Raw genomic sequence first — 57051 nt, 5'->3', positions numbered from 1 at the left:
TGGCCTTATAACCACTCGGAGTATCCCGTTCATGACCGCTCCAATTGTTTTCATCGATGGCGACCAGGGCACCACAGGGCTGCAAATCCGTGAACGTCTGCACGGCCGGACCGACATAACGCTGCTCTCGCTTACCGCCGATGACCGAAAAGATGCGCGACGTCGCGCGCAAGCCATCAACGCCTGCGACATCGCCATTCTCTGTCTGCCCGACGCCGCCGCACGCGAGGCCGTGGCAGCCATCGTTAATCCTGCGGTCAGGGTCATCGACGCCAGCTCGGCGCACCGTATACAGCCTGGCTGGACATACGGCTTTCCCGAAATGACGCCAGAACAACCAGAGCGGATCGCGATTGCCCAGCGCGTCACCAATCCTGGCTGCTATCCCACGGGGGCAATCGGCTTGCTGCGTCCCCTTTCGCAGGCTGGGCTCATACCAGGAAGCTACCCCATCAGCATTCACGCGACGTCCGGCTACTCCGGACGCGGACGCGCCGGGCTGGAAGAGTATGAAGGGCCCGAAGCCGCTAACGCGCCTTCATACAAAGTCTATGGATTGCAACTCGCGCACAAGCACACGCCGGAAATCCAGAGTTACGCCCAACTCGCGCACCGACCCATCTTCGTTCCTGCCATAGGGGCGTTTCGCCAGGGCATTGTGGTGACGGTGCCGCTGGATTTGCGGCTGCTCGCACCGGGTGTGAACGGCGCAACCTTGCATGCTTGCCTGGCACGTCACTATGCTCAATGCACGCACGTACGCGTCTTGCCACAACGCGAATCGAGTACCTTGAGTTACCTGGATCCCGAGGTGCTGAACGGTACGAACGACATGCACCTCAACGTTTTTCATAACGAGGAAAACGGTCAGGTTCTCCTGTCCGCTGTTTTCGACAACCTTGGCAAGGGCGCATCCAGCGCTGCGGTTCAGAATCTGGAGTTGATGCTGGCGCGGCTATGAGGTTCGGCAGCACCTCCTGGCCAACGATAGTGCCAGGCTGGGCCTTCATCGAATCTGGGGTAGTGGCCGGCACTGCCTCATTCGTGTGTGAAGAAGTGACGCTGCACAAGCAGCGTCACTCAGCAGCGTCATTCAGCAGCGGCGACCGGTGCTCGTAGCCGGCTGGCCGCGACGCGCTTCGTGCACCACTGCACAAGCATGGCGAGCAACGCCGCTTCGGCAAAAGCACAGATGGGTCGTTGATGGGGTAGCGCGAAGGTCAGCAGGAGGCAGAATGCGGCGAATGAGAAGCGTCCCAGCACCATGCCCCGGAGTAGCGAAATCACAAATGCCGGACCGTGAGCGCGATGCGACGAAACGGAAAGGATGATCCCGAGCAGCGGGAAGACCGCGAGCAACCCGCTCCACGTCGGGCCGGCCCGGCTCGATATGGACGTGACAGCGAAAGTCAGCAGAGCCCCGGCAATCATCCTGCCAGGCAAATCGAGTCTCGACAGCGGCGCACCGGCCGCAACGGCCGATGTTCTCGGCAAGAACGACTGTCCAACGGTCACAGCCGTGACTGCGGCGATCAAGGCCCAGAGGGGCGATGTCGGCATGAGCGAGAGGCCGCATGCAGACAGGAACCAGACGGTTATGCCTGCAAGTAGCGCGAGTGGCCACGTCAGCGACCTGCATGTCCAGGCGTAAGCGAAATTGAACGCTTCGGACGCGAGGATCGCGGCCAGCGATAAGGTCGCCGCGCGGGCTCCGAACGCGGCGCCGTGCGAAAGCGTCAAGAGGTACAAAATAGGCCCGGCTACCACGGGCAGTCCCGCCAGCCATCCAGCGATCGATGGTCCCCACCACCTGCCGGACATCGAGACGACGAGCACGAAAAGCGGAACCAGAGTTAGCTTCAGCGCGAGCATGGTAGGCCGGGATTCTTAAAACCGGATTTTACCGTGCGAGCGATAAATGACGACTGCGGTTATAAAACACTTCGATACGGAAACAGCTCCAGCGCGGCCGCCAGACACAGCCACCCTTCGTCGGTCCAGACATACGTGACACCCGAGATCAACACCTGACTGGGCCATGTCATTTCGAGAATTCGGACCCCCTCCCGTTTTTCAACGGAAGTTTGCTCAAGACTAGTTGTGGCGCTTGTCCCGACTGCCACGCATCGGCTCCAGGCTGAATGGGTCGGGCTGACTTCGCAAGGTCTTCCCGGTTTTTACGCTCTTTCGCGGTCGATATGTTGAGTTCCTTATCGCGGCTCTGGATCATTTCCGCGCTGAGCTGACCGTCTTGGGTAAATCCCATCATCAGCTGCGGGATCCCAATAGGCAGCGCCGAATCCCTGTCGATCTGCCATGTGTGCCAAGTCTTCCCGTATGTGTTGACCAGCAAAGCGATGGCCGTGTGTTCGACTGGCATTGGAATGCCAGGCATTACAAGTTCACCAGACGTGGTTTCGTGGCGGTGGCTGTGCCAAAGCGGCTTTTCCTCGTCAGGCAAGGTCTTGAATAGCTTCTCGGAAACGATGTATTCAATACCGATGAGCCGGGAGTCCGACTTGTTGCCGTCGTAAATAACGCACTGGAAAAAATCTTCGTTAATGTGGTGGCAGTAATGATGGGCCTCGACCTGCCTTCCCATGTCGTCCGCATAGAAGTGGAACCCGTTCAGGTACATATTGATCGCGTCAATAGGGGCGCGGTTTTGCAATACGTCAGCGCCCATCCCCAGCATCTTGCTCTTCTCTGATTTGCCGCTGCCCGGAATCGCCCCGCGGGGTTCAGTCGGTTGCTGCGCAAACGCCTGGCCGGCGCCGCACGAACACGTGGCAAAGGCCACTGCAGAGCCCAGAAGGCCCATGAAACCGCGCCGGTTACGATTAGAAAGAGGCAGTGCCATATCCATCTCCGCTTGAATGCCTGAAATTCTGGCGCATGCTCACCGTCGTCTTACGCTAGCAGCGACGCCGACATTGCGTTCAGAAGCGAGTGTCTGATTGCCTTGCCCTCAGCAATCGCGATGCCGCACTGCGGATTTCAGGTCTGTCGCTGGGAGATTGGGCCGGTTTTGCTGCCATCGTGCCGCTCGCTAGCATCATGGAATCGGACGGCTTCTCCGGGAGACCGATCCACACTTGTTCCACTAGCTCCACCAAGCAGCGCTCGCGCTGTCGCAAGGCTAAAGAGCGTCAAAAGAAATGCCAGCATCACCGCCAGATGCAACCCATGCACGAGGTCGTTCGACTCCGGCCGGACCAGTAAGCCGAACACACCGACCCCCAACACACCGCCGATCTGACGCGCACTATTCAGTACGCCGGAGCCGATGCCGACATAAGACGGCGCGACATTCGTCAGGACCGCCGTGTTGATCGACGGGACCGCGAGCGCAACGCCAATGCCGACCGCCAGGAGCGGCAACGCCGTCACAAGGGGGCTGCCGTCGGCACGCACGGACAGCAGTGAGACATAGCCAAGCGCGGCTAGCACTTGTCCGTAGAGCATCGGCACGCGGTAGCCGAAACGCGCGGCGAGCCTGCCGGATACAACGTTGGCGACCGCGACAACCGCCGTCATCGGCAGAAACGCAAGTCCGGTCTCGAGCGGCGTGTCGTGACGCACGCTCTGAAAGAACACACTCATCGCGAACATGAGTCCGTAGTATCCAAAGTTCAGCGACAACCCGGTTAACGCACTCACGGTGACGGCGGCGTTGCGAAACAACGTGAGCGGCAAAAGAGGTTGATCCTGCCATGCCTCGACCGCGATGAACAACCCACCCATCACTGCCGACAGTGCGAGCGCTGACAGCACGGTGGAACTCGTCCAACCGAGACGCCCGCTTTCGACCACGGCGTACGTTAGCGCGGCAAGCGTGACCACGGCGAGCATCTGGCCGGCCAGATCAATGCGGCGGCCGCAATTGAACACGGTCTCCGGCGCATGGGCAAGCGTAAGCCAGATGCCCGCGACGCCGACCGGCACATTGATCAGGAAGATTGACGGCCACCCGAAGCGGTCCACCAGCAGGCCGCCCACCAGCGGCCCCGCGCCTAACGCGAGCGCCGCCGTGCCGGCCCAAATACTGACGGCTTTCGCACGCGCCTCGGCGTCCGGAAACGCGGCGCCGAGTAGTGCCAGTGACGACGGCACGCATAGCGCCGCGCCCGCGCCCTGGACGAGGCGCGATACGATCAGCAGCGTCGCGTTAGCCGACAAGGCGCACGCGATGGATGCGCAGGTAAATACCGCTAAGCCGCCGACGAAGACGCGCCGCGCGCCCGAACGATCGGCGAGTGCGCCCGCTGTGAGCAGCAGACTGGCAAAAGCCAACGTATAGGCATTAACGACCCATTCGAGTGTCGTCGAGTCCATCGCGAGGCTGGCGCGTATCCGGGCGAGCGCGACGTTCACGACCGTCACGTCGAGACAGACGACGAAAAAGCCAAGGCTCGTCGCGACTAGCGCAAGCCTTGGCGACAGGTGCAGCGGGCGAAACTGTGGGCTCATGAAGTCCTCGCATGAATGGCGCGGTGCGAACCGGCTGGTCCGCGCGTCGTCATGCCGAGCACTGTATTAATGAACCGCAGCTTGATAAACGCAGTATCAGTGCCGACAGAACCCAGTAATATTTGGCAATGGATCTTCCCGAGGCGTTGACCGTGTTCGTCGGCGTAGTTAAATCCGGTAGCCCGACGGCAACTGCCGCAGCGTGCCAAGCCTCGCCGGCAATCAACGACAATCACCATGCCGTTTAGTGACTAGTTGCAAATGGACCTTTTGCGACCATCTGAATGTTAGATGCCGGTCCAACCCGAGACTGGCATGTGCACTGGCCAGGTGCTTGGCGTCTACTGCGAAGCGCCGGGAAGCAAGCCGCCCAGCGCCGCTGCCGGGCGCTCGTGGGGCAAACGGGGTACTTCGTGGGGCAAAGCCGGTACTTTCAGACAAGGGCCGCTTCAGTGGAGCGCGAAGGAAACGGATTGCGCCACGCTTCGAGTTCGTTCAGCTGCTCATGCCAGCGCGCAACATTCGGAAACTCGTCGAGCGGCATCGCCGCACGCGAGGCATAGGGCAGCGTGACGGCGACCGAGAAATCCGCGATGCTCATCTGATCGCCGAGCAGCCATGTCCGGTCTGTGAGGTGCCGGTCCAGCACCGCTGCGTGTTTGCCAAACCATCGCTGCGCTTCAGCAATGTTCGCGCTGTCCGGCGCGCCGAGACCTATGGCTGGTTTGATAAGGTGCTCGAAGTAAAGAGTTCCGCCGTGTCGATAGAAATGCTGGCTATTCCAACTGAGCCAGCGCAGCACGTCGGTCTGCCGTTCAGGCTCTTTGGGCCATAACGGCGATTGCGCACGTTGCGCGAGGTGGCAAATGATCGCGTCGGCCTCCCAGATACTTGCTTGTCCGTCCACCAGACATGGAACCTTGCCGTTCGGGTTGACGGTCAAGTATGCCGGCTTCAGATGCTCGCCCTTGCTGAGGTCGAGATAGGTATATTCGATTTGTATGCCTAAATAACGGGCGACCGCGCAAGCCTTCCGTGGGGCCAGCGTCTCTGAATAATAGAGCTGCATACGATGTCTCCGGTATATGTTCACCTTGTTCGATACTGCGCTTTTGAGCGCCTCAAACGTTCTTGCCGCCGAGGTCCTCGATCAATGCGCCCAGCTTTTCGAACGCACCTTTCCAGCCGGCATCATGACTGTCGCGTGTCGCTTCGTCGAATAGCTGCGAGTGCGTGAAGTTCATTTCAGTGCCTTCGTCGACCGGGCGAAACGTAATGGTCACGAGCGAGCGGCGCTCGGGCAGCGTGACCCATTGCCACGTGAACACGAGCTTGCGGTCTGCGTCTACTTCCTGATATTCGCCGCGGCACTCATGGGTTTCGCCGTCGAGCGTCTGGAACACCACGCGGAACCGGCCGCCTACTCGCGCGTCGGCCTCCGCGCTGAGTACCGGCCCCGCGTCGGGTCCCCACCAGCGCGCCATCAACTCCGGCCGCGTCCATGCGGCATAGACCTTTTGGGGCGGTGCCTTGAGGCGCCGCACGATCGTGAGACTCGGCGTGTGCATCATCTACTCTTCTCCTTCGACAAAGTCAGCAAGCCGGTCGAGGTTCGCGGACCAGAATCGCTCATAGCGTCTGAGCCACGCCATGGCCTCTTCCATCGGCCCGGCCACCAGTTGCACCGACACGGTTCGGCCATGCTTGGCGCGCGTAATCAGGCCAGCCTCGCTGAGCACATCCAGATGCTTCATGACGGCCGGCAGCTTGAGCGGCAATGGGCGTGCGATTTCCGTGACGGAAAGTTTCGGCTCCCGCTCCAGACGCGCAAGAATGGCACGCCGCGTAGGATCAGTCAGCGCGGAAAACGTACGATCTAGTTGACTTACAGGACACTTCACCATGTGGTGAACTATAGAGCTTTGACGCACGGTGTCAAGGTGTTTGTGGCATCGCTTGTCAGCGGTCGAAAGAAGCGGCGAATCTCGCGTGCGGGTGGCCAACGGCATCCTGTCCACAAGCGCTCGACCTTTGCATGTGCGAGGCGGTAACGTTCGAATCGCTTGTCCAATACGCGAATCGCCGGGTCGGGGGTACGCATACTTGGTTGCCAGGTGGTCATCTCGCGTCCTTTCTGTTCGTAATCGCCAGCAGCACGACGGTCACGAGAGAACTGGTCCGCAGTTCAGGGCCGTGTATCTGCGCGTTTCATTGCACATCCGCGAAGGACAGAGCAGCTCTCTTCAGGAATGGGTGCTGGACCGACGGGTCGACATGGCCGTTGTGTACAACCAGCCTCCGCTCGATGCGTTCCACGTCCGTCCTCTGTGTAGTGAGCCGATGATCCTGATCGCTCCACCGAATACGAAGATGCCCAGAGGGGGTTTTCAGATCCGCGACCTGGCGATCGCAAGACCCTGGCTGATTGACAGCGACCAGCCGAGCCAGATGTCGTCATCAAGACGATGTTCAACGTCACGAAGCATGCGTCACTCCCCAATCGCGGCTAGCCAGGCGAGGAAGTCCACGCCCGACCAGACCGTCCAAACCCGACGCATCACCGAAGCGTGACCGATCTGACAAAACGGTGATCTGCAAGCCCGGCAATGTTGGAGGAGCTACGCCACGCATTCCCCACTAACCGCTGGTGTGGTCCGCTCTCCCCGTCTCCCTCGCGAAGGCGAGCAGCAGCTCGCTGAGCCGAGCCGGCTGCTCCTGTTGAATCCAGTGACCGGCGCCGTCGATAAGCTCTATGTCACCCATTCTCGTCGCCGCTTTCGTCCTCATGACATCCAGCGCGCCGGGCGCCGCATAAGTGCCCCAATCGCTGCGGCCGCCAATGAAGAGCGACGGGACATCGATCGTCTTGCCGGAAAAGAGGCGCAACTCAGCGTTCAGCTCAGGATCGGAAAACACGCGATATGCCTGCAACGCGCCTTGAAATCCTGTGCGGCCATACTCCTGCGTGTACACCCCGAGCTCGGGTTCAGTGAGCCACTTGCAGGCCATCACCTCGGCGAACGAAGGCTGGAATGGAGCGACGGTTGCGGGCATGGTCTTGCCGAGCTCCATCACGTAATAGGTGGGCATCTGGGCAAGTTCTGCGGCGGTTAGAGCCTTTAACGGATGCGGCTTGTTTCCCGGCCAGTCGGCGCTCTTGACGTAGAAAAACGCACGGAGAAACGCGTGTAAACCTTGCGGCGGGTGCCACATGTCCTGGTTCGCCTGCCGTGTGCTCAGGTACTGCTGGTAATGCTTCCTCGGTGGATCGAGCGCCGCCAGCGCGGCCGCTAACTTCTGATTGCCATTGTTCGGTTGAGCCGACACTGCCTCGCTTTGCGCAATGTTGAACGGCAGCGCCGGCGGACCCGGAAACGGTGCACTCATCAGCACCATCGAGGGAAAAACGTCGGGCCGGGCCAGCGCGCAATAGGCGGCCACGGGCGAACCGAGGTCGTGCCCGACGAGCATTGCCGTACGCCGATACCCCAATGCCAGGACCAACCCGAGGGCGTCACGCGTCATGTTCAGAAGGCTGAAGGGCGCTAGCGGCGCGTCATAGTCGTTCAACCAACCGGTGGTGCGGCCAAATCCCCGCTGGTCGGGTGCCACGACATGGTAGCCGGCGTCGGCGAGAAGCGGCATCAGGTGTCGCCAGCCGTAAGCAAGATCGGGAAAGCCGTGCAGAAGCAGTGCGAGCGGCCTGCCAGGGCTTTCGTAACCGGCCTCGAGAATATGGACATCGAGGCCGTTGACCCCGTGGATCATGCGCGAGCGGACGCCATTGGGAAGCGTTCCTTCGCCGTATGCTGATGCGGCCAAATCAGTTGCTCCTATGAGGTTTGCGCGGGCGGGTCGAAGAAAGGCCGCCGCCAGGCTGGCGGCGCCCATCGCCAGAACGGCGCGTCGCGACACCGTTGGCTTCAATCCAGGTCGATTACTCATGACGGAACGCACCCCCGCGTGCCGGCACTGCGTTCAGCTTCCGCGACAGCACACGCGACGAACAATGCGCCTCGCGGCCGGACACACGAGCACGATTAGCCGCGACGCGAAGACGCTCCACACATGGCGACCGGGCAAGCCCGTTGGCTTCCCGGTGAGTTGTTGCGGCCGCAACGCAGGAACGCTGGGCATCACTGTACGGACCTTCTTGGCTTGCGATTGGCTCGAGGGGCATGGCCAGGCTCCTTATATGGTGATCGCCATACTATAGCAACCACCATAGAACCATCAAGCGAAACGTGCTATGTTCACGACATGCCACGTAAGACCGACGCCCGCGCCCGCGCGATTGCCACGGCGGAACGACTGTTTCGCATCCAGGGTTACACCGCGACCGGATTGACCCAGATCCTCGACGAAAGCGGTGCGCCCAAAGGATCGTTCTATTTCCACTTTCCACGCGGCAAGGCACAACTCGCAGAAGAAGCAATCGATAACTACATCGCACAGCGGATTGCTGTGTTACGCACTATCTCGTCGAGCACCACGGGCGACGCGCTGAAGTTTGTGCATCAGATCTTCAAATCATTTGCGGCCGAAATGGTCGCCTCCGATTTCCAGTATGGATGTCTGATGCAAAACCTGGCCAATGAGCTGCCGGCGCTCGACGCTGAGCTAACCCAACGCGTCGCGCGGGGTTTCGCTGATTCGACCCAGGTTATTGCCGAGCATTTCAGGGGGTGCGGTTTCGCGGCCGCGCGTGCATCGTCGAGCGCAGCCGCATTGGTGGCCGCCCTCGAAGGCGCGCGAACAATCGCTCGCCTCGAGCGCACGCCAGCTGTATTCGAGGCGCTGGCAGATGTGACTGTCCAAAGGTGGACTGCCCCGGACTGCGCGGAATAAGCGGCGCGGCAGCAAGCTTGCGCGCGCATTCCCGCAGACAGTGATCTTCTTATGTCATGCGTCGACTTCCAGCAAGAATGCTGTGCGGTCAGATCCGCGCGTAGATAGAACTGCCGATGGTCAGTGTCGTCGCACTCGCCGACTCGAAACGGATGTCATAGAGGTCGCGTCCGAAGTTTCCCGGCACCGTGATCGACATGCCGCCGAGCGTATCGCTGACCGGCACGAATAGTTGATAGCGAAGATCTTCGTTACCGTACAGCACGTAACCGGGAAGTTCGGCGAGTGTCGCGAAGAACGCCGGCGGATTGCCGAGAACCGCAATCGGCACCGCGCTCGGCGAATCGTTCGTCAACGTCCATTGCGTGCCGACGCGTTGCTGCCACGCGTTGTCGAGCGGCGCGCGCGCCGCGAGTTGTTGACCGACGGGCAGCGTCAGATACGCGTAGCCCGCGCCCGGCACGACCCGCTTCATCAGGTAGCGATACTTGAACGCGTTGCCCTGGCTGTCGTTGCCCGACACGACTGTGAGGCGATACGACGCCGTATCGGTATCGCTCCACCACCAGCCGTCGGTGCGAAACCGGTAGGCGCCGATCTGCGCCCAGCCGCGTGTATCGGCGTCCCACTGGTTGATTTGCAGGCTACCGTCCGCGTTAGCGAGCACCTGATACGGCGAATCGGAGTTGCCGTAGATGCCAGCTCCGCCCGCCAGGCCCGGCCCCGCTGCGAGCGGCGGCGCCGTGGTGCTGACCTTCGCCGGCAGCGACGAAATCGTGCCGTCTTCTTTCAACGCCGACAGCACGAGGGTTTCCGCAATCGCACGAGCGTTGTATCCCGAGTTGCCAGTCACGAGCAGCGCAAACTGCGAATCCGGCACGACGAAAAACTCGGTCGAGTAGAACGCAGTGCCGCCGTCCTTCTCCCAGCCACGCACGCCTGCCGCGTCGAGCGCCGGCTGCACCACGGAGTCCCAGCCCAAGCCCCAGCGCCATTCCGGAGATGGGTTGATCGTCAGACTTTGGGTCTGATCGGTGCCCATCTGTGCAATACCCGCCGCGGACACGATGCGCTTTCCCTGGAACACGCCGCCGCCGTAGATCATTTGCGCGAGGTTCATCATGTCGACGGGTGTCGAACTCAGTCCGCCGGTAGCGTACGCATTCACGTACTCCTGATGCTGCGTGCCGTTCACGTATGGCAACGAGAACGATCCGCCGGAAGGCACGCTCGTCAGATAGCTCGAGTGAGTCATGTTCAGCGGCGTGAGAATCTCCGACTGAACGAAGTCCGCGAAATGCTGGCCCGTCACCGCGAGCACAATTTGCTCGACCATCGTGAAGCCGTCGTTGCAGTAGACGGCCAGTTCGCCGGGCAAATGTTTCAAGTGGGAGCTGGCGAGTTCGGCTTGCGTGTCGGCGGCGTAGCCGGCGACCGGCTCAAATGTGAACAGGTTGCGCCCGTTCGTGCCGGGCAAACCCGATGCATGCGACAGCAGATGACGCGTGGTGATCTGCGCGTACTCCGGCGAGAGCATCGTGAAGGTGGGCAGATATTTGACGATCGGCGTGTCGAGCGCAATCAGTCCGCGATCGACCAGGATCGTCGCCGCCAGGGCGGGGAACAGCTTACTTACTGAACCGATGTTAAAGCGCGTCTGCGGCGTTGCCTTGATCTGCCCCGGCACCGACGCGAGCCCGAACGCCTCTTGCCACAGCACTGTGTTGCCCTTGACCATTGCAACCGAGATCGCCGCGACCGGGTTGGACGGGTCGGTCACGGCTTGCCGGATCATCTGCTGGCCGAGCGCAATGGTTTGCTGATAAGGCGTCGAATGGATGTCGTCGTTGCCGCAACCCGGCAGCACTGTCGCGAGTAGGCCTGCACCGGTGTAGCCGAGAAACTGTCGCCGCCTTTCGCTAGCAAGACCTTCGGGACTGCGTTTGCACCTGGCCATGACATCCCCCTTCGAGTTTCAAGACCCGCAAGAAGCCGCTTTCTCCCAACACGGCGCAGCCGACGCGGCAAGGACAATCGTCGCAATCCGGCGCAGAGGGACGTATTCCAATGCCTTGCCCCGTGCCAGATCATAGCTGCGCAATGCAATTGCGAATAGCGGCATGTCGAGATGCCATGAAGCTTTGGCTTAACAGTGCGCATATCGGGAACCAGACGCGTGCTCGTGAGGCGGCAATGTCGCCCGTCAAAACAACGTGTGCACTCCGATACGGGCGATAGTCTGATTTGAGGAACTGGACGCGCCATCCGGATCCAGAATGCCATTTATCTGCGCGTTTGCGCCGGCATTAGCGCGCTGATAGGCCGCCGCTGCATACACCATGGTCCGCTTTGATAAAAAATACTGCAGCGATGCATTAACCTGATGCGCATGGTTGTCATTGAGCGTTTCGTTGCCTTTCATGTACATGTAACTGGCGCCGAGGAACACATCGGGTCTTATTCTCCATACGCTGCCCGCTTCAGCCATCCATACCCCGGCACCGTTAAAAGAGTTGTGGACAGTCGTGACCGTCGCTTTAGCAGTTACTGCTCCGAAGGAATAGTGCATTCCCGCGCCCCAGTTGCGGACGCTCGCGGACGGTACGCCAGCGGCCGCCGCGTACTTTTCATTGGTGTATGCCGCTCCCAGTCCGAAAGACCCCGAGTCATAGTTCAGCCCGGCGCTGACAGTATTGTTTGCCCCAATCGAGCCGGCGAGTCCACCAAATCCGTACATCACACCGCCGGAAAACCCTGCAACGCTGGGGGACCTGTACTTCGCGGAACTTGCAACCGGCTTACTCCCCGCGACCCGGTCCCAGTCAAACGCTCCTGTCGGATTACCCGGAAGCGACAAACCCCGGAACGGGCCGTTGCGAAAACCATAGAGGCCGGTGAGGTCCATCGCAATGTCATTTCCCTTCGCGAAGATCGAATCGACCATGAACTCATACTGGTTGCCGAGCGTGAGGCTACCGAGCCGATCGCTTGCCAGCCCAACGTACGCATTGCGCGCAAAAATCCCGTTTCCAACCATGCTGCCGTTAGCCATCGAGAACTGGTCGACGAGCGCGAATATCGCGCGATAGCCTCCACCCAAATCCTCTACACCCTGAAGGCCGAACAGGTTCGGGGTAAAAATTCCGTCGTCAAACTTAACGTTCTTGCCCCCGCCCTCATTGCTCACGTAACTTATTCCGGCGTCGATGAGGCCGAACATCGTCACGCTGCTTTGAGCCCACGCCCCCTGGGAGAGAACGACAATTGCAATTGCTCCAAACCGTGGTTTCATTCAGTGCCTCCGTTGTTTATTTAATTTGCTTCGTTATACTAATTTAATGCGATACGGCGTTTCAGCAAGAGGCATTGATCGCCGCAGGAAATCCGACCAGCGTAAGCAGTCACCAGTCAGATTGGTGCAAATCTAAAGCCGATGGTCAGGTGCGAACACTGTCGAAGACGACCCGCAAGTCATGGTCAATCTTCACAGGAACCGTATCCAGGGAGGCACCTTTGCAGGGTCCTTCAATACACCTTCCATCTTCAAACCTGAACAGCGCGCTATGATGAGCGCACATCAAGACCTGTGACCGATAGCAGAAAATATGTCCAGGCTCGAATTCCAGCGGTACTGAAAAGTGCGGGCAGCGATTCACGTAGGCCCAGACTTTATCGTCACGCCGAACAACGACAATGGAACGCCCCATTGACTCTTCGCGGATAACCCGAGCACCGCCATCCGGCACTTCGTCGAGACGACATAACCGGGTTTCGGTCATTGCTCAAACCCGTTGCTCAGGATTTCCGAGGCTCCAGTCCCACGGACGGACCTCTACCCGCGAGAACAATCCCTCTTTCATGTACGGGTCCTCTCCGATAAACCGCATAACGGCATCAATGTCGTCTGCCTCGACGACGAGAAGCGTACCGTTCATCGCATTACACAGGGGCGCGAGCGTAGGGCCTCCAAGACGGACGAAAACGCCATGCTCGGATGCATTCTGCAAATAGTTCCGATGACTTGGTCGCACACGCTCGCGGACCTCGCGCATATCCGGCTTGTCAGTGGCAAAGACTGCGAAATAGCGACGCATGGGTCAGCTCCGGTCGAGAACGAAGTCGTAGTTCGCCTCGCGATACGGGCCGTTCAAATTGAAACGACGAGCGAGGTCATCGCCTGCTGTTCGCTCGCGGTAACAGACGAGGAGTGATGGTTTGACACCGAAAACCGCATCTGACTCGAGGTATTTGTCGTCCTGATCGAAGAGATGAGTCACGAGCCTTCGGTGCCCCGGAGCGTCGATCATGAAGTGCAGGTGTGCGGGCCGCCAGGGGTGCCGACCTGTCGCATCGAGCATCCTGCCGACCGGACCATCCGTTGGAATGGGATAGCTGACAGGCAGAATCGTGGTAATTGCATAACGCCCTTCGGCGTCCGTGCGGTATCGGCCGCGCAGGTTGCCGAGCGGCTGCGCGGCATCCTGTCCGGAATACATGCCATTTTCAGCGGTCTGCCATACGTCGAGCACTGCGTTGGCAATCGGAATGCCATCGGTGCCGCGCACCTGACCATGTACGACAGCGGGCACGCCCGGTGTATAGGCCATGTTTTCGCCGTACGCACGCTCTGGCATGCCTTTTATATAGAACGGGCCAAACACCGTCGTGTCCGTTGCTCCAGTCGAAAACCGATGATTGATCGCATCGACCAGCATAGAGACGCCCAGCGTATCCGACAACAGGATGAACTCCTGACGCACGACCTCATCGCACATCTTGCCCGTCTCGGTGAGAAAGCGAATGGCGGACATCCACTCCTCCTCAGTCAACTCCGTCTCGCGAACGAAGGCGTGCATGTGCCGCACAAGGCTCTGCATCAAAGTGCGCAGGCGAGCGTCCGGAGTTCCTGCGAAGCTGGCAACCACCTGCTCGGTCAGCCGCATATCGCTATCGTCATGTTCAGTTGTCACGTCTGTCTCCATTCATATCCGGCCGCGGTTCAGCGCGGTGCGCGGCCTTCCCACGCGTCCTGCAGCAGCGCACGAATAGCCGCGCGCTCAATCGGCCGGGGATTCGCATAGGGGTTCTGGCAGGCAATATCCGCTGCCTCGTCGAGGCCGTCCTCGCGCATGCCGATGTCCGCAAGCGCGGCAGCGATACCTAGCTTCGCGTTCAGGGCGAACAGCAGCGGACCGGCCTGCGCGGCATCGCTGCCGCCCAGCGCCCGCGCAACGCGGCGCAACGCCTCAGGAGCCGCAGCGTGGTTGTAGTGGGCCGTATGCGGCAACATCGCCGCATGGGTCTGTGCGTGCGGCAGGTTGAAGGTGCCGCCCAGCGTATGGCACAGCTTGTGATGAATCGCCATGCTGACCGCGCCGAGGCAGGTCCCCGCGAGCCAGGCGCCATACAACGCCCGGCTACGCATGTCATGGTCGTCCGGCGTGCTCGCAATCACGGGCAACGCTTCGCCGAGCGCGCGGATGGACTCCTCGGCCATCAGGCTGATGACCGGGTTCGCGTCCTCGGCATAAAGCGCCTCGACCGCATGCGCGAGTGCATTCATTCCGGAGGCTGCCGAAATAGCCGCGGGCAGCGACAGCGTCAGGGAAGGGTCGTAGAGAACGGTGCGCGGCAACACTCTTGCATCGCGGCCAGTGCGTTTCAAACGGCCTTCTGTCAGGCCGTAGATTGGTGTCATCTCGGACCCTGCGTAGGTTGTTGGCACCGCAAGAATGGGCAGGGACGACTCGAGTGCGATCGCCTTGCCTAGACCGATGGTGGACCCGCCCCCAATCGCGATGCAACAGTCAGCATCCAGTTCCCGGGCCGTCGCGCGCGCCGCGCGGGCAACCTCGAGCGGAACATGCATGACCGCCTCGGCACAGACGCCCGCAGCGCGTTCGCCGAGTACGCCCGCCGCCTGGTCAGCAAGATGGCGCTGCTCGGGTGTCGAGAGAATCAGCGCCCGCCTCGCGCCGAGCGTCGTCAACTCCTCGGGCAGCCTCGCGAGCGCACCCCATTCGAAAACAACACGCGAAGGAGTTCCCTGATAAACAAAGCCCTGCATGGAGACCTCAGCGCTTGAAGTGCGGCGGTACGTTACCGTCGACATTGACCCACACCGAGCGCGCTTCGGTGTAATCGTGCATTGCTTCAAAGCCCATTTCGCGGCCGTAACCCGACTTACCTACACCGCCGAAAGGACTCCCGGGATTGACGCGCTTGTAGCAGTTAATCCAGCACATGCCTGCGTCGATTCGCGACGCGGTCTTGTGCGCGCGCGCGAGGTCACGAGTCCACAGGCCACTGCCCAGGCCATATTCCGTCGAGTTTGCAATGGCCAGCGCTTCATCATCGCTGCCAAAGCGCAGAACCGTGACGAACGGGCCGAATACCTCTTCCTGGGCGATACGGTCGAACGCACTCTTCGTCTCGATGACTGTTGGACGGACGTAATAGCCGTTGGCGAGCGCGCTATCCTGCGGCGCGCTACCGCCCGTCAGGACACGACCGCCCTGTTCCCGCGCCACGTCGACGAACGTCAGCACGCGGTCCAGATGCTGCCTGGACGTCAGCGGGCCCATTTCGGTATCGGCGTCGAGCGGGTTGCCCATACGAATCGAAGATGCCAGCGAAACGAATCGCTCGAGGAACTCGTCGGCAATGCGTTCATGCAGAACAAGACGCGAGCCCGCGATACATGCCTGCCCCTGGTTGTGAAAGATGGCCCACGCGGCGCCGTTAATGGCAGCGTCGAGGTTTGCATCGTCGAACACGATATTCGCGCCCTTGCCGCCAAGTTCCAGTTGCACGCGCTTCAGGTTGCCCTGCGAAGCCTCGACAATCCGGCGGCCGGTCGCCGTCGAACCCGTGAAGGCGATTTTTCCCACTCCCGGGTGTTCGGCGAGCCGCTGACCGGCGGTGTGACCGTAGCCCGCAACGACATTCACAACGCCGTCAGGAAAGCCCACCTCAGCCATGAGTTCGACAACGCGCAACGTCGACAGCGGCGTGATTTCCGACGGCTTGAGCACCACCGTGTTGCCTGCGGCGAGAGCCGGGCCCATCTTCCAGCTCGTGAACATCAGCGGAAAGTTCCACGGAACGATCTGACCGACGACACCAATTGGCGCGCGCTGCACGTAGTTCAGAAAACCTGTTTCCACGGGAATCACCGAACCTTGCAACTTGTCCGCCATGCCGCCGAAGTAGCGGAAGCACGCGGCGGTGCGGGGAACGTCGAGCGAGCGCGAATCGCGAATGGGGTGGCCCGTGTCGAGTGATTCGAGCTGCGCCAGCTCCTCGGCATTCGCCTCGATGGCGTCGGCGAGGCGCAGCAGCAGCCGGCCGCGTTCAGCGGCGGGCAATGCCGACCATTTGGGAAACGCGCGGCTTGCGGCTTCGACAGCGAGATCGACATCTGCCGCAGTGGCCGCCGCGATCTTTGTGATGAGTGAGCCGTCGTGCGGGTTGAGTACATCGATCGTGCCGCGGTCAACGGCGTCAACAAAACGCCCGTCAATGAAGAGTTGGGTCTGCATGAATCGTCCTCGGTTTTATGCTAGCTCACGGCCTGGAATTCGATGGGGTACGGGGCCAACTCACCGCTCTCATAACGCTGCGGCAGGTTAGGCGTAGCGTTTTCCCAGACCAGCAGCATTGAGCGCTTTGTCGAGTAGCCCTGATGACGGATGTCGCAGGCATCGCACAGATGTCGCCCGCACGCATGGTGATTCGTGCACGCGGCGCGCCGGTGTTCTTGTCGCCGATATCCCAGACGATTTCGTCCGAGAGCTGCAGGAACCATTCGACACGGTCGTTGCCGTGAAATACCGGCAGCATGAACTCTTCGGTTGTCGGGCAGAAGAGGCTCAGGCCGCATACGGAAGTCACTGAGGGATTCCACGTCACGTCGGAACGCGAAAGATATTTAAAGAGGTTGAAAGCGTGAAGTTCACCGTCGAAGCCCGGTTCGATATGCACTTCCGGCTCGTCCTGGACGACGTCGAGGAATGCGCGGTTGACCGGCAGGTCGTCGCGCAGCGGCGAATCGCCTTTGAGGCCCGGCATGCGGCGCGTCGCAATGCGCGTGCGTTCGATTGCCGCGTCGTTCGCGCCATGCTTGCGGCCGAACGCAGTGCCGGTTTCGTCCGGAGCTGCGAACGGGTCAAAGCCCTCGTTCGTCCAGTCGTGCAGCATGGCCTTGAACGTTGCCATGACGGTCGGCGTTTCGAACGTCTCGGTGTAATCGACGCCCGCTTCCTTCAGGATGCCGTTGAAGGTTCCCGCATATACGTCGACCTTGCCATAGTGGTTGCGGGTGCCGAACACGTGGTCGAAGTTGACCCAGCCGTAGAAGAATCCCCAGGCCACGTCTCGCATCATCGCGCGCAGGAAAGCGTCCGCCGGCAGGGCATGCGTGCGCGTCTGGCCCTTAGCCGGCCAACTGATTTTCACGAAATACTCGTCGCGCTGGAACTCAAATTCGCCGAGCTGGAAGCGGCGGTAGCCGGTGACCGCATCGGGCGACGTAGAGCGCACCGTGTCTGCCGCAAAGTCCGTGGGATGGTCGAGAGTGTCGAGCTGTGCCATAACTTGTCTCCAGGATATTTGAATGTCGCCTGTCGGGCGATCAGTGCAGGCAGATATCTGCCCACTTTTCCACAGACAACTCACCGAGAATGGTCTGCACAAGCGCAACTCCGGGTCTGCTTGCGACAAAACGGTATGCGCAGCCTGCGGGAAGCAGGGCCTGGTGCCCCTTGCGCAGGACGACGTACCCCATCTTGCGTCCGGCAGGCTTTGTGCCCGCGCTCACAGTGCCGCGTCCTGACGTCGGCGGGTTGTCGAGCTTGATGAATTCGATCTGGACTTCGCCATCCATCTGAATGGCGAATTCGTCGTGCGCACATGCGAACCACGGCGACGTGCCTTCGGTCCGCAGCACTTCAATGACGTATTCGAGGTTCTTGCCCGCGACGACCTTTTCGTAAGGCGCCGATCTGGAGGCCACCTCGAAGACGTTCGAGAAGGCATAGTGATGAGCGCTTCCGCTCGTGATTTCAATGCCGCCTTTTTTATAGCTATCGAGCGAGCCAAAGACGGTATGGAATGCCGTGTCGGTCATTGCTGTCTCCTGTGTTGAACTGCTTGTCAGATTCAACTCTATGGGCATTGGCTGGTCACAACAACCTGCGCTGCACCGACTACGGCATTTGCGATTCCCGAATAATCGGCTCGCGCCTTTGCCTAACGCACCCACCCGCGCTCGAGCAACGGAACATCCCACGACGGCTCGCTACCCAGGTATTCAATAAGAAACTCGACAAGTGCCTTGACCTTCAATGCCTGACGCTGCGTTGCGGGGTAGACAGCGGCGAAACTCAATGTCGAGAGGTCGTAGTGCGTCAGGATTGGCACCAATGTACCGTCGACCAGCGCGTCGCTCGCGACCAGGGTCGGCAGACATACGATACCGCCGCCTGTCAGCGCGTAGTCCTTCAGCAAATGAACAGAATTCGAACGGATCATGCCGGGCAACTCTATCTCCACGACCTCGGCACCGTTCGTCATCGTCCAGCGGTTTCGCGAGGGATAGCCTGAATAGAGCGCGGTTATGTGCCCCAGCAAATCACGCGGATGCTGCGGTGCGCCATGCTTTTCCAGGTAGGCAGGTGACGCACAGAAGAGTCGGCGAACGTTGAACAGCCGACGCTCAATGAGCGACTCCGAAATAGGAGGAAAGATCTGGAACGCGATATCGAAGCCCTCTTCCACCGGGTCCACCACGCGGTCATTCACGATGATATCGAGCTGGATTCCCGGATAGCGTCGGTTAAATTCGGCGAGCGGCGCGCCGAAATGCCCAAGAGCAAAGCCTGGAAGCATCTGAATGCGCAGACGCCCGGTCGGAGTCGCGCGAAGCTCGCGCATCTGGTCAGTCAACTCATTAACGCGGCCCACTACCTCGGCGCACTCGCGGTAGAAAGCCTCGCCGACTTCGGAAAGGCGGACATGGCGCGTGCTGCGGTGAAAGAGCGGCGCGTTGACGAACCTTTCAAGCTGCTGGATGCGGTTAGTCACCACCGAACTCGTCACACCCAGCTGTCTGGCCGCTTCGACGAAACTGCTTGCCTCCGCCACTCTCACGAATGCCTCGATGCTTAGAAACCGGTCCATGCGGCGCTGTCCCCTGTGCAAAATGCCAGTTTAAATGGACCAGACTACTCGCTACGTCACGCAGGAGTTGTCACACTGTCGCTGGATCGGTGTCAATCTCGCATAGATGGCGCGTGACAGCGCAAGAGAGGCAGCTCACGTCTGAACTACTGCGGCCGCTCGCCCGCGGCAAGCTCCGGTTGCAGGACAGTACGGCGCTGCATAACTGCCGGCGCCGTCTCCTTCAGAAGCAAGCTGACCAAAACGCCGAGAACGACGGCGCACATCGGCAGCCAGAGGATGTTCTGAATGCCAAAGTGCGTAGCGACGTAGCCGCCCATGGCCGGCGCAATACCGCCGCCGAAGATCTCACCCACGCCGACCACGGCGCCAATGGACGTGGAGATGAGTCCGGCGGGTGCTGCCTCAGTCGCCACGGGTCCGGAGAGCAGCGAAACAAGGCCGAGCGTGAAGAACGAGGCGACAAACAGAACAGCGAACAGCGCAAGCGGTTGAGCACCGAGACCGCGAAAGACATACAGCATCACCGCAGTTCCCGCGAAGCCCACGATGCTCGCGAGGCGGCGCCCCACGAGATCCGAAAGGCCCGGCAAGCCGAATTGCCCCAGAAAACCACCAAAACCGATAGCCGAGACAACCAGACCCATTTTCTGTGTGTCCAGCGACAGGTAGCCGGTGAGATACAGCGGCAGCAGCGCGCCGAGCACAAACACGCCGGTCATGGCGCAGCACAAGGCGAGCATCGCGACCAGAATGTTCCTGCTCTTGAGAACATGGCCGAGCGATGCGGGTGCATGCTCCGAAGCGACTTGCTTGACGACCTTCGGTTCACGGATGACAAAGAACATTACCGCACCGAGAATCAGACCAGGAATTGCAACAAGGGCGAACACCCAGCGCCACGTGACGACACTCAGCAACTGCGTGGCGATGATAGGCGACAGCGCTAACCCGAACAGCGCGAAGCCACTTTGCTGCAGGCCCAGATTCAAACCACGACGGCGCGGAAGCGATGCGTCAGCGGTCGCCGCAAAGCTGGTCGGACAGAACGAGCCCTCCGCGACCCCCATCAGGCTGCGGATGGCGATGAGGCTGACGAGCCCACCGGCGAGACCGGAGAAGCCTGAAAGCAGCGAAAAGGCAATGATTGCGGGAATGAGAACCTTGCGGCGACCAATTCTGTCGGAGATACCGCCCATCAAGGCCGCAAATACGCCCCACGATAGGCCAAGCACTCCGATGCAATTGCCTACGTCCTGCGCGGTCAGGTTAAGGTCCTTCATCATTGAAGGGAACAGCGGCGCAATGAGCCAGCGGTCCAGTCCTACCAGTCCGAAGCCCAATGCCAACAGCGTGACCGCTTTCCATTCGTAGGAGGTATCCCACTCATTTACTTTCATTTCTGTCTCCATGAAAGCCGGTTGCCGTGCGGGCGCAATCAGCGCAAGCCCATGTACCGACTCCGTTGCTTTTGTGCGCGAGGCGACTCGCGTAGATTCGTCGTCCGTTTTGCACAACACGATTCGAATGCAAACGGCCAACGCCCTTACGATAGGGTGAAGGCGCACGTCCGCGGTATGGAACAACCAGCGAACGCGCTATTTGCGAAATACGAATAATGGGGAGAGCCGGGTGGGAAACGCGGCGGGAGAAGCGTGCGGGCGGCCGACGGCAGGCGGAACGGGCCGCATATAGCAGCCGACCAGGGGAATCCCTCGTAGACATTGCGACCACGGGTTCCCGAAGCTGATAGCGCGGCACGGTGGAAGTGGCAGGCCGGAATTTGTGTCTATACAGCGGAAAGCAGGCGAGCGACCCCGCGAAAGCCACTCGCCTTCTCCTGTTCCAACGCAATGCCGCAAACGCGGGGACGTTTGCGCTGCTCCTTAATCAGCCAGAATACTCGTCGACACCAGCGTTGAAAAACCTATCTTTCGATGCGCCGGCCCTCGGAAGAAGCGCGGCGGGTATGCGGCCGCTGCTGCGGGAAACAACGAAATAAAGCCTCCTCAACAATCAGTAGTCCCACAGAACCGGCACGAAGCGGAAGCCGTTGCCGCTTTTCGCAACATGGCCGATAGAAGGGAACGCTACATGCGCTGCCGCCAGCAGAGCGCCGGTTTCAGCGGCCTCGTCAAGCAGCGCCAGACGCACGTTCTTCGCCTTTTCTGGATCGTGCTCAAAGCCATTCTGCCAGTCTGGATTGTCGAAGTTCACCTCGAAGATCGCGTCGCCCACGAACGTGAGCTTCTCGCCGTTCGAGGCAACGTCCACGACGGTGTGTCCCGGCGTATGGCCGCCCGTCACGCGTGCCGTCACGCCCGCGGCGACTTCCACCGTCTGGTCGAATAGCCTGATATTTTCGCTGTAGAGTTTTGCAAACTTCGCAGCTGCCTTACAGAGCGCTGGAGGAACCGCTTCTGGCATTACCGTCTTGCTGAAGTCGGGATTCTTCCAGAACTCCAGTTCCGCCGCCGACACGTGAATGCGCACGTCTGGCCGCAATCTGGCCTTGACGCCGTCGACGTTCAGCCCCCCGACATGATCCATGTGCATATGCGTAATCACGATGTCCGTGATCGCAGCGAGGTCGATGCCGGCCGACTCCAGCCGCCTCACCGACTGCCCGGCACGCGTGAAGTATTCGAAACCATCGCCTACGCCGGAGTCGACCAGAATCAGGTGCTCGCCGCTGCGCACTAGCGCAATGTTCAACGCCCAGTCGAACATGTCGCGTTGCAGAAAGCGACCATCGAACCATTCGTTGCGCTCCACTTCGCTCACGTTAGTGGACATGGTGGAAGTCGGCAGCGGCAGAACGCCGTCGCTGATCAGCACGACCTCGACGTTGCCTACCTGCACCGCGTAGCGGGAAGACACGAGTTCGCCGGAACCTTCCTTTCCGAGGTTGGCAGTAACCGGCTGCACATTGCGGATTGTTTTGCTCATATTCAATAGTCCTATTGATCAGGTGGAGTAAGCCGCACTGCGCGCGCAGTTCATCAGCACGACACGTGTTTCGCGCGGTTTGCTTGTGTTCGCATGTGGATCCAGCGTGTGACGGATTGTAGTTAGCGGGCGCGAACGCGAGTAGCATCGCGAACGCCCACATCATGTTGTCCGGATGGCAACAATGGGCGAGCGTGGGAAAGATGAGAGGGAGAACAGAGGCAGAAGAGACAATGCAGGCGCGACAAGCTTGCGGTCAGTCGCTTGTCGACCGTGGGGCGCCCACCTCACGCAGGCTGATCCGGCGCGGACCGCTTGAATCAATAGCTGGAAGCCACGAGCAGCACACGCCGCGCGCGGCCACACAATAGAACCAGCGCCCGCGCGTGCGCGTGCGCCTGAAGAAAACAGCGCTCGACGCTCAATACGCGAATTGGCGATAGCTCTCGTCGAACGTTCGTGCGGTTTGTTCGACCACCGGATTAAACCGCAACAGACGGCGCGCCCGCGCAGGAAGTTCGGCAAGCACGTTGCGCGGCACGTCGATATGCACTTCCGGCCGGAAATACCACGCGCGGCTATAGCCGATAACAACCATCGGACGCGGATCGCCGGTGAGATTCGGCGTGCCGCGATGCAGTCCGCGTACGTCGCGGATCATCACGTCGCCGACCTGCATGGTCACGCGCTCGGCGTCGAACCGCTTCGCCTCCAGTCCTTCCAGCGCTTCGTCCCGCGAAATTCGATGGGTCCCGCGCGTCGTCTCGAGCGGGCCATTGCGCTCGTCCACGTCGACGAGCGGGAAGTTCACCGCGAGTTGGAAAGACGGCGTTTCGGGCGCGTCGTCGAAAAGCGGCGGCGTATCGCGATGCCAGTCCTGGAATGTCGAGCCGAGCACCGGCGTGTCGGTCGCGAGTTGGCACATTACCGGATCGGGGCCCGCCACGCGCTCCACGATGCCGACAATGTCTTCATCGCAGAAGATGGCCGGATCTGCAAACAGGCCCTCGAACGGCAGCGTCACGTAATAGCGCCCAGGGCCGCGATTGCCGTTCGCATCAGCCTGCATATGAGGCTCGAGCAACGGCGCAAATGCGTCGCGCCAGGCCGCTATCGTCGAACGCGGAAAGTGCTCGCGCAACAGCACAAAGCCGTCGCGGTTGAACGCATCCGCGAGTGCGTCTCTCGTGCTTTCGTCGTAACGGGCCATGCGTGTCTCCTCCGTATGAATGGCAAAAAGAATCGCACGGGCGCAATCGAGTCGTCAATATTATTAGTAATAGTTGGTGGAAACCCCGATCTCATTAGGGCCAGCGCGCGTTGTTGATCGTCAATATTAGTGGTAAGTTTGCTGCACTCCTGCCGCCAGCCCATGAAGAAGACAACCCAACGCCGCCCCACCATGACCGACATCGCGAAGCTCACCGGAGTCTCGCAATCGACGGTTTCGCTCGTGCTCAACAACGCGAGCGGCGCAAAGTTTTCCGACGCAACGCGCGACAAGGTGCTGCGCGCGGCGCAAGAACTCGGCTACCGGATGACGCCGCGCGAGGCGAGCGCGCTGCCATCGTTCAACACGGCGCAAGGCGAACGTAATCTGATCGTTTATCTGGCCGACGAAATTTCGACGAGCCCGCATCCCGTTGTCAGCATCGACGGCGCGCGCGACGCCGCATTCGCGAACGGCCGCATGCTCGCCGTGTATTCGACGCACGGCAACGCGGAGATCGAGGCGCGCGTGCTGGATGCAACGCTCGGCAATCCGAACGTGCTCGGCGTGATCTATGCAACCGTGTTCACGCGGCGCGTGACCTTGCCCGCAGCGCTCGCGCGCGTGCCGACCGTGCTGCTTAACTGCTATTGCAGCGAGGCCAACCTGTCGTCGGTCGTGCCCGCGGAAGTAGCGGGCGGCCACACGGCCACGGACTATCTGCTCGCGGCGGGACATCGGCGGATCGGCTATATCAACGGTGAGCCGTGGCAGGATGCGGCGCGCGATCGTCTGAAGGGTTATCGCACGGCACTGGCAACGGCTGACTTGCCGTTTGCGCCGGAACTCGTGCGCGAAGGGGACTGGGGCCCGGCAACGGGTTTCGAAGAAACGCTTTCGCTGATGCGTGAGCCGAATCCTCCAACGGCCATTTTCTGCGCTAACGATCTGATGGCACTCGGCGCAATAGAAGCGCTCAAGCAACTCGGGCTGCGCGTACCAGGCGACGTCTCCGTACTCGGCTACGACGATCAGGAAATCGCGCGGCACACGCATCCGCCGCTGTCCACCGTTGTGCTGCCGAACTACGAACTGGGCAAGTGGGCTGTCGAAACGCTGTTGCAGGAGGAACACAACCGCGCGGCGGGCGCACCGGTGCGGCGCCGGACGGTCAAGCTCGACGGGCCGTTGATCGAGCGCGGCTCAGTCAGGGTCATCGCCGAAACGAAGCAGCTCGCAACTAATAATATTAACGACTAGCAGGTAATAGAACTCTCGCAGCAGGCAGAAGACCGGGCATTACAAGCATCGGCATTGACAAGAAACAGGCAAACCATCCTTATCGGAGGAAGACATGCTGTCGCTCAAGAAGAAAGCGGGCCTGCGCCCGATTGCTGCATCGTTTCTCGCACTCGCTGCGCTCACCCTTTCCGCCGGCCTCGGCATCGCGCATGCCGCCGACGACGCCCTGCCCAAGATCCCGAACAAGAAGCCGCTGAAGGTCGGCTTTGCGCAAACGGAAAGCAACAACCCCTGGCGGCTCGCCGAAACCCGCAGTTTCAAGGAGATCGCGTCGAAATGCGGCTGGCAGATGGTCATGACCGATGCCAACAGTTCCGCTGCCAAGCAGGTCGCGGACATTCAAAGCATGATTGCGCAGCACGTCGATCTGCTGGTGTTCCCGCCGCGCGAAGAAAAGCCGCTCGTTCCCGTCATCATGCAGGCGAAAAAGGCCGGCATTCCCGTAATTCTCGTCGACCGCAACGTCGACCAGTCGATGGCCAAAGCGGGCAAGGACTACATCACCTTCATCGGCTCGGACTTCATCGACCAGGGGCAGCGCGCTGCGAACTGGCTCGTGAAGGCGACCAACGGCAAGGCAAGCATTATCGAACTCGAAGGCTCGACAGGTGCGTCCGCAGCGAATGATCGCAAGAAAGGCTTCGACGAGGTCATTGCGAAGAACCCGGGCATGAAGATCGTTGCCTCGCAAAGCGGCGATTTCGCGCGCGACAAGGGCCGTCAGGTGATGGAAACGCTGTTGCAGGCGCATCCCGACGCGACCGCCGTCTATGCGCACAACGACGAAATGGCGCTCGGCGCGATTGCGGCGATCAAGGCCGCGGGCAAGCAGCCGGGCAAGGACATTCAGATCGTGACCATCGACGGCACCAAGGGCGGCCTTGAAGCCATCAAGGCGGGCGAACTCGGCGCAAGCGTGCAATCGAGCCCGTTCTTCGGCCCGCTTGCCTGCGACGTCGCGCAGAAGTACGCAAAAGGCGAAACCATTCCGCCGTGGGTCAAGGTGTCCGACCGCTTCTACGACAAGAGCAACGTAGACGCGAGCATGCAGTACGGTTATTGAACGAAAGGCGTGCCTTTGCGGGCGCTTTGCTCAAAGCGCCCGCTTGTCATTCCGGTTCTTTCGACGATGGACGACACACGATGGCTCAGGCTCCCTTGCTCGATATGCAGGACATCGACATCTCCTTCGGCGGTGTCGCCGCGTTAAAGCGCGCACGGCTGACGGTTCAGGCCGGCGAGGTACACGCGCTGATTGGTCAGAACGGCGCCGGCAAATCGACGCTCATCAAGATTTTCACCGGCGCATACCGAAAGAGCGCCGGCACTATCCGCTTTGACGGACGCGAGGTCGATTTTCGCACTCCGAAGGAAGCGCGCGAGGCAGGCATCAGCACCATCTATCAGGAAATCAATCTGGTGCCGTTTCGCTCGGTCGCGGAGAACATATTTCTCGGGCGCGAGCCGCGCCGTTTCGGGCTGATCGACTGGAAGGCCGTGCAGCGCCGCGCAGGTGAACTGCTCGAATCGTTCGGCCTGAAAATCGACGTGAAGAAACCCGTGCGCGAGTATTCCACTGCGATTCAACAGATGGTGGCGCTGGCGCGCGCCGTGTCGGCGGATGCGAAGATGGTCATCATGGATGAATCGACGTCGTCGCTCGACGAGCGCGAAGTCGAGTTGCTGTTCAGCGTGGTGCGCCGTCTGCGCGACGACGGACGCGCGGTGATTTTCGTGTCGCATCGGCTCGACGAGCTCTATGCGCTCTGCGATCGCGTCACCGTGATGCGCGACGGGCAAACCGTCGCCGAAAGTGCGATGCAGGAGATGGACAACCTCAAGCTCGTCACCACCATGCTCGGCCGCACGCTCGCCGCCGTCGTACACGAAGACAGCGCGGTAAAGGAAGCCAACCTCGCGAAGCGCGGCGCCCTCGCTCTGAGTGCAGAAGGACTCTCGGCAGGCGCGAAAGTCGCGGACGTTTCGCTCGCTGTGCATGCGGGCGAAGCCGTCGGCCTCGCGGGGCTGCTCGGCTCCGGCCGCACGGAAACCATGCGCCTGCTGTTCGGCGCTGACCGTCCGGCCAAGGGCACACTTTCGATGAACGGCAAGACCGTTGCATGGAAGTCGCCGAAAGATGCGATCGCGCACGGCATCGCGTATCTGACGGAAGACCGCAAGGCCGAGGGCATCGTGCCGGAACTGTCCGTACGCGACAACCTCACGCTCGTCTGCCTGCCCGCCCTCACGAAACGCGGGGTGGTGGATGTCGCCCGGCAAAAAGAAATCGTCGATGGTTTCATCGAGTCGCTCGGCATCAAGCTGCGCTCGGCCGATCAGCCGATCCGCGAACTCTCGGGCGGCAATCAGCAAAAGGTGCTGCTCGCGCGCTGGCTCGCCACGCATCCGCGTCTGCTGTTGCTCGATGAACCGACGCGCGGCATCGATGTAGGCGCGAAGGCCGACGTCGCGAAGATCGTGCGCGAACTGCGCGACGCGGGGCTGGCGGTGCTGCTGTCGGCGTCCGAGCTCGAAGAACTGACGGCGGTGGCGGACCGTGCGGTCGTGATCCGCGATGGACAAACCGTCGCACAGCTAGACGGCGCGCAGATGAACGAAGCTTCGATCATGGACGCAATCGCATACGGCGCGCGCGGGCAGTCGACGCTCGCCGAAGCGGTGGAGGAAGCCAAACATGATCGATGACACCCAGCGCGCGGCGCCCATCGTTCACGCGCCGATAAAGAAAAGACGCAGCGTCGCGATCCAGCGCGAAATCATCGTGCTCGTTGCGATGATTGTGTTCAATCTGCTTTTCACGCAGCACTTCGTGTCGCTGCAAACCTTCAACGTCAATCTCACGCAGGTGGTGACGATCGTCATCGTGGGCATCGGCATGACGCTGGTGGTGGCGACAGGCGGCATCGATCTGTCGGTGGGCGCGTCAATGGCAATTGCCGGCGCGCTCGCGCCCATGCTCTTCATGAACATAGCCGGCCCGGCCGGCATCGCGCTCGCCTTCACGCTGCCGATCATCGCGGCCGCGCTGTGCGGCGTATTCAATGGTCTGCTGGTCACACGCCTTCGCGTGCAGCCTATTGTCGCTACGCTCGTGCTGTTCATCGCCGGGCGCGGCATCGCTCAGGTCGTCACGGACGGCAGCCTGCAGGCATTCACCAACCCGGCGTTTCAATGGATCGCGCTCGGCAAGGTCGCGGGCGTGCCCTTCCAGATTCTCCTGATGCTCGCGCTCGTCGCCGTTTTCGCGTGGATCGTGCGCAAGACGCTGTTCGGCAAATATCTGCTGGTGACAGGCGGCAACGAGGATGCGGCGTATCTCTCCGGCATTCCGACGGCGCGCGTCAAGATGATCGCCTATACGGTGTGTGCGGCCCTCGCGGGACTCGCGGGTCTGATTTCGATTTCGGTGAATTCTTCGTCGGATGCGAACGTGATCGGTCTTGGCGTCGAGCTCGACGCGATCGCGGCAGTGGCCGTGGGCGGCACCGCGCTCACGGGTGGCAAGGCTTCGATCACCGGCACGTTGATCGGTGCGCTCATCATCCAGTTGCTGCGTTATACGTTGCTTGCGCACGGCATTCCCGACGCGGCGGCATTGGTGCTCAAGGCAGCGATCATCATCGTCGCCGTGTACGTACAACGCAAGCGAGGCTGATGTACATGAAGAAGAACCTGCCTATCGTCATCGCGCTCGCTGCGCTCGTCGCGCTCGGCGTCACGCGCTACGACCACTTCGCCGACGCGTACAACGTGCTGTCCTTCTGGCGATACAACTCCATGTTTCTGCTGATTTCGATCGGCATGGCGTTCGTCATCATCACCGGCGGGATCGATCTTTCGGTCGGCACCGTGGCGGCGCTGGCGAGTGTCGTGTCGGCACTGGCGAGTCCGCACGGCGGCCTCGCGGCGGTGCTAGCGGGTTCGTTCGCCGGGCTTGCTGTCGGCCTGTTGAACGGGCTTGTCATCACACGCATGCGGATTCTGCCGTTCATCGTCACGCTCGCGACGAGCCTGGGCGCGCATGGTCTCGCGCTGCTGCTCGGTCATAACGATGCCGTGGGCATCGCGTCGGATTCGAGCTTCGCGGGCTTCGGACAAGGCGACCTGTTCGGCTTGCCGGTTCCGGGCATCGTGTCGGCGGTCGCGGCAGTCCTCGGCTGGATTGCGCTGCGCTCGTCGCGCTTCGGGCGACATGCGCTGGCTATCGGCGGCAGCGAGGAAGCGTCGCGGCTCATGGGGCTCAACGTCGATCGCACGCTGGTGGCGGTTTATGCGGTGAGCGGCCTGCTCGCAGGCATTGCCGGCAGCATTCTTGCCGCACAGTTCGGTGCGGGGCAGCCTAACGAAGGTGTCGGTTGGGAGCTGTTCGCCATCTCGGCCGTCGTGCTCGGCGGCACGCGACTCACGGGCGGCGAAGGTTCGATCGCCATGACCATTGCGGGCGTCGCGCTGCTCGCGCTCGTGTTGAATCTGCTCAACTTCGAAAACGGGCTGGGGTATATCAGCTTGTCGGCGTACTGGCAGTCGGTCATTCGGGGCATGTTCCTGCTGCTTGTCATCGTGTTGCAGGCGCGGGTCCAGAACCGCAATCGCGACGGCGTGAAGCTCGCGCACTGACATTCTTTACCGCGACGCCGAATGGCCCAGTGCGCGCCGTCATCGGCTCTTCGCTGACGTACACTACTGCCCCATACGCGGTGATGAAGAGGAGCGAAGCAAGCTATGGCCAGCGCGACACTGTGCGAGCGCCGCCCGGATAACTGGCTCGTCGCGCGGCGCGATCCGGAAACGGGCATCGAGAGTCTGCGCGCGCATTTCAGCGGTCATGCCTATGATCCGCACGATCATGACGAGATGCTGATCGGCTATACCGAGCAGGGCGTGCAACGCTTCCGGTGCCATCGCGCGCTGCACACCAGCGTGCCGGGCCGGGCGATCCTGATCGAGCCGGGCGCGCAACACGACGGCCACGCGCCCGATACCACCGGCTTCACCTACGCGATGTTGTACCTGCCGCCAGCGTGGGTGGAGCGCGCGGCGCGCGAGCTGAACCTTGCGGGCCTGAGCGGCGTGCAGGCGGCTTTTGGCCACACGCTTGTTGACGATCGCGGCCTCGTCGATACGATCCGGCAGGCATTCCTCGCAATTTTCGGCAACGAGGGCAGGCTGGCGCGCGACCAGACGCTCGGCCGTCTGCTGACACACCTGGGTGGTCAGTTGCGCAGCACGTCCCCGACGGGCGAGCGCAGCGTGCCGCCCGCCATCGTCCGTGTGCGCGATTGCTTGCACGAGCGCATGGACCACGACATTAGCCTCGACGAACTCGCCGATCTTGCAGGGATCGACCGCTTTCAGCTCACGCGCCTGTTCCAGCGTGCGTTCGGGGCGTCGCCGCACGCGTACCTGGTGCGCCTGCGCCTGCGTGCCGCGCGCAGGTTGCTGGCCACAGGCCGCGCGCCCGCGCTGGTCGCCGCGGAAGTCGGCTTTGCGGACCAGAGCCACCTCGGCCGCTGGTTTCGCCGCGCTTACCGGATGACGCCGGCCGCCTACCGGCGTATGTGCACAAACGTTCCAGACTGATTGCGGGTGCGTCGTCGATCATGAGCGTCCTTTTAAGGAGCAATCATGTTCGATACGAAAGTGGCCCTGATCGTGCGCGACGATCTCGCAGATTGGCAGAAGCTCAACGTGGTGGCGTTTCTCGCGACCGGCGTAGCCGCAGCAATGCCCGAAGCGCTTGGCGAGCCCTACGAGGATGCCGCCGGGCATACATATGGCCGCATGCTGGGCCAGCCGATGCTGGTGTTTGCCGCGTCCCTGCCGGGACTGCAAACCGCACATCGGCAGGCGCTCAGTCGTGAGCTGAAGATGGTGCCCTACGTGCACGCCATGTTCTCGACGGGGCACGACGCGGCAAACCGCGAGGTTTTTCGTGCCGGCAATGCAGAGAATCTCGACCTCGTGGGTCTTGCCGTGCTTGGCCCCAAAAAAGCCGTGGACAAAGCCGTGAAAGGCTTGCCATTGCATGGTTGAAGCGCCGTTTCCGCGTCGTGGCGCGCGAATGTCATAATCCCGGCAGCGCATCACACGCAGCGCAACCCACATTCAGGCCGCGAGGCCAGCTCACATCGACAAAGTCCGGGAGAATACCTTGAGCGCCATCGACAATCCTTTGCACGACCAGGAAGTCGGCTCGGCCGACGCCACCCAGGACACCACGCGCATCGACGACGTGCGCATCGGCGCAGTACGCCCGCTGATTTCCCCTGCCCTGCTGCAGGACGAACTGCCGGTGCCGCCCGCGGTGCAATCGCTGGTGGAACAAACCCGCGTGGAAATCGCGGACATTCTGCACGAGCGCGACGACCGCCTCGTGATGATCGTCGGCCCCTGCTCGATTCACGACCACGACCAGGCGATCGACTACGCACACAAACTCAAAGCCGCTGCGGATGCCTACAAAGACGATCTGCTGATCATCATGCGTGTGTACTTCGAGAAGCCGCGCACCACGGTGGGCTGGAAAGGCTATATCAACGATCCGCGTCTGGACGGCAGTTTCCGCATCAACGAGGGCCTGCGTCTTGCGCGCCAGTTGCTGCTCGATATCAACGGCCTCGGCTTGCCCACCGCCACGGAATTTCTCGACCTGCTAAGCCCCCAATACATCGCGGATCTGATCGCGTGGGGCGCAATCGGTGCGCGCACAACGGAAAGCCAGAGCCACCGGCAACTGGCGTCGGGCCTTAGTTGTCCGATCGGTTTCAAGAACGGCACCGACGGCGGCGTGCAGATTGCCGCGGACGCGATCGTCGCGGCACGCGCGAGCCACGCATTCATGGGCATGACGAAAATGGGCATGGCCGCGATCTTCGAAACGCGCGGCAACGACGACGCCCACGTGATTCTGCGCGGCGGCAAGAAAGGGCCTAATTACGACAGTACCTCGGTGGCGGCAACCTGTGCAGCGCTCAAATCAGCGGGCCTGCGAGAACAGGTGATGATCGACTGCTCGCACGCGAATTCGGGCAAATCGCATCTGCGTCAACTGGAGGTGGTTCAGGACCTCGCGCAGCAACTAACCGCGCGCGAGCACCGCATTATCGGCGTGATGCTTGAAAGTCATCTGGAAGAAGGCCGTCAGGACCTGAAGGCCGGAGAGCCGCTGCGTTACGGCGTATCCATTACCGACGCCTGCGTAAGCTGGGCGCAAACCGAACCCGTGCTGGAGACACTCGCCGAGGCAACCCGCAAGCGCCGCGCAGGCTGATTGCGGACGCGGCTTCGTCGCGTCACGGGCGAGGCTCGCGTGGAGCCGGCACACGCGCCGCGCCATCCGCCGGAGATACGTCTTATCGGGGCTGGGCAGCGCGTGATTCTTCACACCCAAGGTATCGCTCGCAGCGCCCTCAAGAGGCAGTGCGGACACTCCGGTGTGAAGCGCGTTGCATTACGACGCGTTGACCGCTTCCTTGAACGCCTTACCTGCGGTGAACTTCACCGTCTTGGCTGCGGCGATCTGGATTTCGGCGCCCGTCGACGGATTGCGGCCCACGCGTGCTGCGCGCGCGCCGGTCGAGAAAGAACCGAAACCGACCAGTTGCACCGTATCGCCACCGACCACGGCTTTGGTTACCGCTTCAACGATAGCGTCGATGGTTTGGCCCGTGGCCGCTTTGCTTTCGCCCGTCGCTGCGGCGACTGCATCAATCAGTTCCTGTTTGTTCATAGCACTTCCCGTATGGTAATCATGGAACCGGCGCCACATCTGTCGCGCCGGGACCGACACACTAACGCATCCTCGCGCTTTCGCGCAAACCCTGCGTGTAAGCCTTGTTTCACCCGTCCACAGGGGATTTGACGATTTTTTGCAGCAAAGTGCCATAAGAATCGCGCGCTTACGCGTTTCCGCCGCGCGAGCGGCGCTGGCCGCGCATCACAATCCGTTGCAATTTCAGTGGCTTAGCGCGGCCCCGAGCACACCCGCGGCGCTTTGTGACCATGTGGCAGTGTGCCGTGAGCGCGTCTCGGCATCGGCCTTGCAGTGCGTGCAATGACAGGGCAATCGGGAGAAAGAAAAATGAAATTTCGCCATATTGCAACAGCTGCGCTGCTTGGCGGTCTCGTCTGCGCCAGGGTTTCGGCCGATGAAAGCGGCTGCGCGACGCTCGCGGGCACCGGCAATTCCAGTACGCCCCAGCCTTTTCAGCTGCGCGACGGCGAGCCCGTCGACCTGATAAGCGGAGCAAAGACGGTGCATGGCAGCCTGCGGGTGTTCGGCGAAAACGGCGTGTTCCGCGCTTACTGGCAGGCAGAGAACAGCGCCGAAAAATACGTCCTGGCAAATGCCGGCGACCATGCCGTGCGGCTTGTTTCCACTCCGCCACAAGGCAAACCCGCTGCTCAGGGCGAACCGGGCACGACGCTCGGCCCCTTGCGCGTGCTGTCGTGTCCCAGCCTTTGAGCGGCCGGCACAAAGTCAAACTTACTGAAGAACTGCGCAAAAGCAGCCTGCAACCTCGATTACGGGTCGTTATTACCGCGCGCGGTACGAGTGCCGCTTCTAACGTACTCAAGGTCGGAGCCGTCCTGCCGATATAACTAGCTGCGTCTGCGACGCAAACGTTAAAGGACAGGAATGGTTGCGATAGCCAGATTGAAGGAAGCGTTGTCTGTTGCGGAAGGCGACCCCGAACTCGTGCGGTCGCAGGTCCAGGCGTTTGGCCGCCAGATTCCCCTTCTCTACTTCATCCTGATCGTCAATACGATGGCCGTGACGGTCACGCATCTGCATAGCGCGCCGCCGTGGATGTCCGTGTACGTCCCGGTCACGCTGTGCGCGCTGTGCGTGGTGCGATGCGTGCGCTGGTGGCGCGGGCGCAATCACGTACTGACTCACGAGAAGGCGGTGCCCGAGCTGCGCAAACTGATCTGGCTTGCCGGCATTTTCAGCGTTGCGTTCACCACCTGGTCGTTGATGCTGCTGCCTTACGGCTCGCCGTACGAACAGGCGCAGGTAGCGTTCTATATGGCGACGACGGTGGTGGGCTGCGCGTTCTGCCTGATGCACTTGCGTGTCGCCGCGTTGCTTCTGCTATCCATCGTTATCCTGAGCTTCACGACGTTCCTTATCTTCACGCGATCGCCGGTGTTCATCGCAATGGCCGTGGACATGTCGCTCGTCGGACTGGCACTCGCGTTCATCATCGAACTGTATTACCGGTCGTTCGCCGGCGTCGTGCACACGCAGCGCGATCTGCAGGCGAGCCAGGAGAAAACTCAACGGCTGAGCGACGAGAACTTTCGCCTCGCCAGTATCGACAGCCTGACCGATCTACCCAACCGCCGCAGCTTTTTCGCCTCGCTGCGGGCGCTGTCAGAGCAGGCGCTCGCTAGTGGCGGCGGCTTCAACGTGGGCCTCATCGATCTGGACGGCTTTAAACAGGTCAACGACATTTACGGCCACGCGAGCGGCGACCTCGTGCTGCAGGAAGTGGGCGCGCGGCTGCTCGCGCTCGCGGAGCCCGGCATTTTCTTCGCCCGGCTCGGCGGCGACGAATTCGGCGTGCTTGCGCAAAACCGTCAATCGAAAGACGCATTGCTCGAATTGGGCCAACGCATTTGCGATTCGCTCAGTCAACCGTACCGCGTGGCGGGCAATATTGCAGAACTGTCGGGGACGATCGGCTGGGCCGCGTTTCCGGATGCTGGCCAAACCGTCACTCAAGTATTCGAGCGTGCGGATGCCGCCATGTATGTCGGCAAGGAAAGTCGCCGCGGCACAGCAGTGATTTTCTCGACCGAGCACGAAACGCGCATTCGCCGCTCGAGCCTCGTCACGCAGGAACTGCGTCACGCCGAACTCGAATCCGAGCTGTTTCTCGAGTTTCAACCTATTTCCGATGTGGTGACCAGACGGACCATCGGGCTCGAAGCACTGGGACGATGGCACAATCCGCGACTCGGCGCAGTCAAGCCTGAAGAATTCATTCGCATTGCAGAACGTACAGAAATCATTTTGCGCATTACCGAAGTACTGCTGCACAAGGCACTCGCCGAAGTCCCGCACTGGCCCACCGAGTTGTATCTGTCCTTCAATCTTTCGGCTATCGACATTTCGACTTCCGCACGCGCGCGCCGCCTGATCGACATTGTTGCGGCGAGCGGCGTGCCGCCGCATCGCGTGTCGTTCGAGATTACGGAGACCGCGCTCACGCGCGATTTCGAGCAGGCCCGCTCCGCGCTCACCATGATCAAGGAGGCAGGCTGCCGCGTTTCGCTCGACGATTTCGGCACCGGCTATTCGAGCCTCAGCTACGTGCACCGCCTGCCCTTCGATTCGATCAAGATCGACCGCAGTTTCATGACCGACGTGGATTCCAACAGCGCTTCGAAGAAGATCGTCAAATCGGTGCTGGACCTGTGCAAGAACCTCGGGCTCGAATGTGTGGTCGAGGGGCTCGAAACATCGTCGCAAGCCGAAGTGGTCAAGGCATTGGGCGCTCGTGCGGTGCAGGGCTATCTGTTCAGCCCGCCGATGCGTTCGGGCGCTGTCTCCGGCTATCTGCAAGCCGCGCTCGAGGAAAGCCGGGCAAACGACGCACCGGCCTGACCGCGATGCCGCCCGCAGGCTAGCGCGGCACAGTGTCGTACTCGAGGCTCGGATACCAGTTGCCGCCGCGCCCCTCAGGCGTCAGATCGAGCACGGTCCACAGCGGCATGAGGTCGGGCGCGCCACGCGGATCCTGGCCGGGGTCGGCTGTCCACGCGCCCATTTCCGCCGCCCAGAAGTGCCGCACGGTGCCGCCGGATCGCGTGAATACGTTCAGCGCAGGAACGTCGTCCTGCTCAGGGTCTTCGCCCGCATAGTCGCGATTGAAGCTGTTTCCTGCCGACGAATAGAGCCGCAAGTACCGCCAGCCGCGCTCCCTGGCGAAAGCGGTCAGCTTCTCTATCGGCGAACGGGCGATCACCGCGAACGCGACGCGCTGCAGCATGTCGGGCATTTCGCCGTCGTAGGCACTCAGCAAGGAAGTACACATGGGACAAGGCCGCTCGCGCTTGGGACCGAACATCCAGTTGTAGGTGACGAGCGTATCGTGTGTTCCGAACATTTCCGACAAAGTGACGGGCCCCGCCTCTCCTTCAAAACGGTAGTCTTGCGGCACTACGCCGCCCAGCGGCAACGCGCGACGCTGTGCGGCCACGCGTTCTATATGGCGGCGCAATTCGATCTCTTCGGCCAGCAACTCGTTGCGAGCCTTGCGATATTCAGCGCTTTCGCCGGGAAAACGGCACGGCAAGTCGGCTAGCTCGCGCGCCGGCTTGAGTGTCGATGAGGCCTCATTCAGGTGTGTCATTTACCATCTCCTGTCGACAAGAAGGACAAGCGGGCGCCTCGAGCATGCGCGAAGAAGCCGCCCTATGCATACGACGATGGAGCGCACCGTAAATCGACATGCGCGGCCAGCGGTTTTTCGCCTGCCGTTCAATTCGTTGTTTGCGCACTGCAATGAAAAAGCGCTGGGAGACGCGTTGGGAAACGCGCCGCACCTCGCGGTATGCTGTCGCGAAACCGCACGCACGCGACCTGTCGTGCGTGGCGCCGTCAAACGAGGACGCAACATGCCACTACGTCTGCCGCCTTTGCCCGCGCTTCGTTTCTTCGAAGCGGCGGGCAGGCACCAAAGTTTCAAGCTCGCCGCCGCGGAACTGAATGTCACACCAAGTGCCGTGAGTCACGGCATTGTGGGTCTCGAAGAGGCACTCGGTGTCGAGCTCTTCGTGCGCGAGCCGCGCGGCATTTCATTAACCGCGACTGGCGCCGACTATCTGTCGTATGTTTCAGAGGCGTTTTCGCTGATCGCTATCGGCACGCAGCGTCTGCCCAATCATCGCGCGAACCGTCCCATTGCGCTCAGTTGTGCGCCGACATTCGCCTCGCGCTGGTTGCTGCCGCGTTTGCAACGTTTCAAGGCGCGTTGGCCCGATGTGAACGTGACGGTCGACACATCGCATCGCCAGGTGGGTTTTCCGGTGGATGGCTTCGACTTCGCGATTCGTCTGAGCCGTGCGCCGGTTGCGGGCACGGCATGGACGCGTCTCTTTGGCGAAGAGTTCGTACCCGTATGCAGTCCCGCTTATCTGGCGTCGCTGCGTGACGGGCACGGCACACCCTCACTGCACAACGCGACGCTGATTCACGTGAATGCCGCGAGCGAAAACTGGCATGCGTGGCTCGAGGCGACCGGCACACAGACGATGAACCCGAACGACGGCTTGCGCGTAGACACCATTCAGCTCGCGTTCGAAGCCGCGAGCATGGGGCTCGGCGTCGCGCTCGGCCGCAGACCGCTGGTGAATCGCGACCTTGAAAGCGGCGCGCTCGTGACAGCGGCATTCGCGAGCGTTGCTTCGGCCACCGCATACTGGCTCGTCAGCGCGGAGAATGCCGAACGCCGACCGGAACTGCTTGGTTTCAGGCAATGGATACTCGCGGAGGCCACGCAAGGCTCCATGCCGGCATTGCCACGTCGCTATTCGTGCTCGCTTTCCTGATGCTGATGGTAGCCCCGCTCGGCATGGTGCTGGACAGGGGCGCTAAAACGCTGGTGCCACGCCAGGAACCGCCTGTTTCATCGCTACGTGCCGTGCTCGGGCAGGCCATGCGGCATCGTGGTTATCGGCTGCTCACGCTGGGTTTCTTTACCTGCGGATTTCAGCTTGCATTCATCGCCACGCATCTGCCGGGCTATCTATCGCTCTGCCATATGCCGCTCGGGCTCGGCGCGACCGCACTCGCGCTGATCGGTCTGTTCAACATGGTGGGAAGCTGGGCGTGCGGCTGGTTAGGCGGCCGCTTCCGGCAGCATTACGTGCTCGGCTGGCTCTACCTGATTCGCAGCGCGACGATTGGCGCATTCTTTCTTCTGCCAAAGAGCGCACTCACTGTCGTGCTATTTGCCGCCGTAATGGGTTTGACGTGGCTCGGCACCGTTCCGCTGACAAGCGGGCTCGTGGCCAAGGTTTTCGGCACGCGGCATCTTGGCACCCTGTTCGGCGTGTGCTTTCTGAGCCATCAGATCGGTTCATTTCTCGGCGCGTGGCTAGGCGGCGTCGTCTTCGACCTGACGGGCTCATATTCGCTGCTGTGGCAGGCAACCGTGGCAAGCGGTCTTATTGCGGCGCTACTGCACTTTCCAATTGACGACACTGCCTTGCATACCCCGGCATTGCAGGCCGAACCGGCGAACGCCTGAGCAGCACTGCGCAAACAGGCCTATTTTTGCGGGGTTTCCGCGGCGGCCTTGGGCACGCGCCCCATCAGATAAAACTCGTCGTTGGGGCGCATCGAAATCACATTGGCCATGCGATTGGACAAGCCGAAAAACGCGGTGATTGCAGCAATGTCCCAGATGTCTTCGTCAGAAAAGCCCTGTTCGCGCAAGTTCTGGAAGTCGGCTTCGTCGATGTTTCCAGATTCGCGGCAGACCTTCAATGCGAAGTCGAGCATTGCCCTTTGCCGCGCGGTAATGTCGGCTTTGCGGTGATTGACGGCGACCTGGTCCGCCAACAGCGGCGCCTTCTCGTAGATACGCAGAATCGCGCCGTGCGCCACCACGCAATACAGGCAGTTGTTCACTGCGCTCGTGGCGACCACGATCATTTCACGTTCGCCTTTCGTAAGGCCGCCCTCTTTCAGCATTAACGCGTCGTGGTAGGCGAAGAACGCGCGAAACTCGTCAGGCCGATGTGCAAGAGTCAGAAACACGTTTGGCACGAAACCGGCTTTCTGCTGCACTTCGAGAATACGCGCGCTGATGTCGTCGGGCCATTCGCTCGGGTCGGGAACCGGGTAGCGGCTGATCGGTTGCAGCGTCGTCATGCTGTGTCTCCGTTGTCGAGCGATATGTGATGACGATTGTAGCGCTCGCGACCGTGGGCCGTGGGCGTGCACCGTCTAGTCGCGCAAGTTCGATTCCGGGGAAAACCTTCGAACTCTTCCCGAACCCGGCCATTCCTCCGGGCATACCGCATCAGCCGTTCAATCTGAACGAGCTTGGCAGCGCGAGCAATCGTAGCGCGCAACCAGGCGGACGAACATGAACGCGTCCTGCCTTACGATCCCAGTGCCGGATCAGGCCCGCACGAAGAGGAACCGCAGCAGCGCAGCGCCGCTTATCCTGCGGGCCGCGCCACAGCATGCGGGCGCGTGCAATCCGCACTGCGCTGTCCGCTCACCGCATGCGCAACACCGCCGCTCCGTTGACATGGCCGTCGCGCAGATCGTTCAGCGCGCGGTTTGCGTCTGCGAGCGGGTACGGCGTGGTTTCGATCTGCAACGGCACTTGCGCCGCAAGCTCCATGAAGGCGTGGCCATCGGCGCGCGTGAGGTTGGCCACCGAACACACGCGGCGCTCGCCCCATAGGAGTTCGTAAGGAAACGATGGAATGTCGCTCATATGAATGCCGCCGCACACAACAGCGCCGCCCTTCGCAACCGCCTTCAGCGCCGCCGGCACCAGCGGACCGGCCGGCGCAAAAATCAGCGCTGCGTCGAGCTCTTGCGGAGGCGTCTCGTCGCTGCCACCGGCCCAGTCCACCCCAAGCCGCAATGCGAACTGCTGCGCGGCAGTGTCGCCGGGACGGGTCAGCGCGAACACCTTGCGCCCCTCGTGCAGCGCTACTTGCGCGACGATATGGGCCGCTGCGCCGAATCCATAAATGCCGATTGCGCGCGCATCACCCGCCATGCTGAGCGTGCGGTAGCCGATCAAGCCTGCGCATAGAAGCGGTGCCGCTTCTACGTCGGAATAGCGCTCGGGCAGATGCAGGCAGTAACGGCTATCGGCGACAGTGCGCTCGGCATAGCCGCCATCAATCGTATAGCCTGTGAAGCCCGGATCGTCGCAAAGGTTTTCGCGGCCGCTCGCGCAATAGCGGCAGTGCCCGCAGGTATGGCCGGTCCACGGTACGCCTACGCGGTCGCCCACCGCGAAGCCCGCCACACCTTCGCCGAGTGCAGCGACTGTCCCCACGATTTCATGTCCGGGAATGAGCGGCTGCTTCGGATGCGCGAGTTCTCCATCGATCACATGCAAGTCGGTGCGGCACACACCGCATGCGTGAACGTCGATCAGCAACTGACCGGGCGCCGGCCGCGGCTCGGCTATTTCCCTCTCACACAGCATCGGAGCGATTCCGTCGAACACCATAGCGCGCATGCCCTTCTCCTGTACTTGGCGGATGGCGTGGCATCGCTTCGTGCGTAATGTGTGTACGTACGTGCGTGGGGTGCGTGACCTTCGCGTCTTTTACCGCACGTCGCGAGCGGCAGAAGCCCGGTATTGCGCCTACTGACTTGCGGCCGATGCACCACCCATGGGCGGCGCCACGCTATTGCTCGTGGCGGCCGGCCCGCTCATGCCCGCCGTTCCGGCAGTATCGTTCGTGCCGGAGCGTTTGCATCCTGCGGTGCCGCCTGCCAGCGCCGCAATCATTACAGCGACCACTGCCTTCCTTAGGACTGGTTCCATCATAACCTCCTGGGTGGGTCGTGAGCGTCGAGCGACACGCGGTCCGCCTTAGGCGGGGCGTGGCTGCTTCGACAAGCGTGCGGACGTCGGCCATTATCTGCAACAGGGCCCCAAACTCGACGCGTCACCCGCGCGCCGACGCGACACGGCTTCGCAATACGCGGGCCTTCTGTCCCTGTACAAGTTGCAATCCTATGTAAAAAGCGCAATCTGTACGCTGAGTGCACCCGCTGCCAATTGCATTACACAGCGCAAGCTAGCCAGTGCCAGCTCGCGCACAGAGCTCGATCGTTGCAGGTCTGCATTGCAGGAGCGACGGCAACACGTAGGAGAAACGCATGCATGACTTGCGCCCGTTTTGACCTTGCCGCGACGCGGCCACACAATAGATAAGCGAATGACCGTCTATGCAAGGTGATTGACGTGCAAATGGGCAAATCTCACGCAGACCCACGTGCAACGCCGCATCATGCGAGCGCGACTGGCCGGCTCGCGCGCCGCATTCCCGTCCTGACGTGGATGCGCGACTATCGGCTCGCCTCGTTGCCGCACGACGCGATGGCGGGCCTCACGCTTAGCGCGGTTCTCGTCCCGGCTGGGATGGCCTATGCGGAAGCTGCCGGCATACCCTCGGTCGCGGGCCTGTATGCGTCGCTTGCCGCACTCGTTGCCTATGCATTGTTCGGGCCGAGCCGCATTCTCGTGGTGGGCCCCGATTCGGCGCTGGTGGCGCTGATTCTCGCCGCCGCGCTCCCGCTCGCCCCGCATGGCGGCCCACACGCAGTCATGCTGGCGGGCGCGCTTGCACTGCTGTCCGGCCTGCTCTGCGCCGCCGTGGGCCTGCTCAAGCTCGGCTTTATTGCCGATCTTCTCTCTACGCCGATACGCCACGGCTATCTGAACGGCATCATGCTGACCATTATAATTAGTCAGTTACCCAAACTATTGGGTTTTCCGGTGAAGGGGGAATCGTTCCTCGTCCAGGCGGAGGAACTGTTGCGCGGGGTATTCGCAGGCCGCATCAACGGCACGGCGCTCGCCATCGGCGCGGGTTCGCTTGCCGTCATTCTTGCCTGTCGACGCTGGGCGCCAAGAGTGCCGGGCGTCCTGATTGCGGTCGCGCTCGCAACTCTCGCTGTATCGTGGGCCGATCTTGCGCCGCGCGCGGGCATTGCAGTCGTCGGCAACGTGCCGCGCGGCCTGCCCGCGCCTGAATTTCCCGTGCTCGCATTGCGCGAATGGGTCGCGCTCGGCACGAGCGCATTGGCCATTGCGCTCGTCACGCTCACCGACGTCAGCATGTTGTCGCAAACCTACGGACTGCGCGCCGGCCGGCAAATCGACCGCGATCAGGAATGTTTCGCCATCGGCGTCGCAAACGTGGCCGCGGCGCTGTTTCAGGGTTTTCCCGTCAGCGCGAGCGGATCCCGTACGCCGGTCGCGCAAGCCGCCGGAGCAAAGACGCAAGTCACCGGACTCGTGGCCGCCGCGATTGTGGCCGCGCTCTTGCTGTTCGTACCGCAGGCGCTGCATAACACGCCGCAAGCCGCGCTTGCCGCTATCGTGATTGCGGCTTCGCTGGGCCTGCTTGAAACGCGTGGCGTGCTGAGGCTCTACCAGTTGCGGCGCAGCGAGTTCGTGCAGGCGCTGGTCTGTTTTCTCGGCGTCGTGCTGTCGGGCGTCGTGGCAGGCGTGGGAATCGCTTTGGCGCTCGCAGTGCTGATGTTTCTGTGGCGCGCGTGGCGGCCCTATGCCGCCGTGCTGGGGCGAGTCGACGGCGTGAAGGGCTATCACGACATTTCACGGCATCCCGACGCGCGGCGTGTTCCCGGCCTCGTGCTGTTGCGTTGGGATGCACCGCTCTTCTTCGCCAACGCGCAGATTTTTCGCGAGCGCGTGCAACAGGCAATCGACACGGCATCCGGGCCCACGCGCCGGATCGTGATTGCCGCGGAGCCTGTGACCGACATCGACATTACCGCTGCCGACATGCTCGCCGAACTCATCGAACAGCTAGACGCACTGCATATCGAGCTCTGCTTTGCGGAATTGAAAGGACCGGTGAAGGACAGCCTCAAGCGTTATGGCATTTTCGAGCGTATCGGCGAGCACTCTTTCATGCCGACGGTGGGACGCGCAGTGAGCGATTATGTGCAAACGTATCGCGTGGAATGGCACGATTGGGAAGACGACGCATAAGCGCGCCGCTCCTCACGCATAGCGCGCCAGAAACATATCGGCTGCGGATTCGGCGATTGCCTGCTGCTCCGTTTCGCCGAGCGGCGGCTGTCCCATCGTCACCTGCGGCCAGAACGCAAACGCCTTGACGAGCCCCTGCAACTGGTGCGCGGCAAACACGGGGTCCGCAATCCGCAGACGTTTGTCCGCCGCGGCTGCGCGTATCCACACGGTCAGGTCTTCCTCGCGTTCCCCCAGACGCGCGACCATGTCGCGCGCGCGTTCGGGCGAGTGAATGCCCGCAGCAATCGCAACGCGCGCCAGCGCCAGAAACGCTTCGTCGTTGAGAAGCCGCAGTTTGCGCATCAGGAGTTCGATTAGTTGCTCACGCAACGGTACCGCCGCACGATAGGCCAGAGTTTCGCCGGCGTGGCTGGCGTCCCACAACTGCCGCAGTATTTCGGCAAACAGCGCCTCCTTGCTCGGGAAATGGTTGTAGACGGTGCGCTTGGAGACGTTCGCGCGCGCGGCGATGCGGTCCATGCTGGTGCCGTCGAAACCGGCCGCGAGAAACTCCTCGATGGCCGCGGAAATGACGGCCACGCGCTTGCGGTCGGTCAGGCGCTGTTGAGCGGCAGGGGTGGCGGGGATCACGGGGGTGGCGGCAGTGACGGTCGGATGCATGCCTGAATTTTACACCGTGTAGTTTACTTTTCGGGATAATAAAGTACACTGCTTGGTCTACTTTCGAACGGACGCCGCACATGACATCGTTTCTCGACTCCATCGGGCGTGCCTTGGGTTTCGCTGCCGCAAGGCGCGGGCGCGCGCTCTCCGGCCTGTCGACGCAGCACGACGGCGAGCGGTTTCGCAACGTCAAGCCGCGTCCCGTCGAGCCATTCGGCAAAACCCTGCGCATTGCGTGGAATGTGTTGCTCAACAAGCCGTCGGGCACCGTGCCGACTGGCGCGTTGCCCGTCGACACACTGACGCGCGACGATCTCGCTGCGGCGCCGGACCGGAGCCTTTACCGGCTCGGACACTCCACGGTGCTGCTCAAGTTACGCGGCGAGTTCTGGCTGACCGATCCCGTGTTCGCAGAACGTGCTTCGCCGTTCCGGCGCGTCGGTCCAAAGCGCTTTCATGCGCCGCCCATCGCACTCGCAGACCTGCCGCCGCTTGCCGGCGTAATTCTTTCGCACGATCACTACGATCATCTGGACCGCGAAACAGTGCTTGCGTTGGCGGCCACGACCAGGATCTTTGTGACACCGCTCGGTGTCGGCGACCGCCTGATCGAATGGGGTATCGAGGCAAGCAGCGTACGGCAGCTCGACTGGTGGCAAAGCATAGAGGTCGGCGGTCTCTCGTTCACAGCGACGCCGGCGCAGCATTTCTCGGGGCGCAGCCTGTTCGACGGCAACAGCACATTGTGGGCATCGTGGGTGATTGCCGACGACGACCTGCGCGTGTTCTTCAGTGGCGACACTGGCTACTTCGAGGGATTCAGGACGATCGGCGAGCGTCTCGGGCCATTCGACGTTGCTCTCGTCGAAACCGGCGCGTACGACGCGCAATGGCCGTACGTTCATATGCACCCCGAAGAAACCGTCCAGGCACATGTCGATCTGCGCGGCCGCTGTCTGGTGCCGATTCACAACGGTACGTTCGACCTGGCCATGCACAGATGGCACGAGCCGTTCGAGCGCGTACTGGGACTCGCTGCGGCGCGCGGCGTCGCGCTCTCGACACCCCGCATGGGCGAGCGGCTCGACCTCGCCGCGCCCCATCGCGGGGAGCGGTGGTGGCGCAATGTGATGGACGCGGTCGAGGCGCCCGAAGTATCGCGAGGCCTATTCGCACGTATTGCGCGTATTTTTTCATGCAACGACGCGGCGCGAGCCAATTCCAGAAACAACGCGTGAGGCGGCCCTCTCCCGTTCGCCTAGAACGTATGCTGCATTCCCACGCCATACGTGCTGCCCGACGGATTGGCCGTGAGCTTGTCGTAGGAATACACGGTGTACACGAAAGTGCGTTTCGAAAGAATGTACTCGTAGGCGAGGCTCGCGGTATTGCGTACGTTGCTGCGGTCGAGCGGCGCGCTGTGTTTGGTGCGCGCCCACTCGGCGAGAATCACGCTGGACGGCGTGAGCGGCACCGAAACGCCCAACTCATACGTGTGCGAGCCGGTTTCGACGTTGTTGTTGATGGTCATTTGCGCGGCGCCGTACACCTTCATGAACTTCGCGTCATAAGCGGCGCCGGCCAGATAAAGATACTGCCCGCTTGACGGCGCCACCGCCGCAGTGCGAACGCGTTGCGCGGAAAACACCGCGGTGAGCGGACCTTTCGCATACGTCAAATGGAGACCGACATTGTCGCGTCCCTGATGTCCCGTCGTGCTGCTTACGCTGTAAATTGCGGTACCGGTCAGTCCGCCGTAATTCGGTGATACATACTCGATCGCGTTCTGCCAAACAGTATCGCCAATCACCGTGTTGCTGTAGCTCGCTGTGTATGACTGCACGATTAATGGCGAGAAGACGACAGAAGATCCGAACGGATTCACCAGTTGCTGGTTGATATACGTAGGGTTGGTTTGCTCACCGAATTTGAACGTTCCATATGCGCCGGTGAGTCCTACATAGGCGTTGCGGGAAAATAGCCCGTCGGTCGTATTGCGCCCCATCTGTCCGGTATTCGGCCGGAAGAAGCTTTCCAGGCTGAAGATCACCGCATTGCCGCCGCCAATATCCTCGCGGCCGCGAATTCCCCAGAACGACGTGGTCATTCCTCCACCGCCCATCTGCACGGTGCTGGCGCGCGTCGTGCTGAGTTTCGCGCTGTCGATGTACATGCCGATGAGACCGTACATCTGCACCGACGAAGACGACATCGTTGCAGCGCCTGCCGCGGCTTGCGAAGAATCGGCGTGCGCTGCACCGCTCGCCGCTGTGAATAGAGCCGTCGCAACGCATGCTGTGTGAAAGGGCGCCCCGCAGCGCGTGCTATTTGTTTTTCTCGACATCACTAGTTGTCTCCAGACCGGTTTCCATATTTTTTGGGCGCAAGCGTCCCCTGCCGCGTGCGCAAATGCGCACGGGTCAGCAAGACACCTGGATAGTGACTGCAGCCAGACAGTCAATCGATGCGGCCAAACACGTGCTGAAGCCCGCGATCAGGCGCGTGGTAAATCCGCGCGTTGCCGGGCCATGCGCTCATTCAGCCTGGTTCTGTCGAGCTCGTGTTCCCACGCTGAAACGACGAGTGTCGCCACGCCGTTGCCAATCGTGTTCGCAATTGCGAGGCCGGTACCCATGAAACGGTGGATACCGAGAATCAGCACCATGCCGGACACCGGAATTAGCGGGAAAACCAGCAACGTCGACGTCAGCATCACGAACGCCGCGCCAGCCACACCGCTCGCGCCTTTCGACGTCAGCATCGCCACGCCGACCAGCGTGAGCTGCTGCGTGAGACTGAGTTCGATATTGAATGCCTGCGCGATGAACAGCACGGCCATTGTCAGGTAGATGTTGGTACCGTCGAGATTGAATGAGTAGCCTGCCGGAATGACGAGTCCGACAACCGATTTGGAGCAGCCCAGACGCTCGAGTTTTTCGAGCATCTGCGGAAGCGCGGCCTCCGAAGAACTGGTGCCCAGCACAATCAGAATCTCTTCGCGGATATAGCTCATGAAGCGCAAGATGCTGAAGCCGAGCACTCGTGCAATGGCACCGAGCACGACGATCACGAACACCAGCAGCGTGGCATAGAACGCCCCAATCAGTTTCAGCAACGGCACGACTGCGCCGATTCCATATGTGCCGATGGTGAACGCGATGGAGCCGAAGGCACCGATTGCCGCCACCTTCATGATGATGTGCACGATGCCGAAAAACGTATGCGCAAAGTAATCGATCATCGCGATGAGCGGACGCCCGCGCTCTCCGGTCGCAGCCAGTGCAGCGCCGAACAGCACTGACACCAGCAGTATCTGCAGTACGTTGCCCGAAGCAAACGCACCCGTTACGGTGTCCGGAATGATATGCATCAGGAATTCGACCGTATTCTGGTGCTGCGCGGCACTCGTGTAGCCGGCCAGCGCTTTCGTGTCGATGGTGGCCGGATTCAGATTGAAGCCGCTGCCCGGATGAAAGATATGCCCCGCCACCAGCCCGATGACGAGCGAAAGCGTCGACACGATTTCGAAGTAAAGCAGCGCCTTGCCGCCCACTCGCCCGACTTTCTTCATGTCACCCATGCCGGCAATGCCGGTCACGACAGTGCAGAAGATAATCGGGCCAATCACCATTTTGATCAGCTTGATGAACGCGTCGCCAAGCGGCTTCATCTTCACTGCCAGCGACGGCGCAAAATGCCCCAACAGTACGCCGAAAATGATGGCCACGAATACGTGGAAATACAGCGTTCGGTAAAAGGGCTTTCGTGCGCCGGACGAGGGCGAGGTCATGACGGCACTCTCGCTCATGAAGCCGCTCCTCGCCAATTAACACGACTTTCATTTCTGGTCATCTTTGTCTCCATCGAAAATAGTGAGCGGAAAGTCGTCACTCGGTCGCTTTCCGCATGTCTGCCATCTTAGGGCGGCAGTTCATAACGATTGCGGGTACAACTACGCGGGAAAGCCGTAAAGCCGCGCGGGATTCGTCACCAGCAGCTTTTCGCGCAACGCTTCATCCGGGCAGAAGCGGAACAGCAGATCGACGAGTTCGCCGTCGTTCGGCATGTCCTTGCTGATGTTCGGATGCGGCCAGTCTGTGCCCCACAGCACGCGATCCGGCGCGGCTTCGATCAGCGCCTGGCCGAACGGTATTGCATCGTCGAAAGGCCGGCGGCCCGCCGAAACGCGCTCCGAGCCGCATACTTTGACCCATGCGAGCGGATTGCGCATGAGTTCCAGCAGTTGGCGAAACGGCTGTTGATCGAGTCCGCCTTCGGCCCGCACGCGGCCCATGTGATCGATCACGAACGGCACCTTGATGCGCGCGATCCGCTGCGCGTACTGCAAAATGTCCTGCGCGTCCAGATGCAGCACCACATGCCAGCCTAGCCGCTCGATGCGCTCGAGTACACGGTCGAACACGTCGAGGTCCGGTGCGCCGCCGAGATGCGCGACAAAGTTGAAGCGCACCCCACGCACACCGCGCGCGTCGAGATCGGCGAGTTGCGCATCGGTCACGTCGCCGTCGACTATCGCGACGCCGCGGTAGCGGCCGTTACTGCGGGCAATGGCATCAAGCATTGCGCTATTGTCGGTGCCATGACAACTCGCCTGCACGATGACGCCACGGCTCAGGCCGAGAAAGTCGTGCAGTGCGCGCAATTGCTCAAAAGGCGCGTCAGGCGGGGTATAGCTGCGCTCCGGCGCATACGGGAATGCGTCGGCGGGACCGAAAACATGGCAATGCGCGTCGCAAGCACCTGCGGGCAAGGGCTCTTTCGGGCGGACGGGATTGGGATCGGGCGGCAAACAGGATTTCATCAGAGCTTTGTCTCTATCTTGGTGGCCGCATGGCGCGGCTATGTATGTAAGCTGGATTAAGCGGATTGTGGCGGCGTACGTCGCTCGCTACAATCGCTATACCAAACTAGCTGATATGTGAATTACACATACCTCGCCCATGGACCTCAAGCAGCTGGAAGCGTTTGTGCATGTCGCCGAACTCGGCAGCTTCACGCGCGCAGCAATCACGCTCGACACCAACCAGCCCGCTCTCAGCAGACTCGTGCGGCAACTCGAAGTGGAACTGCGCCACACCTTGCTCGAGCGCAATGGCCGCGGCGTCGCCCTCACGCCTGCCGGGCAGCGCATGCTGGCCCATTCGAAGGGCATCCTTTCGCAGGTGCAGCGCGCGTCGCAAGATCTCGACGAATTGCGCGGCACCGTTGGCGGCCATTTTTGCATTGGCATTACGCCGAGCTTCGCGAAGGTTGCAACCAATGAACTCGTGCGCAGTTTCCGCACGTCGTTTCCGGGTGCGACCATTTCCGTTGCGGAGGGACTGTCGACCTATCTGATCGAATGGCTGATGATGGGCCGCGTCGACGTCGCGGTTCTTTACGACACCTTCGATACACCGCTGATCGACAAGCGCACGGTGTTTACCGAAGAACTTTTCCTGATCGGCGCGGACGATGGCAAAAGAGACGCAAAGCTGGCGCGCGAGCCGGTGAGAACAATCGCACTGCGCGACATTCCTCGCTATCCACTGGTGATTCCCGGCCGCATGCACGCCATTCGTCGCATGCTCGAGTCCGTTGCGGCCGAACAAGGCGTTCGGCTCAATATCGAACTCGAAGTCGATGCGGTCTCGTCGATTCTCGACCTGGTTAGCGAGGGCATCGGCTATGCAGTGCTGCCGCTGAACGCAACCGTCAGCGACGCGCTCAAGCGGCGCTTTCGGGTGATCCGCATTACCGAGCCCACCCTGTTTAGCCGGCTAGCCATCGCCACGAGCAGCAAGCACACGCTCTCACAACTTGCGGTCCAGGCCATTGCCATGCTCGAGGAGCGCGCGCTGCCTCTGTATAGCGCAGTGCGCCGCAAGTAAGAAAAGAGAGGTAACAGAACCGTAAGGCATTGCTCTAACTACGAATGGAGCCGGACATTACTGATGAAGTATGGTCGGTCGACCTCTCGCTGTCGTACATGTGGCTTTCCACGCGTGCAACCTTGACCACAAGGTCCTCGGTTGGCACCGTAACGAGTGCCACGAAGCTGAAGCTCAATCCGATCATTTCATTTGCGTCTGTCGGATATCGCTTCTGAGGCTGCCGACATGCCGAAGCCTTAATTGGTGATTACCACCGCAATGGCTTTTGCGTGCGTCAATTCAAATGTACTGAGCCGGCCTGCGCGAACGTCGAGTACGAGGCGCTCGATCAACTCGACTTCGCGCTGGTGCTCGATATCGACGTTCGTTGCAGACGCAATCTTGTCGAGGCACACGCGCCGTCGGGCCAGCAGGAAATTGACGGCGCTGGCACGCCGCATAAAGAACTGCTCCATCCTGGTGTTGTCAGTGCAAAGACGTGTTGCCGGTAGCGGAGCGAGAACATAGCACGCACGAACGGACCGCCGCAACCGCGCAAAGAACCGGAAAGAAACCCGCCTCGCCTGGCGATTTCTCCTGCCCGGTTGCAAAAGGCGTCGGCGGCAGCTTTAGCCGCAATTACCCGCCGTTGGCGTCAGCAGGCGCCGACATCGCGGCATTCCCGCTGCCACGCCGGGAATACACATAGTGCATTCACCCGGGTACAGCGCTCCAGCCTTTGCTATTGCCGGCAGCCAATATGATACTAATGGCCTGTTCGTATTCCGCTTTCGAGGAACCGCCCATGACCGCCCTACTCACTCGCGAATTCGCTTCGAAATTCGCCAACCTCGCGCTCGCTCACCTCACGCGCGAATACCCGAACAAACTCACGCATTCGCTGGCGGGTCCGCAAGACGTGCAAAGCCCACGCGCATTGCATCCGATTTTTTACGGCAGTTATGACTGGCACTCGTGCGTGCATGGATACTGGCTGGTTCTTCATCTTATCGAGCGTTTCCCGGACTTGCCGGAAGCCGCGCGTATTGTGGACGTGGTCGACGAGCATTTCACTGCGGCAAACGTTGCGGGCGAGCGCGCCTATCTCGACCTGCCGCACAATCTGGGCTTCGAGCGGCCGTATGGCTGGGCTTGGCTTCTCGCGCTTGGTGCGCAACTGCATTCGCTAAAGCGCTCGGACGCCGCGCGCTGGTCGAAGACCTTTGAGCCGCTTACCGAGGTCTTCGTCGAACGCTTCGAGACATTCTTGCCCAAAGCCACTTATCCGCTGCGCGTGGGCACGCATTTCAACATGGCCTTTGCGCTCGCGCTTACGCTGGACTTCGCGCGGCAAACCTCACGCGGCTCGCTGGAGGCGCTGGTTGTCAGCACCGCCGAGCGCTGGTTTTTACATGACGTGGCATGCCAGGCCTGGGAGCCCGCCGGTGACGAATTCCTCTCGCCCTCGCTGATGGAAGCCGAATTGATGCGCCGCGTGTTGCCGCCCGCGCAATTCGTCGACTGGTTTGGGCGCTTTCTACCCGACCTCGGCGCAAAAAAGCCCGCCACGCTTTTCGAACCGGCGACGATCACGGACCGCACCGACGGCAAGATCGCGCACCTCGACGGTCTCAATCTGAGCCGCGCCTGGTGCCAGCGCTCGCTGGCCCGCGCGCTGCCTGCGGGCGACATACGCCGCACCGTGCTGCTCGAGTCCGCGGAGCGCCATCTGCAAAGTGCGCTGCCGCATGTAGCAGGAGACTACATGGGCGAGCATTGGCTTGCCACCTTTGCCACGCTCGCCCTCGAGGCCTGAAGCAGGGATCAGGCTGGTAATACTATCGGCCTGCCCGCAAGCCCGAGTGGATCACTGCGCCGACAGCTTCTTCGGCTTCGCCGGCGTTTGCACCTTGTTGTACTGGAACTCCGGCGTGGCCTTCAACGCTGCCTTGGTCGCGCCCGCCAGATAAAAATTGCCCGAACGAATGTCCAGCGCCGCAATGGGCACGGCTACGTCATGCGAAGCAACGCCGAGAAAACCACCCGCGGCGACAATTGCTGCCGACAGCGAGCCGTCCGGTGCCACCACCAGATCGCGAATCGCACCGATCTTCTCGTTCTGATCGTTGTATACGGCCTTGCCGAGAATGCTCTTCTTGACGCTCCAGCCGCTCAGCAACGCATTGGATTGCTCGACCGTCACACTGAGAGGTTGCGTGCCCGCGACTTGCGCGTGTGCGCTCAAGCTCGCTGCGGCCACTGCGGCAGTCACTAGAAGTTTGCCCAACGTCATCTGATTTACTCCTCTTTTATTGAAAGACTGACCGGCGCACGAGCGCGCCGAAACAGGCGCTGCCAAATCATCATACCGGGTACGCCGCACGGCTGCATGCCCGGTGACACAAGCGCCGCGCGACGCTGCATGCGCAGGACGGTAAAATCGGGCGAGGCGCCAACACGCTTTCCCAGGTTCAAAGGTGGTGGGTTTGACAGAGCTCGAGCAGGGTTTCATCTTGACGCGGCATTGGCGGGACACTCCCGCCGGTACTGAAGTCGATTTCTGGCTGGCAACGGATGCCGGGCCTCGTCACATCCGTCTGCGCCATCAGACATCGGTTGCGTTCATTCCAGCCGAACAGCGTGAACGCGTCGAAAACATCTTGCGCCGTGAGGCGCCGCTCGACTTACGTCCGCTCGAATTGCGCGACTTTCATCATCGACCCGTCATGGGACTGTATTGTCCGCAATACCGCCAGCTGACCGGCTTCGAAAAACGCCTGAAACAAGGCGGCGTGCAAGTGTATGAAGCCGACATCTTTCCGCCCGAGCGCTACATGATGGAGCGTTTCATCACCGCGCCCGTCTGGTTCGGAGGCGAGTTGCAGAGCGACGGCACGCTCATGAATGGCGAACTGAAGCCCGCGGCGGACTATCGCCCCTCATTGAAGCTGGTATCGCTCGACATAGAAACGAGTGCTCACGCCGAACTCTATTCGATTGCACTGGAAGGTTGCGGCCAGCGCCAGGTGTATATGCTCGGCCCGCCGAACCGCGAGGTGGGCAATCTCGACTTCGAGCTTGAATACTGCGAAACGCGCGCCGAAATGCTCCAAAGACTCAACACGTGGATGGAGCGGCACGATCCCGATGCGATTATCGGATGGAACCTCGTGCAGTTCGATTTGCGCGTGCTGCAGCAGCATGCCGAACAATACCGCGTACCGCTGCGGCTCGGACGCGGCGGCGCACAGATGCAATGGCGCGAACACGGCCTGAAGCAGAACCATTATTTTGCGGGCGCCGCGGGACGGCTGATTATCGACGGCATAGAAGCGCTGCGCTCGGCGACGTGGAGCTTTCCCTCGTTCAGTCTCGAGCATGTGTCGCAAGCCGTATTGGGCGAAGGCAAGTCCATCGACAATCCGTACCAGCGCATGGATGAAATCCAGCGCCGCTTCGACGAAGACAAGCCCGCACTCGCTCAATACAACCTGAAGGACTGCGAGCTCGTCACACGCATCTTCGCGAAGACAGAACTGCTGCCTTTTCTGCTGGAACGCGCCACCGTGACCGGCCTGCCTGCGGATCGCAGCGGCGGTTCGGTCGCCGCTTTCACGCACCTGTACATGCCGCGCATGCATCGGCAAGGCTATGTCGCACCGAATGTCGGCGACGTGGCCGGCGCCGCGAGTCCCGGCGGTTTCGTCATGGACTCGCGCCCGGGCCTTTACGATTCCGTGCTGGTGCTGGATTACAAGAGTCTGTATCCGTCGATCATTCGCACGTTCCTGATCGACCCTGTCGGGCTGGTGGAAGGCATGCTGAATCCAGGCGACGATCAGTCCGTAGCCGGTTTTCTCGGCGCGCGTTTTTCACGCAAGCACCATTGTCTGCCCTCGATTGTGGGGCAGGTCTGGCAAGGCCGGGAAACGGCGAAGCGCGAGCACAACAAGCCGCTTTCGCAGGCACTTAAAATCATCATGAATGCGTTCTACGGCGTGCTAGGTTCGACCGGTTGCCGCTTTTTCGACCCGCGTCTTGCCTCTTCGATTACGATGCGGGGCCACGAAATCATGCACCGCACGCGAGAGCTGATTCAGGCAGAAGGTTATGAAGTGATCTATGGCGACACGGACTCGACCTTCGTCTGGCTCAGGCACGCACATGATGAGGACGAAGCGGGCCGCATCGGACGCGCGCTCGTCGACCATATCAACGCGTGGTGGCGGCAGGATCTACAACGGCGCTTCGGGCTAGAAAGCGCACTCGAATTGCAATTTGAGCGGCATTACCGGCGTTTCTTCATGCCGACAATTCGCGGCGCGGAAGAAGGCAGCAAGAAGCGCTACGCCGGACTCAGCGTGTCGCCCGACGGCAAGCAGGAGATCGTCTATAAAGGGCTTGAAACAGTGCGCACGGACTGGACTCCGCTTGCGCAGCGGTTCCAGCAGGAGCTTTACAGGCGCATCTTCACGCAGCAGCCCTATCAGGACTACGTGCGTGACTACGTGCGCGATACGCTCGCCGGCAAGCTCGACGATCAGCTCGTGTATCGCAAGCGCCTGCGCAGACCGCTTGGCGACTACGAACGCAACGTGCCGCCTCACGTGCGCGCCGCGCGCGTGGCCGACGAATTCAATCGCCGGCACGGGCGCCCGCTGCAATACCAGAACGGCGGCTGGATCAGCTACGTAATGACGGTTGCCGGACCCGAGCCGCTCGAAACACTGCGTTCAGCAATCGACTACGAACACTACCTGACGCGTCAGTTGCAACCCGTGGCGGACGCCATCTTGCCGCTGCTACGCGACGACTTCACGCGGCTCGTGTCGGGGCAAAAGCAATTGTTCTGACGCGGCGCGAGCAGCGGCAAGTAACTCTTCTCAGTTGCAACTAATTACCGCGGTGCCGGAAAACCGAGCGCGTCCGCTTTGGTACGCAGTTCCGCGAAACGGCCGCCTGGCGCACTCATTGCGGTATTGGGCACCACCTGGCTTTTGTCTAGTTGCGCGATGCCGCTCGCGCCGGAAGTCGCCGTCGAGATGTTCGAGCACACGGAGCCGAATGTGCCCTGTGTCACGGCAATGGCCGGCGCGTCGGTGCGCGCGGCGGCAGTAAAGTCGAGCGCGTAGGCCATGTTGAAAGTGGTCGAGGCGCTCGCTCGCACGCCAAGCGGATCGAGACCGAAGCGCCATGCGAGCAGTTGGTGAATCGAACTGGGATCGAACGGGTAACGCGATACATAGTTCGCGCGCACGCGCGGCCCGAGCAACATGCAGGGCACCCGGAAACCGAGCCGTCCGTCGTTGCCGAGCGCGGCCTCGGCACTGGACACCGGCTTGACGGGCGGCGCGACATGTTCCATGAAACCGCCCCACTCGTCATACACGATGATCATGAGCGTCCTGCTCCAGTTGGGGCTCGCGCGCAACGCGTCGTAAATCTGGCCGAGTAGTACCTGGCCGTTGCGCACGTCCGCATGGGGATGGTCGTCGTTCGAAGTGCCCTGCGCTTCTCCGCCAAAGCTGGGATCGACCATGCAGAACGAAGGCAAGGTGCCCGCCGCCGCGTCGGAGAGAAAGTCGGAAAAGAGCTTTGAGCGGCCGACGTACCGCGTGCCGTAGAGCGCGGTAAACGGCACGTCGTGGAAGTAGTAAGTGGACGAGATGTTTTTCGCGTCGAGGCGGTCCCAGATGGTCGGCAGCGACGAAGTGTCGAGCGTGTCCGACAGGCGGTCTGTTTCTCCGCTATGCAGATACACGCGGTTCGGATAAGTGTCTGCGAGAATGCCGCTCATGTAGTAGTCGCACACTGTGTACTGCGTGACCGCCCCACGATAGAAGTCGAGATCCGCCGACTGGAAATAGCCGATAGGCAGCAGATCGCCACGCGTGAGACTCGTGGCCGGCGTCAGCAGAAAACCGTTCATCGCTCCATTGGCGAGATGAACCCGGCCTGCATTGTATGAATGATTGGGGTCTGCGAACGAGCATGCCTGGAAGCCGTATGCGGGGTTCGTCGCCAGTGCGAACGGCGCATGCATCTCGCCGAATGCGTCTTTGAAGGTTCGACCTGCGATTGCCGTTTCGGCGTTCGGGACCCAGCCCATCAGATGGTCGAACGAACGGTTTTCCATTGTGACCAGCACGACATGGTCGATGCCGGAGGTGGCCGGATCGGGCAACGCGGGACGCGGGAGATTCGCACGATCGGGCGGAATCGTGCCCACGGGCTGCGATCCGCCGGACCCTGAGCCGCCGCTGTTGCCGCCTCCACCGCCGCCGCAGGCCGACAGTGCAATTGAACCTGCAAGCGCGGCAAGGACCTTGCGGCGGCCGGGATCAGCCGGCTCGGGTGGAACCGCTGGGCTCGGGGTGGTGGGCCTGGTCGTCATTGTCGTCTCCCTTTGTTAGTTGCTTGGTGTTTATAGGCGAATTCGCGTGGCAGCTTGTTGCCGCGAGGCGGATTCGTGCAACCAGGGAGCAATTATTGTTCCGCGCAAAAGGAAAGCCGGGCTCGACGGCGGGACGGCGTTGACGAACGGCTACCAGACCGCTCAGGCGCAGCAGCGGTTCGCTGTGGGCGGCGGCTACACGTTCAACAGCGCCAGGTCGAACCGCAATTGGTGCTGGCGGCCTCCAGATCTCCAATTGCTACGTCTTTGTTGAAATACTTTTTTGCAGCGATGCTCGCGGCGATCAGATCGCAAGAACCATCGCCTATTGCGCTTCTCTTTCAAACCGGCGCTTGACCGTCAACGCGAGCGGCACGGTAAAGAAGATGTGCGACATGAACCCGCCAATGATCACTGCAGGATCGGAGTAGTTCGGGTGATTGTCCGAGGCGATCATGATGGCCACGTGCATCACAATCCACGCCAGCACCGCATAGAAAAGCGCAAGCAGCGTTGCTTCAATGCCGCGTCTACGGAAGTACGGCCAGATCGCGGCGAACAGCACACCCCATGCAATTGCGAATACGAAGTGAATACCCGTGCCCACCACGTAGGCCCATACGCCAATCGAGTCCTGCACGGCTTTGCCGAACACGAGACCCGTTGCATTGCGGGGAATTCCGGCGAGCGGCATCAGGTGCTGAGCGCCAACCCAGATCAACGCCTCGTAAATCCAGATGATCACCGCGCCAAGCAATCCGCCGGCTGCGCCGGCGCGAATCATCGCGCGACGGCTCGGCCATGTCCACGCAAAGGGCAAAGCCGTTCTGCTCAAATCGCTTCTGCTTGTGCTCAGATTGCCGTCCATGTCTGCTCCTTTAAACGCGCTTGAGTGGGCGCGCACCGTGTTTGGATGGGATGCGGGAGTTGCGGCGCAACACGAAAGTCGCAGGCTCTCGCACGGCACCGCAAGAACAGAGTTATGCGTCTGCAACCGGACTCGTGATAAAGCGCAACGCAAGCCTGTTCATCACAATCGCGAGAGCCGCGATGAGGGCGGGAATCGCAAGCACGGAAAACACGACTTGGAAGCTGAATCCAAGCGACAGCAACGCACCGCCGACCAGCGAACCCAGAATGCCGCCAAGGCGCCCGAAGCCGAGCATCCAACTGACTCCCGTCGCGCGTGCCCGGGTCGGATAGCAACTCGGCGCCAATGCATTTAGCCCTGTCTGCGCGCCGCTCATGAAAAAGCCAGCACACGTGACCAGAACCGGCAGCAAGCTCGACTTCAGCGTGCCCATGCCAAGCGCGAAGATAAACACGCCGCCCAGCAGATACGCCGCACCGATCACTCCGTTGCGGTCGAGCCGGTCCATCGCGAAGCCGACGGCCACCGCGCCG

General features: G+C 61.3%; 50 protein-coding genes and 5 pseudogenes (1 of these 55 cut by a window edge). 22 read left to right on the top strand and 33 right to left on the bottom strand.

Annotated features, from left to right (window positions below; translation table 11 throughout):
* Positions 1 to 31: 31 nt before the first annotated feature.
* Positions 32 to 961, top strand: coding sequence for an N-acetyl-gamma-glutamyl-phosphate reductase (gene argC, locus F757_RS0118825; protein WP_027212742.1), 930 nt, complete (start codon positions 32 to 34; stop codon positions 959 to 961).
* Between the two features lie 128 nt (positions 962 to 1089).
* Here the strand turns inward: argC and F757_RS33850 are convergent, their stop codons facing one another.
* From F757_RS33850 to F757_RS0118795, 6 genes are all read right to left on the bottom strand, one after another.
* Positions 1090 to 1872, bottom strand: coding sequence for a hypothetical protein (locus F757_RS33850; protein ID WP_035467135.1), 783 nt, complete (start codon positions 1870 to 1872; stop codon positions 1090 to 1092).
* Positions 1873 to 2041: 169 nt separating this feature from the next.
* Positions 2042 to 2860: an OBAP family protein gene (locus F757_RS0118815; RefSeq protein ID WP_027212741.1), complete on the bottom strand. Its 819-nt coding sequence runs from the start codon at positions 2858 to 2860 to the stop codon at positions 2042 to 2044.
* Between the two features lie 137 nt (positions 2861 to 2997).
* Positions 2998 to 4470, bottom strand: a complete 1473-nt coding sequence (locus F757_RS33845; protein ID WP_232221429.1) for an MFS transporter — start codon at positions 4468 to 4470, stop codon at positions 2998 to 3000.
* A 433-nt stretch (positions 4471 to 4903) separates the two neighbouring features.
* A complete protein-coding gene (locus F757_RS0118805; protein WP_027212740.1) occupies positions 4904 to 5539 on the bottom strand; it encodes a glutathione S-transferase family protein in 636 nt (211 codons plus the stop codon).
* Positions 5540 to 5591: 52 nt separating this feature from the next.
* Positions 5592 to 6041: an SRPBCC family protein gene (locus tag F757_RS0118800; RefSeq protein ID WP_027212739.1), complete on the bottom strand. Its 450-nt coding sequence runs from the start codon at positions 6039 to 6041 to the stop codon at positions 5592 to 5594.
* On the bottom strand, positions 6042 to 6374 hold the full coding sequence (locus F757_RS0118795; protein ID WP_027212738.1) for an ArsR/SmtB family transcription factor: 333 nt from the start codon (positions 6372 to 6374) through the stop codon (positions 6042 to 6044).
* A gap of 28 nt (positions 6375 to 6402) precedes the next feature.
* Between F757_RS0118795 and F757_RS37070 the strand changes: the two are divergent.
* Positions 6403 to 6816: pseudogene (locus F757_RS37070) on the top strand (LysR substrate-binding domain-containing protein); the annotation flags it as partial.
* A 291-nt stretch (positions 6817 to 7107) separates the two neighbouring features.
* Here the strand turns inward: F757_RS37070 and F757_RS0118790 are convergent.
* Entirely contained in the window at positions 7108 to 8238 is a 1131-nt protein-coding gene (locus F757_RS0118790; protein ID WP_027212737.1) for an alpha/beta fold hydrolase, read from the bottom strand.
* Positions 8239 to 8730: 492 nt separating this feature from the next.
* Here F757_RS0118790 and F757_RS0118785 point away from each other — a divergent pair, with 492 nt between their 5' ends.
* The gene (locus F757_RS0118785; protein WP_027212736.1) at positions 8731 to 9318 is read left to right on the top strand and encodes a TetR/AcrR family transcriptional regulator; all 588 of its coding nucleotides are present in this window, start codon (positions 8731 to 8733) and stop codon (positions 9316 to 9318) included.
* A gap of 88 nt (positions 9319 to 9406) precedes the next feature.
* Here F757_RS0118785 and F757_RS0118780 read toward each other — a convergent pair whose 3' ends face one another.
* The 13 genes and pseudogenes from F757_RS0118780 to F757_RS0118725 form a co-directional block, all read right to left on the bottom strand.
* Positions 9407 to 11275, bottom strand: coding sequence for a serine hydrolase domain-containing protein (locus F757_RS0118780; RefSeq protein WP_027212735.1), 1869 nt, complete (start codon positions 11273 to 11275; stop codon positions 9407 to 9409).
* Positions 11276 to 11521: 246 nt separating this feature from the next.
* Positions 11522 to 12610, bottom strand: a complete 1089-nt coding sequence (locus tag F757_RS0118775) for a porin (protein WP_027212734.1) — start codon at positions 12608 to 12610, stop codon at positions 11522 to 11524.
* 145 nt (positions 12611 to 12755) lie between these two features.
* A complete protein-coding gene (locus F757_RS35305; RefSeq protein ID WP_084530965.1) occupies positions 12756 to 13097 on the bottom strand; it encodes a Rieske (2Fe-2S) protein in 342 nt (113 codons plus the stop codon).
* 3 nt (positions 13098 to 13100) lie between these two features.
* Positions 13101 to 13412 (bottom strand): YciI family protein, encoded by a 312-nt coding sequence (locus F757_RS0118770; protein WP_027212733.1) that lies wholly within the window; start codon positions 13410 to 13412, stop codon positions 13101 to 13103.
* 3 nt (positions 13413 to 13415) lie between these two features.
* Complete coding sequence (locus F757_RS0118765; RefSeq protein ID WP_027212732.1) at positions 13416 to 14288, bottom strand: intradiol ring-cleavage dioxygenase; 873 nt, start codon at positions 14286 to 14288, stop codon at positions 13416 to 13418.
* Positions 14289 to 14317: 29 nt separating this feature from the next.
* Positions 14318 to 15385 (bottom strand): maleylacetate reductase, encoded by a 1068-nt coding sequence (locus F757_RS0118760; protein ID WP_027212731.1) that lies wholly within the window; start codon positions 15383 to 15385, stop codon positions 14318 to 14320.
* A 7-nt stretch (positions 15386 to 15392) separates the two neighbouring features.
* Positions 15393 to 16859 carry an aldehyde dehydrogenase family protein gene (locus F757_RS0118755; RefSeq protein ID WP_027212730.1) on the bottom strand — a complete coding sequence of 489 codons (1467 nt, stop codon included), beginning with the start codon at positions 16857 to 16859 and terminating at the stop codon, positions 15393 to 15395.
* 20 nt (positions 16860 to 16879) lie between these two features.
* Positions 16880 to 17910 (bottom strand): annotated as a pseudogene (locus F757_RS33840) (hydroxyquinol 1,2-dioxygenase).
* Between the two features lie 40 nt (positions 17911 to 17950).
* The gene (locus F757_RS0118745; RefSeq protein ID WP_027212729.1) at positions 17951 to 18445 is read right to left on the bottom strand and encodes a hypothetical protein; all 495 of its coding nucleotides are present in this window, start codon (positions 18443 to 18445) and stop codon (positions 17951 to 17953) included.
* Positions 18446 to 18567: 122 nt separating this feature from the next.
* Complete coding sequence (locus F757_RS0118740; protein WP_027212728.1) at positions 18568 to 19497, bottom strand: LysR family transcriptional regulator; 930 nt, start codon at positions 19495 to 19497, stop codon at positions 18568 to 18570.
* Positions 19498 to 19643: 146 nt separating this feature from the next.
* Positions 19644 to 20897, bottom strand: coding sequence for an MFS transporter (locus F757_RS0118735; RefSeq protein WP_027212727.1), 1254 nt, complete (start codon positions 20895 to 20897; stop codon positions 19644 to 19646).
* Between the two features lie 616 nt (positions 20898 to 21513).
* Positions 21514 to 22446 carry an MBL fold metallo-hydrolase gene (locus F757_RS0118730; RefSeq protein WP_027212726.1) on the bottom strand — a complete coding sequence of 311 codons (933 nt, stop codon included), beginning with the start codon at positions 22444 to 22446 and terminating at the stop codon, positions 21514 to 21516.
* A gap of 421 nt (positions 22447 to 22867) precedes the next feature.
* The gene (locus tag F757_RS0118725; RefSeq protein ID WP_027212725.1) at positions 22868 to 23656 is read right to left on the bottom strand and encodes a phytanoyl-CoA dioxygenase family protein; all 789 of its coding nucleotides are present in this window, start codon (positions 23654 to 23656) and stop codon (positions 22868 to 22870) included.
* 162 nt (positions 23657 to 23818) lie between these two features.
* Here F757_RS0118725 and F757_RS0118720 point away from each other — a divergent pair, with 162 nt between their 5' ends.
* The 8 genes from F757_RS0118720 to F757_RS0118685 all read left to right on the top strand — a co-directional run bounded on the left by F757_RS0118720 (position 23819) and on the right by F757_RS0118685 (position 32249).
* Positions 23819 to 24916 carry a LacI family DNA-binding transcriptional regulator gene (locus tag F757_RS0118720; protein WP_013342828.1) on the top strand — a complete coding sequence of 366 codons (1098 nt, stop codon included), beginning with the start codon at positions 23819 to 23821 and terminating at the stop codon, positions 24914 to 24916.
* Between the two features lie 94 nt (positions 24917 to 25010).
* Positions 25011 to 26021, top strand: a complete 1011-nt coding sequence (locus tag F757_RS0118715; protein WP_027212723.1) for an ABC transporter substrate-binding protein — start codon at positions 25011 to 25013, stop codon at positions 26019 to 26021.
* A gap of 80 nt (positions 26022 to 26101) precedes the next feature.
* Positions 26102 to 27664, top strand: coding sequence for a sugar ABC transporter ATP-binding protein (locus F757_RS0118710; protein WP_027212722.1), 1563 nt, complete (start codon positions 26102 to 26104; stop codon positions 27662 to 27664).
* Positions 27654 to 28634, top strand: coding sequence for an ABC transporter permease (locus F757_RS0118705; protein ID WP_027212721.1), 981 nt, complete (start codon positions 27654 to 27656; stop codon positions 28632 to 28634). The genes F757_RS0118710 and F757_RS0118705 overlap by 11 nt, the downstream gene beginning before the upstream one ends.
* Positions 28635 to 28639: 5 nt before the next feature.
* A complete protein-coding gene (locus F757_RS0118700; protein WP_027212720.1) occupies positions 28640 to 29596 on the top strand; it encodes an ABC transporter permease in 957 nt (318 codons plus the stop codon).
* Positions 29597 to 29701: 105 nt separating this feature from the next.
* Positions 29702 to 30559, top strand: coding sequence for an AraC family transcriptional regulator (locus tag F757_RS0118695; RefSeq protein ID WP_027212719.1), 858 nt, complete (start codon positions 29702 to 29704; stop codon positions 30557 to 30559).
* Positions 30560 to 30604: 45 nt separating this feature from the next.
* The gene (locus F757_RS0118690) at positions 30605 to 31012 is read left to right on the top strand and encodes a DUF2000 domain-containing protein (RefSeq protein ID WP_027212718.1); all 408 of its coding nucleotides are present in this window, start codon (positions 30605 to 30607) and stop codon (positions 31010 to 31012) included.
* Between the two features lie 118 nt (positions 31013 to 31130).
* A complete protein-coding gene (locus F757_RS0118685; RefSeq protein WP_027212717.1) occupies positions 31131 to 32249 on the top strand; it encodes a 3-deoxy-7-phosphoheptulonate synthase in 1119 nt (372 codons plus the stop codon).
* Between the two features lie 180 nt (positions 32250 to 32429).
* Here the strand turns inward: F757_RS0118685 and F757_RS0118680 are convergent, their stop codons facing one another.
* Positions 32430 to 32708, bottom strand: a complete 279-nt coding sequence (locus tag F757_RS0118680; protein ID WP_006049832.1) for an HU family DNA-binding protein — start codon at positions 32706 to 32708, stop codon at positions 32430 to 32432.
* A 351-nt stretch (positions 32709 to 33059) separates the two neighbouring features.
* Here F757_RS0118680 and F757_RS0118675 point away from each other — a divergent pair, with 351 nt between their 5' ends.
* Together F757_RS0118675 and F757_RS0118670 are read left to right on the top strand one after the other, a co-directional pair.
* Positions 33060 to 33443, top strand: a complete 384-nt coding sequence (locus F757_RS0118675; protein ID WP_027212716.1) for a hypothetical protein — start codon at positions 33060 to 33062, stop codon at positions 33441 to 33443.
* 174 nt (positions 33444 to 33617) lie between these two features.
* Entirely contained in the window at positions 33618 to 35591 is a 1974-nt protein-coding gene (locus tag F757_RS0118670) for a putative bifunctional diguanylate cyclase/phosphodiesterase (RefSeq protein WP_027212715.1), read from the top strand.
* A 19-nt stretch (positions 35592 to 35610) separates the two neighbouring features.
* On the opposite strand, the gene F757_RS0118665 is transcribed toward F757_RS0118670, so the two are convergent.
* Entirely contained in the window at positions 35611 to 36339 is a 729-nt protein-coding gene (locus F757_RS0118665; RefSeq protein ID WP_027212714.1) for a DUF899 family protein, read from the bottom strand.
* 265 nt (positions 36340 to 36604) lie between these two features.
* Here F757_RS0118665 and F757_RS33835 point away from each other — a divergent pair, with 265 nt between their 5' ends.
* Positions 36605 to 37537: a LysR substrate-binding domain-containing protein gene (locus F757_RS33835; protein WP_051376826.1), complete on the top strand. Its 933-nt coding sequence runs from the start codon at positions 36605 to 36607 to the stop codon at positions 37535 to 37537.
* Positions 37489 to 38238 (top strand): annotated as a pseudogene (locus F757_RS33830) (MFS transporter); the annotation flags it as partial. The gene F757_RS33835 and the pseudogene F757_RS33830, both read left to right, overlap by 49 nt.
* Before the next feature lie 20 nt (positions 38239 to 38258).
* On the opposite strand, the gene F757_RS0118650 reads toward F757_RS33830, so the two are convergent.
* Complete coding sequence (locus tag F757_RS0118650) at positions 38259 to 38864, bottom strand: peroxidase-related enzyme (protein WP_027212713.1); 606 nt, start codon at positions 38862 to 38864, stop codon at positions 38259 to 38261.
* A gap of 131 nt (positions 38865 to 38995) precedes the next feature.
* Between F757_RS0118650 and F757_RS36645 the strand changes: the two are divergent.
* Positions 38996 to 39110: pseudogene (locus F757_RS36645) on the top strand (cupin domain-containing protein); the annotation flags it as partial.
* 106 nt (positions 39111 to 39216) lie between these two features.
* On the opposite strand, the gene F757_RS0118645 reads toward F757_RS36645, so the two are convergent.
* Positions 39217 to 40203: a zinc-dependent alcohol dehydrogenase family protein gene (locus tag F757_RS0118645; RefSeq protein ID WP_027212712.1), complete on the bottom strand. Its 987-nt coding sequence runs from the start codon at positions 40201 to 40203 to the stop codon at positions 39217 to 39219.
* 741 nt (positions 40204 to 40944) lie between these two features.
* On the opposite strand from F757_RS0118645, the gene F757_RS0118635 reads away from it, so the two are divergent.
* Entirely contained in the window at positions 40945 to 42714 is a 1770-nt protein-coding gene (locus F757_RS0118635; protein ID WP_027212710.1) for a SulP family inorganic anion transporter, read from the top strand.
* Positions 42715 to 42726: 12 nt separating this feature from the next.
* On the opposite strand, the gene F757_RS0118630 is transcribed toward F757_RS0118635, so the two are convergent.
* A complete protein-coding gene (locus tag F757_RS0118630) occupies positions 42727 to 43377 on the bottom strand; it encodes a TetR/AcrR family transcriptional regulator (protein WP_051376823.1) in 651 nt (216 codons plus the stop codon).
* An 80-nt stretch (positions 43378 to 43457) separates the two neighbouring features.
* Here F757_RS0118630 and F757_RS0118625 point away from each other — a divergent pair, with 80 nt between their 5' ends.
* Positions 43458 to 44618 carry an MBL fold metallo-hydrolase gene (locus F757_RS0118625; protein WP_027212708.1) on the top strand — a complete coding sequence of 387 codons (1161 nt, stop codon included), beginning with the start codon at positions 43458 to 43460 and terminating at the stop codon, positions 44616 to 44618.
* 20 nt (positions 44619 to 44638) lie between these two features.
* Here F757_RS0118625 and F757_RS0118620 read toward each other — a convergent pair whose 3' ends face one another.
* The 3 genes from F757_RS0118620 to F757_RS0118610 form a co-directional block, all read right to left on the bottom strand.
* Positions 44639 to 45724: a porin gene (locus F757_RS0118620; protein WP_027212707.1), complete on the bottom strand. Its 1086-nt coding sequence runs from the start codon at positions 45722 to 45724 to the stop codon at positions 44639 to 44641.
* A gap of 150 nt (positions 45725 to 45874) precedes the next feature.
* Positions 45875 to 47188 (bottom strand): dicarboxylate/amino acid:cation symporter, encoded by a 1314-nt coding sequence (locus tag F757_RS0118615; RefSeq protein WP_027212706.1) that lies wholly within the window; start codon positions 47186 to 47188, stop codon positions 45875 to 45877.
* A gap of 144 nt (positions 47189 to 47332) precedes the next feature.
* A complete protein-coding gene (locus tag F757_RS0118610; protein ID WP_027212705.1) occupies positions 47333 to 48202 on the bottom strand; it encodes an amidohydrolase family protein in 870 nt (289 codons plus the stop codon).
* 139 nt (positions 48203 to 48341) lie between these two features.
* Between F757_RS0118610 and F757_RS0118605 the strand changes: the two genes are divergently transcribed.
* Positions 48342 to 49271, top strand: coding sequence for a LysR family transcriptional regulator (locus F757_RS0118605; protein ID WP_027212704.1), 930 nt, complete (start codon positions 48342 to 48344; stop codon positions 49269 to 49271).
* Positions 49272 to 49333: 62 nt separating this feature from the next.
* Positions 49334 to 49489, top strand: a pseudogene (locus F757_RS35860) (OmpW family outer membrane protein); the annotation flags it as partial.
* Between the two features lie 21 nt (positions 49490 to 49510).
* Here F757_RS35860 and F757_RS0118595 read toward each other — a convergent pair.
* The gene (locus F757_RS0118595) at positions 49511 to 49714 is read right to left on the bottom strand and encodes a hypothetical protein (protein WP_027212703.1); all 204 of its coding nucleotides are present in this window, start codon (positions 49712 to 49714) and stop codon (positions 49511 to 49513) included.
* Between the two features lie 344 nt (positions 49715 to 50058).
* Between F757_RS0118595 and F757_RS0118590 the strand changes: the two genes are divergently transcribed.
* Positions 50059 to 51069, top strand: coding sequence for a DUF2891 domain-containing protein (locus F757_RS0118590; protein WP_027212702.1), 1011 nt, complete (start codon positions 50059 to 50061; stop codon positions 51067 to 51069).
* A gap of 51 nt (positions 51070 to 51120) precedes the next feature.
* Here the strand turns inward: F757_RS0118590 and F757_RS0118585 are convergent, their stop codons facing one another.
* On the bottom strand, positions 51121 to 51546 hold the full coding sequence (locus tag F757_RS0118585; RefSeq protein ID WP_027212701.1) for a PRC-barrel domain-containing protein: 426 nt from the start codon (positions 51544 to 51546) through the stop codon (positions 51121 to 51123).
* A gap of 193 nt (positions 51547 to 51739) precedes the next feature.
* Here F757_RS0118585 and F757_RS0118580 point away from each other — a divergent pair, with 193 nt between their 5' ends.
* The gene (locus F757_RS0118580) at positions 51740 to 54106 is read left to right on the top strand and encodes a DNA polymerase II (protein WP_027212700.1); all 2367 of its coding nucleotides are present in this window, start codon (positions 51740 to 51742) and stop codon (positions 54104 to 54106) included.
* Between the two features lie 44 nt (positions 54107 to 54150).
* Here the strand turns inward: F757_RS0118580 and F757_RS0118575 are convergent, their stop codons facing one another.
* From F757_RS0118575 to F757_RS0118565, 3 genes are all read right to left on the bottom strand, one after another.
* Positions 54151 to 55647: an alkaline phosphatase family protein gene (locus F757_RS0118575; RefSeq protein ID WP_027212699.1), complete on the bottom strand. Its 1497-nt coding sequence runs from the start codon at positions 55645 to 55647 to the stop codon at positions 54151 to 54153.
* Between the two features lie 325 nt (positions 55648 to 55972).
* Positions 55973 to 56515, bottom strand: a complete 543-nt coding sequence (locus F757_RS0118570) for a hypothetical protein (RefSeq protein ID WP_027212698.1) — start codon at positions 56513 to 56515, stop codon at positions 55973 to 55975.
* A gap of 112 nt (positions 56516 to 56627) precedes the next feature.
* Positions 56628 to 57051: the 3' end of an MFS transporter gene (locus F757_RS0118565; RefSeq protein WP_027212697.1), read on the bottom strand. 920 nt of this gene lie beyond the right edge of the window; 424 of the gene's 1344 nt are visible here — the last part of the coding sequence; the start codon falls outside the window, past its right edge; it ends in the stop codon at positions 56628 to 56630.

Source organism: Burkholderia sp. WSM2232, from assembly GCF_000472545.1.
Taxonomy (GTDB): Bacteria; Pseudomonadota; Gammaproteobacteria; order Burkholderiales; family Burkholderiaceae; genus Paraburkholderia.
This window is presented reverse-complemented; position numbering and strand designations above follow the sequence as displayed.

Excerpts from the sequence above, each read along its gene's own strand:
- F757_RS0118675 (WP_027212716.1), top strand. The coding sequence starts at position 33,060 with ATGAAATTTCGCCATATTGCAACAGCTGCGCTGCTTGGCGGTCTCGTC.
- F757_RS0118805 (WP_027212740.1), bottom strand. The coding sequence starts at position 5,539 with ATGCAGCTCTATTATTCAGAGACGCTGGCCCCACGGAAGGCTTGCGCG.
- F757_RS0118700 (WP_027212720.1), top strand. The coding sequence starts at position 28,640 with ATGAAGAAGAACCTGCCTATCGTCATCGCGCTCGCTGCGCTCGTCGCG.
- F757_RS0118590 (WP_027212702.1), top strand. The coding sequence starts at position 50,059 with ATGACCGCCCTACTCACTCGCGAATTCGCTTCGAAATTCGCCAACCTC.
- F757_RS33845 (WP_232221429.1), bottom strand. The coding sequence starts at position 4,470 with ATGAGCCCACAGTTTCGCCCGCTGCACCTGTCGCCAAGGCTTGCGCTA.
- F757_RS0118815 (WP_027212741.1), bottom strand. The coding sequence starts at position 2,860 with ATGGCACTGCCTCTTTCTAATCGTAACCGGCGCGGTTTCATGGGCCTT.
- F757_RS0118630 (WP_051376823.1), bottom strand. The coding sequence starts at position 43,377 with ATGCATCCGACCGTCACTGCCGCCACCCCCGTGATCCCCGCCACCCCT.
- F757_RS0118720 (WP_013342828.1), top strand. The coding sequence starts at position 23,819 with ATGAAGAAGACAACCCAACGCCGCCCCACCATGACCGACATCGCGAAG.
- F757_RS35305 (WP_084530965.1), bottom strand. The coding sequence starts at position 13,097 with ATGACCGAAACCCGGTTATGTCGTCTCGACGAAGTGCCGGATGGCGGT.
- F757_RS0118650 (WP_027212713.1), bottom strand. The coding sequence starts at position 38,864 with ATGACGACGCTGCAACCGATCAGCCGCTACCCGGTTCCCGACCCGAGC.
- F757_RS0118680 (WP_006049832.1), bottom strand. The coding sequence starts at position 32,708 with ATGAACAAACAGGAACTGATTGATGCAGTCGCCGCAGCGACGGGCGAA.
- F757_RS0118670 (WP_027212715.1), top strand. The coding sequence starts at position 33,618 with ATGGTTGCGATAGCCAGATTGAAGGAAGCGTTGTCTGTTGCGGAAGGC.
- F757_RS0118620 (WP_027212707.1), bottom strand. The coding sequence starts at position 45,724 with ATGTCGAGAAAAACAAATAGCACGCGCTGCGGGGCGCCCTTTCACACA.
- F757_RS0118690 (WP_027212718.1), top strand. The coding sequence starts at position 30,605 with ATGTTCGATACGAAAGTGGCCCTGATCGTGCGCGACGATCTCGCAGAT.
- F757_RS33850 (WP_035467135.1), bottom strand. The coding sequence starts at position 1,872 with ATGCTCGCGCTGAAGCTAACTCTGGTTCCGCTTTTCGTGCTCGTCGTC.
- F757_RS0118625 (WP_027212708.1), top strand. The coding sequence starts at position 43,458 with ATGACATCGTTTCTCGACTCCATCGGGCGTGCCTTGGGTTTCGCTGCC.
- F757_RS0118615 (WP_027212706.1), bottom strand. The coding sequence starts at position 47,188 with ATGAGCGAGAGTGCCGTCATGACCTCGCCCTCGTCCGGCGCACGAAAG.
- F757_RS0118800 (WP_027212739.1), bottom strand. The coding sequence starts at position 6,041 with ATGATGCACACGCCGAGTCTCACGATCGTGCGGCGCCTCAAGGCACCG.
- F757_RS0118715 (WP_027212723.1), top strand. The coding sequence starts at position 25,011 with ATGCTGTCGCTCAAGAAGAAAGCGGGCCTGCGCCCGATTGCTGCATCG.
- F757_RS0118570 (WP_027212698.1), bottom strand. The coding sequence starts at position 56,515 with ATGGACGGCAATCTGAGCACAAGCAGAAGCGATTTGAGCAGAACGGCT.
- F757_RS0118710 (WP_027212722.1), top strand. The coding sequence starts at position 26,102 with ATGGCTCAGGCTCCCTTGCTCGATATGCAGGACATCGACATCTCCTTC.
- F757_RS0118740 (WP_027212728.1), bottom strand. The coding sequence starts at position 19,497 with ATGGACCGGTTTCTAAGCATCGAGGCATTCGTGAGAGTGGCGGAGGCA.
- F757_RS0118730 (WP_027212726.1), bottom strand. The coding sequence starts at position 22,446 with ATGAGCAAAACAATCCGCAATGTGCAGCCGGTTACTGCCAACCTCGGA.
- F757_RS0118665 (WP_027212714.1), bottom strand. The coding sequence starts at position 36,339 with ATGACACACCTGAATGAGGCCTCATCGACACTCAAGCCGGCGCGCGAG.
- F757_RS0118785 (WP_027212736.1), top strand. The coding sequence starts at position 8,731 with ATGCCACGTAAGACCGACGCCCGCGCCCGCGCGATTGCCACGGCGGAA.
- F757_RS0118790 (WP_027212737.1), bottom strand. The coding sequence starts at position 8,238 with ATGATCCACGGGGTCAACGGCCTCGATGTCCATATTCTCGAGGCCGGT.
- F757_RS0118725 (WP_027212725.1), bottom strand. The coding sequence starts at position 23,656 with ATGGCCCGTTACGACGAAAGCACGAGAGACGCACTCGCGGATGCGTTC.
- F757_RS0118780 (WP_027212735.1), bottom strand. The coding sequence starts at position 11,275 with ATGGCCAGGTGCAAACGCAGTCCCGAAGGTCTTGCTAGCGAAAGGCGG.
- F757_RS0118705 (WP_027212721.1), top strand. The coding sequence starts at position 27,654 with ATGATCGATGACACCCAGCGCGCGGCGCCCATCGTTCACGCGCCGATA.
- F757_RS0118695 (WP_027212719.1), top strand. The coding sequence starts at position 29,702 with ATGGCCAGCGCGACACTGTGCGAGCGCCGCCCGGATAACTGGCTCGTC.
- F757_RS0118595 (WP_027212703.1), bottom strand. The coding sequence starts at position 49,714 with ATGCGGCGTGCCAGCGCCGTCAATTTCCTGCTGGCCCGACGGCGCGTG.
- F757_RS0118585 (WP_027212701.1), bottom strand. The coding sequence starts at position 51,546 with ATGACGTTGGGCAAACTTCTAGTGACTGCCGCAGTGGCCGCAGCGAGC.
- F757_RS0118770 (WP_027212733.1), bottom strand. The coding sequence starts at position 13,412 with ATGCGTCGCTATTTCGCAGTCTTTGCCACTGACAAGCCGGATATGCGC.
- argC (WP_027212742.1), top strand. The coding sequence starts at position 32 with ATGACCGCTCCAATTGTTTTCATCGATGGCGACCAGGGCACCACAGGG.
- F757_RS0118605 (WP_027212704.1), top strand. The coding sequence starts at position 48,342 with ATGGACCTCAAGCAGCTGGAAGCGTTTGTGCATGTCGCCGAACTCGGC.
- F757_RS0118645 (WP_027212712.1), bottom strand. The coding sequence starts at position 40,203 with ATGCGCGCTATGGTGTTCGACGGAATCGCTCCGATGCTGTGTGAGAGG.
- F757_RS0118775 (WP_027212734.1), bottom strand. The coding sequence starts at position 12,610 with ATGAAACCACGGTTTGGAGCAATTGCAATTGTCGTTCTCTCCCAGGGG.
- F757_RS0118735 (WP_027212727.1), bottom strand. The coding sequence starts at position 20,897 with ATGAAAGTAAATGAGTGGGATACCTCCTACGAATGGAAAGCGGTCACG.
- F757_RS0118745 (WP_027212729.1), bottom strand. The coding sequence starts at position 18,445 with ATGACCGACACGGCATTCCATACCGTCTTTGGCTCGCTCGATAGCTAT.
- F757_RS33835 (WP_051376826.1), top strand. The coding sequence starts at position 36,605 with ATGCCACTACGTCTGCCGCCTTTGCCCGCGCTTCGTTTCTTCGAAGCG.
- F757_RS0118575 (WP_027212699.1), bottom strand. The coding sequence starts at position 55,647 with ATGACGACCAGGCCCACCACCCCGAGCCCAGCGGTTCCACCCGAGCCG.
- F757_RS0118635 (WP_027212710.1), top strand. The coding sequence starts at position 40,945 with ATGGGCAAATCTCACGCAGACCCACGTGCAACGCCGCATCATGCGAGC.
- F757_RS0118755 (WP_027212730.1), bottom strand. The coding sequence starts at position 16,859 with ATGCAGACCCAACTCTTCATTGACGGGCGTTTTGTTGACGCCGTTGAC.
- F757_RS0118760 (WP_027212731.1), bottom strand. The coding sequence starts at position 15,385 with ATGCAGGGCTTTGTTTATCAGGGAACTCCTTCGCGTGTTGTTTTCGAA.
- F757_RS0118610 (WP_027212705.1), bottom strand. The coding sequence starts at position 48,202 with ATGAAATCCTGTTTGCCGCCCGATCCCAATCCCGTCCGCCCGAAAGAG.
- F757_RS0118795 (WP_027212738.1), bottom strand. The coding sequence starts at position 6,374 with ATGGTGAAGTGTCCTGTAAGTCAACTAGATCGTACGTTTTCCGCGCTG.